The following is a 45,984-nucleotide window of genomic DNA, read 5'->3' as shown; positions in this document are numbered from 1 at the left end:
CCGCTATAAGAATACACCTCAAGAAAGAGTCGATTGGTGCTTATATCGGTATCGACATTTAGTGGAGAATGCTTTTGGAAGAATTAAGCACTATCGAGCAATATCAACAAGATATGACAAGCTAGCAAGAAATTACGCCAGTATGGTGTCACTGGCGTTTATGTTAATGTGGCTGCCGATGTATTGCTGAACAACATTTGTACAGCAAAGATCAACAGACCCTAGTTTGTTTTAGTTTGTTTTAGGTTTTTTAGTGTGAATGCATTGAAAATAGAGAGAAGGGAGAATAGTGGGTTTTAATACGTTTGGTATCTAATGGCGCGGATTGAATAAGGCTGTATTGAAAGGGGCAGTTTGTCTTAAAGCTACTCTTTGTTTAAGAGATACTCTTTGTTTAAAAGCTCATTTTTGTTTTAAAGCGATTTTGGGTTTTAACGCCACATCTTGTTTAAAACAGCTTATTGAACAATCGAGTCTTGCCGTTATGAGTCTTCAAACACTGCCTGTTTCTGCGTGCGTGTGTCACTTGCTACATTTTGTGTTTGCTTTGGCTTAGCCAAACTGGCTTTATTCTGATGAGATTGACACGCATAGGTGACCACAGCTGCACCTTCAGGTGACAAGTCCAGCTCTAAATCTTCGGTTGGCACACAGCAGCAGGGCAAACATTCATCATGTTTGAGTTCGGCTAAGGGTTCGTTTAAGTAGCTGACTTTTCCGCTGATGACGCGTGTTTTGCAGGCGCCGCAGAAACCGTTGCGACATTCTGAGAAGATTTTAACTTTTTTAGCTTCGAGCGCTTGCAGCAAAGTGCCTTGTTGCTCGGTAAAGAGCAACACAGGTTGACCTTGAAGGCGCACGATTGGCGCCTTCGCAAACAGGTTTTGTGGCCGTTTTTTTGATGTCACTGTTTTAATGCCATTTTGTAACGTCACTTTTAAGTGTCTTATAGATCGAAGTCGAGGAACTCATCACCATCAACCGCGGAGTCAATTTGGCCGACAAGGTATGAAGAGACTTCAACTTCCTGTGGTGCAACTTGCACTGCATCGCTTTCTAACCAGTTTTTCATCCAAGGTAATGGATTGGTTATTTCTGGGTATGGTTGTGGTAGATTCACCGACTTCATGCGTTGATTAGTAATAAACTCAACGTATTGGCAAAGGATCTGTTCATTCAAACCTATCATAGAGCCGTCTTTGAATAGGTATTTTGCCCATTCTTTTTCTTGCTCTGCGGCTTTGAAGAATAAATCGAAAGCTTCCTGTTGGCATTCTGCAGCAATCTCACCCATTTCTGGATCGTCTTTACCGCCTTGCATGATGCTTAAAATATGCTGAGTGCTGTTTAAGTGTAAGGCTTCATCACGGGCGATTAAGCGAATGATTTTCGCGTTACCTTCCATGAGCTTACGTTCAGCAAAGGCAAATGAGCAGGCAAAGCTAACATAGAAACGAATAGCTTCTAGGGCGTTGACTGACATCATGCACAGGTACAAGGCTTTTTTCAGGGTGCGGGTGTTGACTATGACTTCTTTGCCATCGATAACATGGGTTCCTGCACCGAGTAAATGGAATATCTGAGTCAGTTGGATCAAGTGATCGTAATAAGCGGCGATATCGGTCGCACGGCTTAAGATTTCTTTGTTCACAACGATATCGTCGAAGATCACTGAAGGATCGTTAACGATATTACGAATGATGTGGGTGTATGAGCGCGAGTGAATCGTCTCAGAGAAAGACCAAGTCTCAATCCAGGTTTCTAATTCAGGCAGTGACACCAGCGGCAAAAAGGCCACATTGGGCGAGCGGCCTTGAATCGAGTCGAGTAGGGTTTGGTATTTCAGATTCGAAATAAAGATGTGTTTTTCATGATCAGGCAATGCACCGTAGTCAATCTTATCGCGACTGACGTCTACTTCTTCCGGGCGCCAAAAGAAAGATAACTGCTTTTCTATCAGTTTTTCGAACACTTCATATTTTTGTTGATCGTAACGAGCCACGTTGACCGATTGACCTAAAAACATAGGTTCACGGGTGGCATCGTTGGGTGTTTGACAGAAGGTAGAGTAGGCCATGGTGCTATTTTTCCAATGGATAGGGATCCACTAAATAGGGATCCCTATAAAACCGTTAACGTTAAAGTTAAAGACTAGATTTTACATGCGCCGCCGGCGCAACCGTCATCTTCTTTCTCTAAATTGGTGATGTCATCGTGTGAATCCGACGCACCATCGCGAGTGTTATGGTAGTAAAGCGTTTTAACACCTAACTTGTAAGCATTGAGCAAATCTTTCAGTAGGGTTTGCATTGGCACTTTACGGCCTTCAAAACGTGAAGGATCGTAGTTAGTGTTAGCCGAAATCGCTTGGTCAACGAATTTCTGCATAATACCCACTAGCTGTAAGTAACCGTCGTTGCTTGGCATTTTCCACAGCAATTCATAGCTATCTTTCAGTGTATCGAAATCGGGTACCACTTGTTTTAGCTGACCGTCTTTGCTCGATTTCACGCTGATAAGACCACGTGGTGGCTCAATACCATTGGTCGCATTGGAGATTTGCGACGAGGTTTCTGATGGCATTAATGCCGACAGCGTCGAGTTACGCAGGCCATATTGCTTGATATCGCTACGCAGTGATTCCCAGTCTAAGTGCAATGGTTCAGCACAAATTTTATCTAGGTCACGTTTGTAGGTATCGATTGGCAAAATACCTTGAGAGTAAGTGGTCTCGTGGAATAACGGACATGCCCCTTGCTCTTTGGCCAAGTTCATTGAGGCTTTCAGTAAATAGTACTGAATCGCTTCGAAGGTTCTGTGGGTTAAAGCGTTCGCGCTACCATCAGAATACTTCATGCCATTTTTCGCTAAATAGTTAGCGAAGTTGATCACACCTATGCCTAAAGTACGGCGATTCATCGAGGCGATTTGCGCGGCCTTGATAGGATAATCTTGATAATCCAATAAATTATCCAGTGCGCGTACGGCGAGGTCGGCTAATGGCTCAATATCAGATAACTCTTTGATAGAACCTAAGTTAAGTGCTGACAGCGTACAAAGCGCGATTTCACCTTCTGGATCATCGATGTTGTTTAATGGTTTAGTCGGCAGGGCGATTTCAAGACACAGGTTAGACTGTCTGATCGGCGCGACTTTTGAATCAAACGGGCTGTGAGTGTTGCAGTGATCCACGTTCTGAATGTAGATACGGCCCGTTGAGGCACGCTCTTGCATCATCAGTGAAAACAGTTCAACGGCTTTTATCGTTTTCTTACGAATGTTGCTGTCTTGCTCATATTGCACATATAAACGTTCGAATTCGTTTTGATCTTCAAAGAAAGCATCGTACAAGCCAGGTACGTCAGATGGGCTAAATAAACTGATGTTCTCGCCTTTGATCAGACGTTGATACATGACTTTGTTCAACTGCACACCGTAGTCTAAATGACGGATACGGTTGTCTTCGACGCCGCGGTTATTTTTCAATACCAGCAGAGATTCGACTTCTAAGTGCCAAATAGGGTAGAACAGGGTCGCAGCACCGCCACGCACGCCGCCTTGAGAGCACGACTTCACTGCGGTTTGGAAATACTTATAGAAAGGTAAACAACCTGTGTGGAAGGCTTCACCACCACGGATTGGGCTACCTAAGGCACGAATACGACCGGCGTTAATACCGATACCCGCACGTTGGCTGACGTATTTCACGATAGACGAAGCGGTCGCGTTGATAGAATCTAAGCTGTCACCACATTCGATCAGTACGCAAGAGCTAAACTGACGCGTTGGGGTGCGCACACCGGCCATAATTGGCGTTGGCAGCGACAGTTTAAAAGTTGATACCGCGTCATAGAAATCTTTAACGTATTTCAGGCGCGTCTCTTTTGGATAACGGGCAAACAAGCAAGCCGCGACCAAAATGTAAAGGAACTGCGCGCTCTCATAGATTTCGTGGGTCACACGGTTTTGAACTAAATATTTGCCTTCAAGCTGTTTTACCGCTGCGTAAGAGAAGTCCATATCGCGCCAATGGTCGATATAGGTATCCATCACATCCAGCTCTTCGCGAGTGTAATCTCTTAAAATGTGTTGATCGTATTTACCTAGCTCAACCAACTTAGTCACGTGAGCATACAATGCGGGCGGCTCAAACTGACCGAAGGCCTTCTTACGCAAATGAAACACTGCTAAACGGGCAGCGAGGAACTGATAGTCCGGTGATTCTGGAGAAATTAAATCCGCCGCAGCCTTGATAATGGTTTCATGGATAGCTTCGGTTGGGATGCCATCGAAAAACTGTAGGTGCGAGCGAAGTTCAACTTCCGAAACAGAAACGTTTTTTAATCCCTTGGCTGCCCAAGTAATTACGCGGTGTATTTTTTCGAGATCGATATTCTCACGATCGCCACAGCGTTTTGTGACTGTCATAGTGCTATTCATTTGGAGATAGGCCTTGGTTCTTATATGTATTTAGGTGAGCAAAATCACCGTACGTATCCTTGTAAAACAATCAATAATCGTCCCTTAAATACAGCTGACTGGTTAAAAACGAGTCAATTAAGCGGCGAGCTTCTAGTGTGTCTGATTGTTACCTATACACAAGATATGGTGTTTTAAATTATATGGGATACAAGATAGTGAGGTTTGCCCCTATTTGCAAGTCTGAATTCAGGGGACATCTTGTGGATAACGTGAGGATAAACTTTTGCGTTAGTAACGACTAACCTTGAAGCTCAATTTCAGGTTAGCGTGTCACACTCATGGGGGATTTTTAGGCGATCTTTTTCTTTAGATCGCGATCGCTCACGAGTGCCGATCTTTTATGCGCCTGACTTTTTCCGTGGGTCATAAATAGTATGCTGACACACTGATTTCCGTCAGTGAAATTATGTATTGGATGCCTTATTCTTGAGCATTGTAGGCGCTGTTTTTGGTTGATGTTGTTAAGCCAATGCTTCGATTAGTGCTTGATGTAGCTCAGTTGGGCTCGCAAAATGCGCGTGCGCTGGCCATTGCAACGGCTTGTCGTTCACGCCCAGATAACCCCATAGGGCCACGCCGCCTAACATGCCAGCAGCCTTGGCCGCGAGCAAATCTCGCTCGGCATCCCCAAGATACAAAATGTGTTCTGGAGCACAGTTCAGCTGTTGTGCGCCTAACAGCATAGGTGCAGTGTGGGGTTTTGGGTGTTTTGTAGAATCGCCACTAATGATAACGGGCATACGCAAGTGTAAATTCAGTTTTCGCAATAAGGGACGGGTAAAGCGCGCAGGCTTGTTGGTGATCACCCCAAACGGCAGCTGAGTTAACTCGAGCCAGTCGAGTAATGCCGCTATGCCTGTGAATAGCGCACAGTGATCGCCATTTATACGCTGATAGTGGGCGAGTAGCCCTTGCTGAACTTGAGACCGAAGATCTTCTGCCGCATCAGGGATCGCGGCATCGACTAAGGCAAAACTGCCGTGGGATGCGGCGTAGCGCATGGCCGCTAACGGCTGCGCGGCGATGCCGACATCTTGAAGACTTAAATTGAGGGCTTGCACCAGATCCGGCGCGGTATCGGCTAAGGTGCCGTCGAGATCGAACAGTACGCCTTTGATCTGTGCCAGACTCATATTAATCAACCTTACGCGTCGCTATCATGTAATTCACATCAACCTTAGGCGTGTACTTAAAAATGCCCGTCAATGGGTTGTAGCTTACCCCTAAGGCATCGGTACAGATAAGATCGGTATTATCTACTAGCTCAATCAGCTCCGAAGGCTTAATGAATTTTTTATGCTCGTGGGTGCCAACTGGCAGCATTTTTAGCAAATATTCCGCACCTAAAATGGTGTGCACGTAGGATTTAATGTTGCGGTTGATGGTGGAGAAAAACACATGACCACCGGGTTTGACCATGTCACAGCATGCTTTAATCACAGATTGTGGATCGGGTACATGTTCGAGCATTTCCATGCAGGTCACCACATCGTAATAGGCTTGATGATCTTGGCTGTGGGCCTCGGCAGTATTTTTTACATAATTAATGCTCACGCCCGTTTCGAGGGCATGTAGGCGGGCGACTTCTAAGGGCTCATCACCCATATCTAAGCCATCAACCTCGGCGCCGATGCGGGCCATGCTTTCAGACAAAATGCCGCCACCACAGCCGACATCGAGCACTTTCTTGCCGAAAATACCGCCAGCGGTTTGATCGATATAGTTTAAGCGCAGCGGGTTTAATAGATGCAGCGGCTTAAATTCGCCGTTGAGATCCCACCAAGTTTCGGCCATACGTTCAAACTTTGCGATTTCCTGTGGGTCTACATTGGTATTCTGATGCATGCTATTACCTGAAGAAGCTGTATTGTGCGGCTATTATAACGACTATGTTTGATAAACAAAGTGCTCGACTGAGCTAAGCCCTTGTGGTTGAGTGAATTTTCAGCAGTTATCTGCTTTTATGTTAATTGTTGTGCTCCGTATCGACCTTTTACTTTATCCCTTTGACGATTTTTCCTCATCGTAAGCCGTGAATTTCAACGCTTGTTTATCTCACAAACGACCAAATTGACAGTGTTTTCATCTATTAAGCCACCAGACTCTCAATTCGATAATGATAGGTCTGGCGACATTAAATAACTGTGTTAGAATGCCAAATCACGTTTTTGGGCTAGGCAATGATACGGATTATACGTTGTCGGCTATTTTTCAGGGGAACGAGCAGTTTATGACTGATCTGGCATCATCTATTTCGCCAATTAATATCGAAGACGAACTAAAGAATTCGTACCTTGATTACGCCATGAGCGTTATCGTGGGACGTGCATTACCAGACGTGCGCGACGGCTTAAAGCCGGTTCATCGCCGCGTTCTGTTTGCCATGAGTGAATTGAAGAACGATTGGAACAAGCCTTACAAAAAATCTGCCCGTGTGGTCGGTGACGTCATCGGTAAATATCACCCCCATGGTGATTCTGCTGTTTATGACACTATCGTCCGTATGGCCCAGCCATTCTCACTGCGTTACACCTTAGTAGACGGCCAAGGTAACTTCGGTTCGGTCGACGGTGACTCAGCGGCGGCAATGCGTTATACCGAAATCCGTATGGATAAGTTAGCGCACCAATTACTAGCTGATCTTGAAAAAGAGACAGTGGATTTCGTCCCTAACTACGACGGCACAGAACAGATCCCAGCTGTATTACCTACACGCGTACCTAACCTGTTAATTAACGGTTCATCGGGTATTGCGGTAGGTATGGCAACCAACATCCCACCACACAACCTAACGGAAGTTGTGAAAGGCTGTTTGGCATTGATTGAAGAACCTTCACTGTCGATTGAACAGTTGATGGAATATATTCCAGGTCCGGATTTCCCCACTGCAGCGATTATCAACGGCCGTAAAGGCATTATTGATGCCTATAAAACTGGCCGTGGCCGCGCGATCATGCGTGCTCTGGCAGATGTGGAAACCGAAGATAATGGCCGTGAGCGTATAATCGTCACTGAAATCCCATATCAAGTGAACAAAGCCCGTTTAATCGAGAAGATTGCCGAGCTGGTTAAAGATAAAAAGCTTGAAGGGATCAGCGGCCTACGCGACGAGTCTGATAAAGACGGTATGCGTATCGTTATCGAAATTAAGCGCGGTGAAGTGGGCGAGGTTGTACTAAATAACCTTTATGCTCAAACGCAAATGCAGTGTTCTTTCGGGATTAACATGGTGGCCCTGACCAATGGTCAGCCTAAACTGTTTAACCTTAAAGAAATGCTCGAATGCTTTATTTTGCATCGCCGTGAAGTGGTGACGCGTCGTACCGTATTTGAACTGCGTAAAGCCCGTGAGCGTGCCCATATTTTGGAAGCGCTGGCGGTTGCACTGGCTAACATTGACCCGATTATTGCACTGATCAAAGCCTCACCCACGCCTGCGGATGCCAAAGTGAAATTGGTTGAGCAAGGTTGGGAATTAGGCCACGTTCAAGGCATGCTGGAAAAAGCGGGCGATGACGCCGCGCGTCCAGAGTGGTTAGAGCCACAATACGGTATTCGTGACGGTCAATATTTCCTGACTGAGCAACAAGCTCAGGCCATTCTGGAACTGCGTTTACACCGTTTGACTGGTCTTGAGCACGATAAGATCATCGCCGAATACGAAGAACTGCTCGAATTTATCGCGGGTCTGCTGTTTATTCTGCGCAGTCCTGAGCGTTTGATGGAAGTGATCAAGGAAGAATTAGTTCAAATCCTTGAAGAATATGGTGATGCGCGCCGTACAGTGATCAATGCCAACGAAGTCGATATGAGTCTTGAAGACTTGATCAACGAAGAAGACGTTGTGGTAACACTGTCGCACTTAGGTTATGCCAAGTATCAACCGTTGACCGATTACCAAGCCCAGCGCCGTGGTGGTAAAGGTAAAGCCGCGACGAAAGTGAAAGATGAAGATTTCGTCGAGAAGCTGTTAGTTGCCAATACCCATGACACCATTTTGTGCTTCTCTGACTTTGGTAAGATGTACTGGCTCAAAGTGTATCAATTGCCATTAGCGAGCCGTACGGCCCGTGGTCGTCCAATTGTTAACTTGCTGCCGTTATCCGATGGCGAGCGCATTACTGCGATTCTGCCAGTACGTGAATACGCGGCTGACAAGTACATCATCATGGCCACCTCACACGGTACTGTGAAGAAAACCGCACTAACTGCTTATAGCAACCCACGTGCAAACGGCATTATCGCCGTTAACCTCAAAGACGGTGACCAACTGATCGGTGTCGATATCACTAACGGTGATGACGAAATCATGTTGTTCTCGAACGAAGGGAAAGTGGTTCGCTTTGGTGAGAAAGTTCGTGATTCTGAAACTGGCGAAGTGAAAACCGATCCTGAAACCGGTGAAGAAGTGTTGTCACTGCGTCCTATGGGCCGTACTGCAACAGGCGTTCGTGGTATCCGTTTAGAAGAAGGTCAGAAAGTCGTGTCGCTTATTGTACCCAAAGGCGATGGCGCGATTCTGACTGTGACTGAAAACGGTTACGGTAAACGGACGCAACTGTCTGAATATCCTGCGAAGAGCCGTGCGACTAAAGGTGTGGTTTCAATCAAGGTGAGCGAACGTAATGGCGCTGTTGTTGGGGCTGTTCAAGTCGGTCTTAACGACGAACTGATGCTTATCAGTGATAAAGGTACCTTAGTGCGTACACCTGCGAGCGGCGTGTCTATCATTGGCCGTAACACTCAAGGTGTAACGATTATCCGTACTGCGGGCGACGAGAAAGTGGTCGGCCTACAACGTATCGACGAAATCCAAACTGAAGAAGATGAAGTCGAGCTGGATGAAAACGGTTTACCGATTGTTCCTGTCATTATCGAAGGCGAATTAGCTGACGATGCTCTTGAAGAAGCGCTGGATGACGAAGAAGAGTTGGACGAAGATGAAGACGAGCTTGCTGATGATGAGCAAGACGAAGAGTAATTAAGTGTCATATTAACGAGCGTCCAATTGGACGCTCGTTTTTTTAATGGCATTGATGTTGATAGCATTGTTCGTTTTAGAATGGTTTCGTATTTATCAATACATACATCATGGTTGGGATTAAGGAGAGTGTCAGTGAGCGCGATTTATAATTTCTGTGCTGGACCTGCAATGTTACCCGCAGCGGTAATGAAAAAAGCACAACAGGAATTACTTGATTGGAATGGCCAAGGCGTTTCCGTGATGGAAATCAGCCACCGAAGTAAAGAGTTCATCGCGCTTACACAACAAGCCGAGTCCGATTTACGTGAACTGATGCAGATCCCCACAAATTACCATGTGCTATTTATGCACGGCGGTGGTCGTGGACAGTTCTCCGCTGTTGTGAATAATTTTTTAGGTAATCATGGCCGAGCCCTGTATTTAGTCAGTGGTCAATGGTCATCTGCCGCGTTAGCCGAAGCACAAAAGCTCGTGGGTGAAGCGCAGATTGATAGCTTGAATATTGTTGAAAAACACAATGGACTCAATGCGGTTGTCTTACCTGATTTACATAAAATCGATGCCGATTATCGCTATGTTCACTATTGCCCTAATGAGACAGTAGATGGTATCGAAATTTTTGATGAATTAGACTCACCTTGGCCAATTGTTGCCGATTTATCGTCAACCATTATGTCACGTGAAATCGACGTCAGCCGCTACGGTTTGATTTACGCTGGCGCACAAAAGAACATAGGTCCATCGGGTCTGTCGATAGTGATAGTGCGCGATGACATGTTAAAACTGCCGAGTTTACCGCAGTCGTCCATCATGGACTATCGTTTAGCCGTTGAGCATGATTCTATGTTCAACACACCGCCAACCTTTGCTTGGTATCTCGCCGCTGAAGTCTTTGCTTGGCTTAAGTCCATTGGCGGCATTGCGAGTATTGCAAAAATTAATCAACAAAAAGCGCAGATGTTATATCAATGCATTGATGGTAATGCTTTCTACCGTAATGGGGTTGTTGCAGCGAACCGCTCACAAATGAACGTGACTTTCCAATTAGTCAACGAAGCGCTCGATAGTGAGTTCCTAAAGCAAGCCCAAATAGCTGGACTCGTTGCCTTAAAGGGCCATCGTATCGTAGGTGGTATGCGTGCTAGCCTCTATAATGCAATGCCACTCGATGGCGTAGTTGCCTTGGTCAAGTTTATGAATGAGTTTGCAAACAAACATAGCTAGGCTTAGCTGTATTGAGTTACTCATTAGCTTGCGACGCTTAGCGTCTAGAGTTTGCTGCTTGAATATCAACGTTATGCTTATTGAATGTTGATCATCAGTTAGCCATCTCAAGTGAGACATCCCAAAAGCGAATGCTCAAATGCATTCGCTTTTTTGTTAACTTTAATTTATCGACAATGGCGTTAAGCAAGATGACGTTGAGACCAGATGCCTTCAAGAACACTCGTTTTGAGAAAGCCTGTGAGCTGACGCGCATTACTGAGTAAGATGCTGGGTTAGTTGTATGTTATTGTTTATCATAATTAAAAGAACGTATCTTTAGATGTGTATACACGATAAATCAATAGGATGTCACCGATGGATTTGGCCAAGCTTTCGCGGATTAGTATGAAGCATTTGATCACTTTGCATGTGATGCTCGATACCCTGAGTGTAACCGCCAGCGCCGAACGTTTATGTTTAAGCCCCTCATCCGTCAGTAAAACCTTAAGCCAGCTCAGGGACAGTTTAAACGATGAACTGTTCTATCGTAACGGCAACTCACTGGTAGCAACCCCATTGGCAAGACGATTAGGGCCAAGCGTGCAGCAGATGATCAATGATATGAATCAGATCATGAGTCAGGATGCGTTTAACCCTGCACATTTTGAGGGGCGTTTTTCGCTTGCGATGCGCGAAAGCACCTTTGAACTGCTGGCCGCCAAGCTCAGCGCCCATATTCTGAGCTTGGCTCCTAATATCCGCCTCGATATTTACAGCAAAGACAATATTGGTTTTGATGGATTGCTTAAAGGTACATTAGACTTTGTGCTGTTACCCCATGATCTGAGTCAACCTAATCCTCTTCAAGACGATCTGGTGTGGGAAACCTTGTTTAGCGATGAAATGATCTGCCTGATGAATTCGTCCCATCCCTTGGCAAAGCAGCGAAACATCAGCTTTGATGATTACCTAAGTTACCGCCATATTGGCATTACCGATACGGATCTCAGTACGCCTTTTTTTGATATTTTGCTCGCCCAACAATCTAAAAAACGGGCCGTCCCCATTTCGGTCCCAGACTTTGGCAGTGCGGCGTTAATGTGCCATCACAGTGAGTTGCTTTTTACCTGCTCGCGCCGCTGGGCATCCATCGCTAGCCAAGCCAAAGGCTTAACGATTAAATCTTTACCCATAGAATATGGCAAAGTGGCTTACAGCCTGGTTTGGCATAGTCAAAGCATGAAAGATCCCGCACTGCGCTGGCTTTATGAGCAAATTTTGCTTTGCAGTTGTTAAAGGTATATGGAAGGTAACACGAGATTGGTTACGCCTCGCTTTGTAAGGGTTGCGGCTAAGCGTTCAATATCGGCTTGTTTACAGCTTGGCCAATTGAGTGCTGCATCGACAACACCATGATGGTGAAAGGCATTTAACTTAACTCGCGTATCTGGGCCTAGCAGAAGTAAATAGGTCGCTAGTGCTTCTATTTCTTCCTCGTAATCCGTGATGCTTGGAATGTGCAGCAATCTCACCTCATACAGTTTTTGCTGTTTAGCCAATAACTGGATTGATTTGAACACGGCATGGTTATCACGACCGGTAATATACCTATGGGTATCCTGTTGCCACGCTTTAAGATCCACCATAGCGCCATCTAAAAACGGCAGCAGTTTATGCCATCCCGTTAGACTCAAACTGCCATTGGTGTCGAGCATACAAGTCAGGTGTGATAACGGCTTTGTGGCCTTAATCGCTTGAAACAACGCAATAATAAACGGCAGTTGCAGGCTCGCTTCGCCGCCGCTAACCGTAATGCCATTAATAAAGTGACGCTGACTATGGAGAATCGTCAGTATATCCTCAACGGTGTAACGAGTGATCTTAGGGCTCGCTTGTTTTGGGCACACGGCAAGGCAGGTATCGCATTGGCTACAATGCTCACTATCCCATTGAATGTGATGCTTATTATTGAGATTTATCAATGTCAGCGCATTTTCAGGGCAGGTGGCGACACAATCGCCACAAGCATCACATAAGCCTATGGTATGTGGGTTATGGCAGTTTTTGCATTGATAGTTGCAGCCCTGCAGGAATAATACGAGCCTGCTGCCAGGCCCGTCGACGCATGAAAAGGGCAATAGCTGACTGACAATAGTGTGTCTATTTAAAGACACAAGGGGAGTGTTCATGGGCGATAACTCGTGCTTGTCGTTGCAATATTCCCGTATTAACCGCAGCTTCTGCGGCTAAGCCTGTGGTATTGAGACGCGAGCCGCACTGTTTAAACGCTTCAATATCTGAGCGTTTTACCATATAGCCAGTCACGCGCATTAAATCGTTAGAGGCGACATTGGCGGTAAACTCCCTAAAACCTAACTCAAGTGCGGCTTTACACAGTTGGAACATAGCTTGAGGATTGGATTTGACGGTTTCATCGATAGTCAAAATATCACTAATCCCCGCCGTATAATATTGATGATGTTGTGCTAGGGCTTGAATATGGGCGATGGGATTGGGTTCTGTGCCATAGGGAATACGAACACCTGGTGTCACATCTTTATCGAGACTAATACCGCCCTGTGAATGCAGTAGTGCCCGTCCATGGAAGCCATGCGCAACGGGTGTGGATTTCACTATGGCATCGAGCGCAGCAGAAATACGATAGCCCAGCTGATTTGCATCTGTCTGATGACCATAGCCAGTGTGTTGATCTAGTTGAGATAACTTCGTTGCATCAGTAGCCGTGAATGTCCGCAGAATATTCACGGCTTCTGCCATGCCGTAAATACCAAACATGGGTGCAAAGCGCGATTCATCAATCAATTGCTCTTTAACTAAAAAACTGTCAAAGAAGTGTGATTCTTGATGCAAAAATGCCGAGCGCGCGTCAATGAGCTCGAAGGTGAGTGAGCAGTAATTTGGCAATACAGTATCAAAAAAATCGTTTATAGAATTGGCCTTTAACGCCACTTCTTTAAGATTAAGTCGAACTAAGGTATTGGCGCCGCCCGCTAACGGCAACGCGTTGTAGCAACTGACAATACCAAAACCGCGCTCATCAAACGCACTGGCATGCAGTGGGTAATTCGCGATATGCGGCTTACTGCACTGACAAATATTGGTGGTCGCAAGCAACAACAATTCATCCGGTGTGACGGCGGGGTCGTACATAAAAGTCAAATTGGGTGCAACTTGTTTTAACTCGGCATCAATGCGCAGTAGGGTGCGGCAAACGATGTTATCTGTAGGGCCAATATTCACATGCATAAAGGCATCGGGCAGGGTTCTATCGAGCATGATCCAGAACAGTTTTAATTTACGATAAAGGACTTCCGCATCTATTCCTTCAACGAAAGGCATCAAAATGTCATCCAGCTGACCTAAATACACGGGGATATTGGTCACCGATGGCACGTGATGGTACAGAATCGTTAAGGCATTGATGGCTTCGTCCAAGTTTTTTGCCGCTGATAACTCTAAGTATTCAGAGCCTTGTTGAAGGTAGCGGGCATAATCTGGCAACACATAGCGTGGTTTAAAAGGCGCATGGCCTTCAAACATGTCGCAAATAATACCGTCATTCATCGCCGCGTTTACCTCGGGCGATATCGACATATAGGGCAAACTGGCTTCCGCTTCTAATGCTAAATAGTTGGATTTTTGCTTGGGTGAAAGCTGCGGGTTGGTGACGATTTGCACTAATTTATCTTGTAATAACATGGCTGAACATCCACAAGTTCTATGATGACCACTAATCTACTCAGTGGCGTTGGCTTTAAAAAGTGAAAATAGCCGCAGTCCTGATTAATGAAATGGAAATCCGCCGACTGAGGTCACAATTTGTGGCTTATTGCGATAAAGCCGCGATGTCAAAATCGCTAGAATGTGGTTTTACGATTAAAAATAAATGCTTGAACAGTGAGACGTGGCCTTGCTTGTCATATTGGGGATATGAAATAGAGGATAATAAACTGCCAAAACTTATCGGGTGGGATGATTAAAAAATTTAACACTTGAGGCGGTAAATGAACTCTGCTGTATTCCTTTATTGCGGGAATACAGCAGAGTGAGCGGTTCAGATAAACTCAGCGGCTTAAAGCACTTTAGCAATCGATTGGGCTAAGTAATCAACGTTATCTTCACTGATCCCAGCAATACTGATGCGGCTTGAACCTACCATATAGATGCTGAATTCTTTTTGTAGGCGCGCCACTTGCTCTGGAGCCACCCCAAGGAAAGAGAACATACCTTTTTGGCGGGCGATAAAGCTAAAGTCACGGTTTACGCCATTGGCTTTAAGTTTATCCACTAAGATGGCGCGGTTGCCGTTGATGCGATCGCGCATCACTTTCAGCTCATCAAGCCATTCTTGGGTTAATTCTTTTGATCCTAAAATCGTCTCAACAATCGCCGCGCCATGGGCAGGTGGCATAGAGTAAAGGCAGCGAACCACATAAAGTAGTACAGATTGCGCGACATTGGCGGTATTGGCATCTTTGGCAATCACAGAACACGAACCGATACGCTCACGGTACAAACCGAAGTTTTTCGAGCATGAGCTGCACAGGATCATATTATCGACCGCTGCCGCCATATGACGCACACCGTAGGCATCAATATCAACGCCATCACCAAAGCCTTGGTAGGCCATGTCAATCAGTGGCGTAAAGCCTTGATCTTTTGTCAGGGCAATCACTTTATCCCATTGTTCTGTGGTTAAATCCATTCCGCTCGGATTATGGCAACAGGCATGGAATAACACCACATCGTCAGGACTCACTTGCGATAGGGCAGCAAGCATCTCATCAAATTTCAATGATTTGCTATCGTAGTCATAATAAGGATAGGTTTTAACGGTAATGCCAGCCGCTTCGAACAAACCGATGTGGTTTGCCCAAGTTGGGTCGCTTACCCATAATACCGCATTCGGGTTGCAGCGCTTGATAAAGTCACCGGCCACGCGCAGTGCGCCAGTACCACCGGGTGTCGATACAGTGCGGATACGGTTAGCTATGATGGCACTGTGACCAGCACCAAAGGCGAGTTCAGTCATCAAGGTGTTGAATTGTGGCGAGCCGGTTGGACCGATATACACTTTAGTGGTTTCGGTATCGAGACGGAATTTCTCGGCTTTTTTCACGCAGCTCAGGATCGGGGTCACGCCTGTAGGGTCTTTATAAACGCCCACACCTAAATCAACTTTTTGCGGGTGGGTGTCTTCGCGGTACTGAGTCAACAAGCCAAGGATGGGATCTGCTGGCATTGCGATGAGTGAGTTAAACATAGCTCCATCTACCTTTCTGGTTATAGTGCAAACGTGATTGTTCGTATCAGATATGCGTTATTTATCGTTTGGAGGGTAGAATAGCGCGGAAAGGTAAAGTAATTAAAGTGAAAACTGTGATTAAACGCCAGTTATCTTGGCAAAAAAGCCTGCCAAAAATACGGTTAAATCATAAATTAACCGCTTAAATTTTGCGTTTTTGTTATTTTTACACTGATCTCAGCAAATAATCTGACCAAAATGCCATTTTTCTCGAAAAAACGGTTGAATCCTTAGCGACAATCGGTAATTTTATAACGACGAAGCACTAACAAGGCCCCAATCTCCTTTTATTTGTAATCTTAACTTGACGCACTGTAGCGTGAAGTTGCCATTTTGCGTATTCAGTCCGCGTGATCGTGATGATGACGCCCTATAGAGAAAGAAGATTTATTCATGAAGCAATTACGTCTTGAACCTGTTGTGCAAGTCCGCGGTGAAATCAATATTCCGGGCTCAAAAAGTATTTCAAATCGAGCCTTATTATTGGCCACCTTAGCCCAAGGTACTACCACGCTCACCAATCTGCTCGATTCAGATGATATCCGCCACATGTTGGCCTCCCTCAAGCAGTTAGGGGTGAACTACCGTTTATCGCAAAACAATACTGTGTGTGAACTCAATGGTTTAGGTGGTGTGATTTCCTCAGCATCCGCGCAGGAATTGTTTTTAGGCAATGCGGGTACCGCAATGCGCCCCTTATGCGCCGCCTTAACCTTAGGCCAAGGTGAATTTACCCTCACGGGTGAACCACGTATGGAAGAGCGTCCGATTGGCGATTTAGTCGATGCCTTAAGGCAACTCGGTGCCAATGTCGTTTACCTTAAAAATGACGGTTTCCCACCGCTGACGATTAATGCCACTGGCCTTAATGGCGGTGATGTTGAAATTGCAGGCGATTTATCGAGCCAGTTTTTAACGGCTTTGTTGATGGTGGCGCCGCTTGCTAAGGGCAGCGTCAATATTCATGTCAAAGGCGAATTAGTCTCTAAGCCTTATATCGATATTACTATCGCCTTGATGGCGCAGTTCGGCGTTAACGTCATTAACCATGACTACGCGCGTTTTGAGATTGTTGCAGGCCAGCGTTATATATCACCGGGTAAAGTACTGGTAGAAGGCGATGCGTCATCGGCATCGTATTTCCTCGCGGCAGGGGCGATTAAGGGCGGCGAAGTCAAAGTCACGGGTGTGGGCCGTTTGAGTATTCAAGGCGATGTAAAATTTGCCGATGTGCTCGAAAAAATGGGCGCAGATATCGAGTGGGGCGATGACTATATTATTGCCCGTGGCTCCCAATTAACGGCCGTCGACTTAGACATGAACCACATTCCCGATGCGGCCATGACCATTGCAACCGCAGCCTTATTTGCTAAAGGCACGACGGTTATTCGCAATATCTATAACTGGCGTATTAAAGAAACCGACCGGTTAGCGGCTATGGCAACTGAACTGCGAAAAGTGGGCGCCGAGGTTGAAGAGGGGAATGACTACATTAAAATCACTCCGCCTGCCGTGATTAACACCGCTGAAATTGATACCTACAATGATCACCGCATGGCCATGTGCTTTTCTATGCTGGCATTTGCCGATTGCGGTATCACCATCAATGATCCTGACTGTACTTCTAAAACATTCCCTGACTATTTTAAGCAGTTTGCGAGCCTGCAAGGCTAAGTCTGTTTGTTTCGTCATTGTTACAACCATCAATGTCAAGAATAGCAAGCCGTATTTGTGCGGCTGCTAATCTTCATAAAAAATCAACGGATTTTGTTTGTCTTTTGTTGTACAATGCGGCGCGCTCATTTTCGGGGGCTCACTTGATGAACTCACGGATGATGGTTATTTTTGCGGAGGAATGTATGTCTGAACGGGCTCCTGTAGTCACAATCGACGGCCCAAGTGGTGCTGGCAAAGGTACAATTAGTCAATTATTGGCTCAGCATCTAGGTTGGCAACTACTTGATAGTGGTGCCATTTACCGAGTTCTTGCGCTTGCAGCAATTCATCATAACGTTGAACTGGAAAATGAAGAGTCTATCACGTTGTTAGCGGCACATCTGGATGTGAAGTTTCTAACAGGCAATGATAAAGATCCGGTTCAAGTGATATTGGAAGGTGAAGACGTCACCAACGACATTCGCACCCAAGAGTGCTCGAATGCCGCTTCAAAAGTCGCTGCCTTTCCACGGGTGAGAGAAGCCTTATTACGTCGCCAACGGGCCTTTAAAACGGCGCCAGGATTAATTGCCGATGGTCGTGACATGGGAACAGTCGTTTTCCCAAGTGCGCCGGCAAAATTATATTTAACCGCCTCAGCTGAAGAGCGTGCCCAAAGACGCTATAATCAGTTGCAGGACAAGGGCTTCGATGTTAATATCGAGCGCCTTTTAAGTGAAATTATCGAACGTGATGACCGCGATATGAATCGTCCGGTGGCTCCTTTAGTCCCCGCCGAGGACGCGCTCATTATCGATACTAGCGGTAAGGGTATTGATGAAGTGCTAGCGCTTGCGCTTAACTTTATCAACCAAAAATTATCCGGCACTAACTAAGTTAGTCCACCGGATAGGTATTCGTATTAAGGATGATACGGATAATTTGACTGACTCCACGTCTAGGACGGACAGTGGTTTAATAAAGAAAGTAACCTAAACATGACTGAATCTTTTGCTGATCTATTTGAACAATCCCTTCAAACTCTGGAATTCCGTCCAGGCTCTATCGTTCGTGGTACTGTTGTATCAATCAAAAACGGTATGGTACTGGTTGACGCGGGTCTGAAGTCTGAAAGCCCAATCCCAGCTGAACAATTCAAAAACGCTCAAGGCGTTTTAGAAATTCAAGTTGGCGATGAAGTTGACGTAGCTCTTGACTCTGTTGAAGACGGCTTCGGTGAGACTCAACTGTCTCGCGAAAAAGCGAAACGTCATGAAGCTTGGATCGTTCTGGAAAAAGCTTATGAAGATGCTGAAACTGTAATCGGTATCATCAATGGTAAAGTTAAAGGCGGTTTCACTGTTGAATTAAACGGTATCCGTGCCTTCTTACCAGGTTCTCTAGTTGACGTGCGCCCAGTTCGCGACACCGCTCACTTAGAGTACAAAGAATTAGAATTCAAAGTTATCAAGCTAGACCAGAAGCGTAACAACGTTGTTGTTTCTCGTCGTGCAGTTATCGAATCAGAAAGCAGCGCTGAGCGTGATGCACTGTTAGAAAACCTGCAAGAAGGTCAAGCAGTTAAGGGTATCGTTAAGAACCTGACTGACTACGGTGCATTCGTAGATTTAGGTGGTGTTGACGGTCTGCTACATATCACAGATATGGCGTGGAAACGTGTTAAACATCCATCAGAAATCGTCAATGTTGGCGATGAAATCAACGTTAAAGTACTGAAGTACGATCGTGAGCGCACTCGTGTGTCTTTAGGTCTGAAACAACTTGGCGAAGATCCATGGTTAGAAATCAGCAAACGCTACCCAGAAAACACACGTTTAACTGGTCGCGTTACTAACCTAACTGACTACGGTTGCTTCGTAGAAATCGAAGAAGGCGTTGAAGGTCTGGTTCACGTTTCTGAAATGGATTGGACTAACAAGAACATTCACCCATCTAAAGTAGTTAACTTAGGTGATGAAGTTGAAGTTCTGGTTCTGGACATCGATGAAGAGCGTCGTCGTATTTCTCTAGGTCTGAAACAATGTAAGACCAATCCATGGGATGACTTCGCAACTCGTTACAACAAAGGCGACAAGGTTTCTGGTAAGATCAAGTCAATCACTGACTTCGGTATCTTTATCGGTCTTGACGGCGGTATCGATGGTCTAGTTCACCTGTCTGACATTTCTTGGAACGGTACTGGCGAAGACGCAGTTTCTGAATACAAGAAAGGCGATGAAATCCATGCAGTGGTTCTGTCTGTAGATCCAGAGCGTGAGCGCATCAGCTTAGGTGTTAAGCAAACTGAAGATGATCCATTCAACGCATACTTGGCTGACAAGAAGAAAGGTACTATCGTAAACGGTACTGTTTCTGCTGTTGATGCTAAAGGTGTGACTGTTGAACTGGCTGACACTGTTGAAGGTTACATCCGTGTAGCTGACATTTCACGTGAGCGTATCGAAGATGCATCTACTGTCTATAATGTAGGTGATGCAATCGAAGCTAAGTTCATGGGTGTTGACCGTAAGAACCGCTCTATCAGCCTGTCAATCAAAGCGAAAGACGAAGCTGAAGAGAAAGAAGTAATGGCGACTCTGAACAAACAAGATGACGCTGTTATTAGCAATGCAATGGCTGAAGCGTTTAAAGCAGCTCGTAAATAATCGCCTGTTGTTTGGGGAGACATCTCTCCCCATTAGGCGACTGTGTTTGGCTTGATAATAGGGGATAGCTAGGATGACGAAATCTGAACTTATCGAAAAACTCGCCACCAGGCAGTCGCAGCTGTCGGCGAAAGAGGTTGAAGGCGCAATCAAAGAAATGTTGGAGCAAATGGCAACAACATTAGAAAGCGGTGATCGTATTGAGATCCGTGGCTTTGGTAGTTTCTCGCTTCACTATCGTGCACCGCGGACTGGCCGTAATCCAAAGACTGGTTCATCAGTCGATTTGGAAGGTAAATACGTCCCGCACTTTAAGCCAGGCAAAGAACTGCGCGAGCGTGTTGACGCCGTTAATGTGTGATTGACCGCATAGTAAAAAGCCTCCGTTAGGAGGCTTTTTTGTATCGATTGCAAGGCAATGCTGGTCAGCTTAGTAAATTTCTTGGATAATCATTAAATTGAAACGCGTTTAGGGAGTGCAGCGTGAAATCATTTGTAGCAACTGTGCTTGTGGCACTGTTATTTATTTTGGCGTTGATTTTTGGCGCGCGCAACGAACAAGTGGTGACTATCAGCTATTTTGTCGCACAGGGTGAATATCGTTTACCTGTTGTGTTAGCGATTGTCTTTTTTGCTGGTTTTATTTTGAGTTGGTTATTTGCTAGCTACTATATTGTTCGCTTGAAATTAAGTTTAGCGGCAACTAAAAAGAAACTAAATCAAGTGATCGCTAAAATCCCTCAGGATGTAGACGCCTAATATGCTTGAGATCCTCTTTCTGTTGCTTCCCATTGCTGCCGCCTATGGCTGGTATATGGGGCGACGGAGCATAAGGCAGAATCAAAGTAATCAACGTAAACAATTGAGCCGGGATTATTTTACTGGCCTCAATTTCTTACTGTCGAACGAATCGGATAAAGCCGTCGATTTGTTTATCAGTATGTTAGATGTTGACGATGAAACCATAGATACCCATCTGTCACTCGGTTCGCTGTTCCGTAAGCGAGGCGAGGTCGACCGCTCTATTCGTATCCATCAAAATTTAATCGCGCGGCCTACATTAACTAATGAGCAGCGTGACATCGCTATGATGGAGCTGGGTAAAGATTATCTAGCAGCAGGTTTTTACGACAGAGCTGAAGAAATCTTTATCAACTTGGTCAGCCAAGACGATCACAGTGAAGAGTCTGAAACACAGCTTATTGCTATTTATCAGGTGATTAAAGAGTGGCAAAAAGCCATTGATATCACTAAGCGTTTGAGTCGTAAACGTCAGCAAGTTTTAAAGCCGTTAACGGCGCATTTCTATTGCCAGTTAGCCGATGAAGCCAGTGATGACGCGCAGAAAATTAAACTGCTACAGCAAGCGCTGAAGCAAGATCCCCAATGCGGTCGTGCATTATTGACCCTAGCGAAAAAATTCCTCGATATTCAAGATTATGCCCAGTGTAAGCAAATGCTGCTGCAACTGAAAAAAGCCGATATCGAGCTTTTTGCCGATGCGATTCCAACGGCCAAACAAGTTTATCGCGACACGCAAGATAAAGAAGGTTTTCAAGAATTACTCGCGGGCGCAATGGCCGATGGCGCCGGTGCTTCTGTGGTGGTCGCCTTAGCGCAGCACATGATAAGTCTTGATGAGATTAAAGCGGCAGAGACCATGGTGCTCGATGCGTTATATCGCCATCCGACCATGAAAGGTTTTCAACACTTGATGCAGATGCATTTGCGCCAAGCCGAAGAAGGGCAAGCCAAGCAAAGTTTAACTATGCTAGAGCAGCTCGTTGAACAACAAATTAAATTCCGTCCGAGTTACCGTTGTAAGGAGTGTGGTTTTCCTTCCCATGCGCTTTACTGGCATTGTCCTTCCTGTAAAAACTGGGGCAGCATTAAACGGATCCGAGGCCTAGACGGCGAATAATCTATTAGAAGAATACACAGTTTGTGTAACCCTGTTGGAGAGATGATGACGACTAAACCTATCCTCGTAGCGCTTGATTACGATAATAAAAACCATGCTTTACAACTGATAGAAAAACTCGATCCCAACATGTGCCGCCTTAAAGTCGGCAAAGAAATGTTTACCTTGTTTGGCCCGCAACTGGTGAAAGATATCCATGATCGTGGTTTTGATTTATTCCTTGATTTGAAATTTCACGATATTCCCAATACTGTCGCCAAAGCCGTGGCCGCTGCTGCAGAGCTTGGCGTATGGATGACGAACGTACATGCCAGCGGTGGCTTAGCCATGATGGAAGCGGCTAAAAAAGCCTTACTGCCCTACGGCGATAAAGCGCCTATGCTGATCGCGGTTACGGTATTAACCTCGATGAGTGATGACGATCTTAAATTACTCGGCATCAATGTGCCTGCGTTTGAGCATGTGCAACGTTTGGCGAAGCTCACGCAACAAGCGGGACTCGATGGCGTGGTGTGTTCCGCCCAAGAAGCGACAGCCTTGAAATCACTGTTAGGTCAGGATTTCAAACTCGTGACGCCGGGGATCCGCCCAGTTGGCAGTGATGCTGGCGATCAACACCGCGTGATGACGCCACCTCAAGCGATAGCAGCGGGTTCTGATTACTTAGTGATTGGCCGCCCAATCACCAAAGCTGCCGACCCGTTAGCAGCATTGCAAGCGATTCACCAATCATTGGCATAGATGCCACACTAGCCGTCTAAAGCGCGGTTTGAAAGTCGTTTGACCGTCGTTTAAATAAAAAAGGCTTGGAATCGCTTGTTGGTATCCTTGATATGATTGATAAAAGTTGAAATAGTATCTTGAATGACAGCATAGAATAATGAATCACACCCTGAGTGCTTATCTCACTGTTCACGGAGAACGCCCATGTTTAATGCTACGATGTTTAACTATCAAGGTAAGAATGTTGTCGTTGTCGGAGGAACCAGTGGGATAAATCTCGCGATTGCCATTGCGTTCGCACAGGCTGGCGCAAATGTGGCCGTTGCAAGCCGCAGTCAAGATAAAATCGATGCCGCGGTATTGCAGCTGCAACAGGCCAATCCTGACGGTATTCATTTGGGTGTGAGTTTTGATGTGCGCGATCTTAGCGCCCTTGACGTTGGTTTTGATAAAATCGCTTCTGAGTTTGGTTTTATCGATGTGCTGGTAAGCGGCGCGGCGGGGAATTTCCCCGCCAGCGCCGCAAAACTTTCGGCCAATGGTTTTAAGTCGGTGATGGACATTGATTTGCTCGGCAGTTTTCAAGTGCTAAAGCATGCTTATCCTTTGCTGCGTCGCCCCAATGGCAATATTATCCAGATTTCGGCGCCGCAGGCTTCGATCGCTATGCCAATGCAAGTACATGTGTGTGCGGCTAAAGCGGGTGTGGATATGCTAACGCGAACTTTAGCGTTAGAGTGGGGCTGTGAAGGGCTGAGAATTAATTCGATTATGCCTGGCCCCATCGCCAATACTGAAGGTTTTAATCGCCTTGCCCCCAGCGCCGCATTACAGCAAAAGGTTGCCCAATCCGTTCCGCTAAAACGCAACGGCGCAGGTCAGGATATCGCCAATGCCGCACTATTCTTAGGCTCTGAATTAGCTTCCTATATTACGGGAGTTGTGCTGCCGGTTGATGGCGGTTGGTCACTTGGTGGCGCCAGTATAGCGATGACAGAGCTTGGCGAACTGGCCGCAAAAATGTAGTTTGGTTTTAGATTATTGATATTCAAAATCGAGAACTTTGATTTTATAGAAATTAAGTAGGTAATGATCCATGGCTAATGCATTACAAGAGCAGCTACTCAAAGCAGGGCTTGCCAGTAAACAAAAGGTTCGCGACGTTAAGACTCAAAAACGCCGAGATAAAAAATCTCGAGTTGATGATGGCTCAAGTGCTTTTAAGCAAGAAGTGGCAGAGCAAAAACGGTTGCAGGCGCAAAAAGATAAAGCGCTAAATGAACAACGTTTTGCAGAGGCATCTGAGCGTGGACAGGTGCGCGGTTTAATCACTGAGTTCACTAAGTCTGCGATAAAGATCCCAGCTTATGCTGAAGTGAAATTTAACTATACTCTTGATAATAAAATCTATTCTTTATACATAGATGAAAAACTGCAGGCAGAATTGCTTAAAGGGCAGTTAGGCATAGTACGTTACGAAGATAAGAGTTACTTAGTACCACATAAGTTGGCCGAACGAGTCAAATTGCTGGTGCCGCAGTGGTGTGGTTATCTGTGGCAACAGGATGAATCTAAAGCTGTGGTCGTTGAAGATGATCCCTATGCAGATTACGCAATTCCTGATGATTTAATGTGGTAATTGCCACAAGCTTGTGAGCTAACGCTGCGACAACACTGTGGTAAAGCTTATAAAATAGAGACCCTTAAGTTCAGGCTTAAGGGTTTTTTTATGAGTTGAATTTATACTTAGCTCACACACTCGCATACTTTTATATTATTCGCGGCTGTATTTGTAATGAGATTGTTTTCTACAGTGAACTGGTATAAATTAAAACAACTGTTTTAATCCTACGTTTAAGAGTCTACCAATGAATCCTTACCAAGCCCCGTTGACGGATATGCGTTTCCTACTGGAACAGGTATTTGATGCTCCAAACACTTGGGCACAATTGCCTGAGATTGCAGAAATGGTCGATATCGACACGGCTAATGCCATTTTGGAAGAAGCAGCCAAGATAAGTTGTGAATTGATCCATCCGCTGAACCGGACGGGCGATGAGCAGGGCGTGTTGCATCAAGACAATCAAGTGATTACCCCTGATGGCTACAAAGCCGTTTATGAGCAGTATTCCCAGGGCGGTTGGATTGGTTTGTGTGGCGATCCTGAATTTGGTGGTATGGGGATGCCGAAGATGCTGGGGATCTTAGTCGACGAAATGGCTTACAGTGCTTGTAATGCGTTTACGCTTTATGGCTCGTTAACTGCGGGGGCAGCTTTATGTATCAATGCCCACGGCAGCGAAGAATTGAAACAAGCTTATTTGCCTAAGTTATATTCCGGCGAATGGGCGGGTGCTATGGATATGACAGAGCCGCAAGCGGGTTCTGATCTACGTAATATCCGCACTCGAGCTTTACCGCAGGATGATGGTAGTTATGCCATCACGGGCAGCAAGATTTTTATCACGGGTGGCGATCATGATTTAACTGAAAACGTCATCCACTTAGTGCTTGCTAAGCTGCCGGATAGCAAAGGGATTTCACTCTTCCTTGTACCTAAAATATCGGTAAATACCGATGGCAGCTTAGCCAATGCCAATGGTGTATCAGTGGGGTCTATCGAGCATAAGATGGGCCTTAAAGGTTCTGCGACCTGTGTGATGAACTTTGATAATGCCCAAGGCTTCTTGATTGGTGAGCCTAATCGTGGCCTCGTATGCATGTTCACTATGATGAACTATGAGCGTTTAGCGATAGGTATTCAAGGGCTTGGCAGTGCGCAGGCGGCGTACCAGATGGCGGCCGATTATGCTAAAGAGCGTAATCAAGGCATCGCCGCTGGCGGCTCACCGACGGGCAGTGATTCTGATCCCATTATTGTCCATGGCGATGTGCGCCGTATGTTGTTGACCATTCGTGCGATGACAGAAGCGGGCCGTGCTTTGTCTGTGTTTACAGGACAACAGCTGGATTTAGCAAAATATGCCCAAGATGAGGTTAAGGCTAAAGCGGCGCGTTATGTGGGTTTATTAACGCCAGTGGCGAAAGCATTTTTAACCGATCGGGGTCTAGATGCGACTATCATGGCGCAACAAGTCTTTGGTGGACATGGTTATATTCGTGAAACAGGTATTGAGCAATTAGTCCGTGATACCCGTATCGCTCAGATTTATGAAGGTACCAATGGCATTCAAGCCATTGATTTCCTAGGTCGTAAAGTCACTGGCGATAACTTAGCCGCATTAAACGAATTTGTGGCAGACTTGAAGGCACAAATGCGGGCATTCACCCATGTTGATGCGGTGAAAGTGGCGGCAGTATGCGCACGTTTAGATGCATTAGTTATAGTCGCCGAGTCAGTTAATGATCGCAAAGTGGCTCAGCCTGCACTTATTAATGCGTGTGCGGTCGACTTTTTAGATGCCTTTGGTTACACCCTGTATGGTTTCTACTGGTTGGCTATGGTTGATAAGGTTGCGGATCATGAAGATAAAGCTTTCGCCGAGCAGAAAGTCTATTTGTCTAAGTTCTATTTTGATAAGTTATTGCCAAAAGCGGATTACCATATCGCTCAAGTCAGAGCTGGTGATGCGACGACTATGGCGATGCCTGCGGAGTTGTTTTAACAAGGCTTCAATATATTCGTTTAGATAAAAACTGAAAAAGCACTGATGACTCAGTGCTTTTTTGTGCAAGTTTTTTTACTCTGTAGCAGTTAATTAATGACTCTAGTGAGCCGCAGTATTCACAGTCGCAGTGGTTGATGATGACGGTTGTAGTACTGAAATCAATTGTTTAAGAAACTCGGCATTGAATGAGGGGTTATGCTGATTTTTCAATTCAGGACTCATGCCATTCTCAAGGATTACAAACAAGGTATCGTTATGCTGGGGCAAACGGATAAAGCCCGCTAAGTTAGACACGCCTTGCATCGAGCCTGTTTTAGCAAAAATTTGCTGTTTAAGCGGCGGTTTATTGTAGCCCATGCGATATCTTAAGGTGCCGCTGATCCCCGCCTGTGGCAGACTCGTGATTAACGGACTAAAGCGGCTATCTTGGTGGATTAGCGCCAACACCGCGGCTAACTGCTTGGCATTGAGCAAGTTATAGCGTGACAATCCTGAACCATCCACAATATTGGCGTTACTCAAATCTATGCCTAAATTCGTTAAAATTCGCTGCATAGCAGCGGCACCATTGGTAAAGCTGCCTTGGGTCTTAAAATAACTTTTACCAAGTTGCTTAAAAAGGCTATCGGCAATCAAATTATCTGACTTGAGCAGCATAGTTTCGAGCAGCTCAGGTAAGGGCGCAGAGCTATGGCTGGCAATTAGTTTTGCCTTTTGGGGTAAGCTAGTGCCGAGTTGTACTTTACCCGCAAGAGACATCTCGCCTTTAAGTAGGGAGGTGAGGTTATCTTGGGCAAATTTGAACGGATCGCTGACCGCAATCGCCAGTGGTATCGCCTCACCGCCAGGGTAACAGCCGCGTAAATGGTAGTTATTTTGACCTAATCTGACCATATCAAGTTGGCAAAATTCGCGGTTCGCCTTTTGATCAAACACCGCATCGCTGCTGATTTTGACTCCATAACTCCCCGCGCGCAGACTTACCTGTGAAGGTTTGCTGGTAGAGCTGGGGCTAAACTGACCATAGACGCAGTTCTGATTGATAATATAACTCGACACTGGCGCGGCAAAACAAATGCCCAAATCATCCCAAACCCAACCCGGAGCTTGCAATTGTTCCTGCTTATCGCCGAGCAAATACAGATGTCCGTCAATACGATTAATGCCTTGTTTTACGAGATTGGCAAAAATGGCCTTGAGATCGGCTTGAGTCAGCGTGGGATCGCCACTAAAACGCAGATAAGCACTGCCTGCGATATGGCCCTTGCGTATCGGTGCATCTGTCCATAATTGTGTGACATAACGAAAATCAGGCCCAAGCTGAGCCACAGCACTGACTGCCGTGAGCAGCTTTTGGGTACTGGCTGGAATAAACAAGGTCTCAGCTTGTTGGCTATAGATCACTTGATTGTTCGACATATCCATTGCCAGTAAGGCGATTTGTGAATGTCGAGGGCTGATCTTGCTGATTGCTTGGCTAAGCGAAGTGGTTTGAGCACTTATCGGCCTAGAATCATGTTGCTCTGCATAGGCCATATTATGACTTGCGGCTAGGAGCAGGCCGGCATATAGAGTGGTTTTCAGTAACGTTTCCATGTTAGCTATTGGCCATTTTTATCAAAACATCATTAAGATTAGGTTGGTATTGTGTGCGGTTAATCCTCACTGCTGCCGTCATCCTTTTCCATCAAGCGATATAAACGTAGGGTAACAAACAATACCAGCCCAATAAACAAAGGCAGGATGAGTAACCCTAACTGGGTTTTAAAATGGAAAATACCCCAAGCAAACAGCAATGTCAGTGCTAACGTCAGCAGAATTTTTTTGTTCATAGTCTTAATCTTGTATCGTATGGTCTAATCGCAAATAGGCGGTTTAGTTTACGCTAAATCAGTAGATTCGGGGTGAATGAAATGGGTTTGAAGATTATTTTGTGATTTGGCAGACATTTTGGGCGCAGTTCAGTGAAATTTGGACTGATTTGTAGCGTTAAGAATCACCCTATTTAGGGAGAAATATTGTGTGGACGGGCAAATAATGCCGAGAATACTCACTGTAAAATGCGATTTCAAGCAAGGATAAATGAAGAAGATTTTTAGGCAAATCGGTGCACTGAAGTGGAATAAAATCGCGTGAGGTCAAATTACCAGCAAAACCGTTAGGTTTAACAAGACTTTCGGGAGAAAAGTCTTGCCGAGACGAGGTGAAGTCGGTAATTTCTACCCCTTACGATTTTAGGTTCTTAGGTAACAACTAAACCATGCCACATATTAGTATGCGCGGCTTACCACAAGCGGTCGTTGCAGCGTTCAGCCAAACATTACTGCAGTCATTGGCGGATATATGTAAAGGTAATGCAGAGAGTTTCACATTAGATTGGATCCCAAGCATCAGTTTTCGAAATGGAAAAATTGATCAACGCTTTGTCCAAGTTGAGTTACTCTGGTTCCCTAAGGACCCTGATATACATCTTAAAGTAGAACAAACGATCAGGTTGGCAGTGACAGAGGCCTATCCAGAGTTAACACATATTGCTGTGATGTTTTTATCACTGAACCCCAGTGCTTCCTATCGGGGTGGTCAGCATGTTTAAAGGAGGATGCCTTGCTAGATAAGCTTGGTGGAATAGCCGTTCAACCCGAGGCTTTAACGTGGTTGCTCACGCCATGCCGTTTCAAGGCAGAATTACTCGCTCGTATCGCGAGCGCCAAGCACAGTATTTATATTGCGGCGCTGTATTTAGAAGATGACGAAGCGGGTCGTGAGATATTACAAGCCCTCATGGATGCCAAAGCGGCAAATCCAACGCTTGATATCAAAGTGTTAGTCGATTTTCACCGTGCGAGACGTGGCTTGATTGGCCATAAAGGTGATAGCGGCAACTATTTGATGTACCGTAGAGTTATGGCTGAAGCCGAACATCCCATCGATATCTTAGGTGTACCCGTCAAATCCCGTGAATTTATGGGTGTGTTGCATCTTAAGGGATTTATTATCGATGATGCCGTGATTTATAGCGGTGCCAGTCTCAATAATATCTATTTGCAACAACACGATAAGTACCGTTTCGATCGTTATCACTTGATTGAGTCTGCCGAATTAGCGCGCAGTATGCGCGCGATGATCCAGAAAAATATCATTTCTGATCCAGCTGTGTGTTCATTAACGCAAGATGCTGAGCAAGAAGTGCTACCACCAAAGACGGACATGCGTAGCTTTAAGCTGAGACTGTCTGACGCTGAGTATCAGTTTAAGGAGACCCGTGATGGCAATCGCATCACGCCGTTACTTGGGCTAGGACGTAAGAAAAACTTGCTCAATAAAGTGGTTGTCGCCTTGGTGGAAGTGTCAAAAGACTCGCTGTTTATTTGCACACCTTATTTCAATCCGCCGTACATTTTAGTGCGCGCTTTAGCTAAGCATTTACGCAATGGCAAACGTATTGATATCGTTGTGGGCGACAAGACGGCTAACGATTTTTTTATTCCGCCAGAGCAGGATTTCTCAACCATAGGTGCCTTGCCCTATATGTATGAGCAATCATTGCGTAAGTTCGCTAAACGCCAACAGTGGGCGATTGATAATGGCCAGCTGAATATCCATCTGTGGAAACACGGTATCAACAGTTATCACCTCAAGGGCATCAGTGCCGACGGTAATAAGCATTTGATCACCGGCTCTAACCTGAATCCAAGAGCTTGGGCGCTGGATCTTGAGAATGGTTTGTTGATCCAAGATGAAATTGGCTGCTGGAAAGCCCAGTTTGAAGCCGAGCAGGCACATATTCTGGAACACACACAGCGGTTATATCACTACAGCCAAGTGGACACCTTACAGAGCTATCCTGCGCCAGTGAAGAAGATCATGACTAGAATTCGTCGCCTTAAAGCTGATTTTTTACTGCGTCGCATTCTGTAACGATTAAAGCTATAGAAGCAATAAATTAATCGATATTTTTGATTTATTACAGTGTCTTATCGATTTAAAAAGCCCACAACAATGTGGGCTTTTTATTGACTGATGGTAATAGATTTAGCTTAAACCAAGAATTGTAGTTTCAAATCATATCCATTAAATCTGTGGCATTAAATTCTGGTGAGTATCATTTTGATCTTTGGCGTAATACAGAGACAGGATCACTAAAACCACCATCACAGCACTTAATAAACCTATGCTCAACTGGCCGCCCATAGGCACTAAAGACATAGTTAATGCGGCAAGTCCGGCGCCAAAATTTTGTAATCCCCCCAGTAATGCGCCCGCAATCCCCGCCTGACGTGGAAATGGCTCTAACGCAGCAGATGTTAGGGTAGGGAACAGCATGCCTGCGCCACTGAAGAATAAAATCGATCCAATAAGTAAACTCCAGCCAACCACTAAATTAAAAAGACCTGGGATCAACATAAATAATGCGCCAGCACCGAGTAACGCAACACCTTGGTAAACAACCCTTTGTGGCTTATTCTGTCGGCCCGCGATGAGTGCCCCCAGTAAGTAGCCAGGAATTGGCGCAACAAAATAACAACTGACCATAAAAGGTGTCAGTCCGAGATATTGGCCATAGAGTACACCAGCAATTGCTTCAAACGCCGCAATACCGGCAAAGGTGGCGATCAATGAAAATAAATAAGCGCGAAACGCTCTATGGCGCAGGACATGCTTATAGGATTTGAAAACGGCTTGATGTTCCCGTTGCGCCTTAGGTAAAGACTCTTTAAAGAGGAATATTAACAACAGCCAGACCGCGACACCGAATCCCGCTAATACCCAGTATACGGCTTGCCAGCCAAAATAGGCCGCAGTGGCGCTGCCGATAAATGGTGCAAGCAAAGGTAAAAACACTACAGCCATAGAGACATAGCTATTAAATTTTACCAGTCGGTCGCCAAAGTAATGATCGCGGGGAATGCTACGGCATAAAGCGCCTGCGCTGGCTGTGCCTAATCCTTGGATAAGGCTCGCCATAATCAGTTGGTTAAAGCTTGTGGCCTTCGCCGCAAATACAGCGCCTAGAACGAAAATTGCGATACCCACGATGAGTGGCATTTTGCGGCCAACGCGATCTGACACTGGGCCATACACAAATTGAAACATCCCGTAGGAGAGTAAGTAACAGGCCATCACGGCTTGTAGTTGGCTGGCGTCCACATGGAGCCCGAGTGCGATTTGTGGAAGGGCAGGTACAAAAATCGTCTGCGCCATTTGGCCACAGGCGACCATAAAGACAATCATTAACAGTAGGCTAGACTGACTCGCCGCTGGAGCGACATCGTGATGAATAGGAGAATGTGGCGTGCCTGACATGATATTTCCGAAAAAGGTCACTTAAGGTATTTGCGCGCATCTTACTCCCTAAAAGCGTAACTTCAAGTGTCAATCACATTGATTTAACGAAATAATTTTTAATGCGATGCATAAGTTTTTATCCTGATTTTAAGCTGTAAAGCTAAACTTACGATAGGTTATTTGTCTGTTAACTAGGTCGATGAGTTGCAAATGAATTAATACTCAGATTAACCCTTCACTGCCTATTTTCTTACATGGGAGTTTGCTTAAAAATATTGGCTATTAAGAGATTGGAGGTAAGTAAGTGGATAAGGTGCTTAATACAAGCCACCCTAAAAAAATCACGCTAAAAGGAACAAATAAGAAAGGAGATTGCGAATCGGCCTATCTCCTTATCTCCTTTAATAGTCGCGACTAGCAAGATGCTATTTTTGTAATTTCTCTATGCCCGTTAAAATCTGATACCCCACAGTCACCCGAGGCGGTACGGGATAATTTTTATTGCTTAACAATACTATGCCAAGCTTTTGCGCGGGAATAAATGCTGCATAAGCGGCAAAACCGCCAGTAGAACCTGTTTTATTGATCCACACATTTTGCTGCGGCGCGAGGGGCGGCACTATGGGTTTAACGGGTGTACTGCCAAACACGACTTCCTGAGTATGGCCCATAAGTATTTTATCAAGATCAATAGGATATGAGTAATGCTCCCAAATCATATCTTGGGTCATCATGCCCACATCAAAGTATCCCGTGTGGGTCTCATCGAGTGCCGTTTGCAGTGGTTTGGCAAGCGGGTGCATTTGCATATTGGCCTCAACAAATTGCAGTAAATCCTTGGCAGAGGTTTTAACGCCATAGGCTTCATCGGCTAATACACCGGGATTGACTCGCACTGGCATGTCTTGCTTATCATAGCCTTGGGCATAATCGGCCATTTTACTGCTCGGAACGTTAATGTAGCTGCTTGTCATACCCAATTGTGGAAATAGTGTTTGCTCAAGGGCTTGTGGAAAAGTTTTCCCTAAACTCTGCGCGGCAATCATACCGAGCAGCCCAATACTCGGATTGGCGTAATTTCTGTGGGTCCCCGCGGCAAATGACGGTTGCCAATGCTTAAGGTAATCCATTAACTCTGCGTTATTAGTGACCTTATCAGGAACTTGCATCGGCAAATCACCCGCTGTGTGGGTGGTTAAATTGATGAGACTAATCTTATCAAAATGGCTGCCTTTTAATGCTGAAACATAATCACTGGCCATATCCGTGAGTGTTAATTTACCTTCGCCCTGTGCATAGTTAGCCAGTGTTGCGGTAAAGGTTTTACTGATAGAGCCAATCTCGAACAGGGTATCTTCAGTCACACTTTGCCCAGAGGTTTTAGAACTGACGCCATATTGGTAAAAATACTGTTTACCCTCTATGGTGACGCCAATCACTGCGCCGGGAATAGCGTACTCAGCCATCAAAGGTTTCACCGCCGAATCTACAAGAGTCTGTATTTCTTTGGTATTAAGTGTTTTGGCGGCAGTGGCATGAGAGAATAGGGCCGCAGAGATGAGGATGCCGTTTAATAACGGCATTAAAGCGAACGGGGCTTTTGGGTGCATAATTGACCTTTCATTGAGACTGTATTTGTAGAGTAGATTTTCGCATGATATTAGGGCAATTCCACACTAAGTTAAGTCATTACTGATATTTAGCTTAAATACTCCCCCAATAAGTAAGTTAAACGTTAATTTGGTCGGTTTAGTGTTGCACGCTATTGCATACTAAGTGGTAACACAGATTAATACATTACAGCTTTTTTAAGAGATAATTGCTCGGTGCTCTAAAATTATCTCGCTGACGTTAGGCTGCAGATGAAACCATCAACCACTGACACCGGCCTTTTATCACGATAATGTATTACGCGATTGCACCATTGATGGCCAAGGGATAAACTGCGCCACCGCGACAAAAAAGTGCTAAATGATGTGGTCGCGATCCTTAATAAGTTTGATAGAGAATTGGTTTTTATGGCTTTAGCCCCCCATGCAGTGCACCATTTATATCAGTACCGTAAGTCTATTTCGACTAAACCCTTTGGTGCCCGCGGTAAAAAACTGATCCGCTGTCCATTATGCCTCTTAGGTGAGCAGTTCTGTACCTGTACGCTACGCCGTCAGTTAGATACTCACGCCAGTTTTCTGCTGATTATGTATAACGATGAGGTGTTAAAGCCGACTAATAGCGGACGACTCATCGCGGATCTTATTCCTGATACCCACGCCTATATTTGGTCACGTACAGAACCTGAAGCTGAGTTGCTTGCTTTGCTGAATTCGCCGCAATATCAACCCTATTTAGTGTTTCCTGCCCAGTATGCAGAGCAAGGGCAAACCGTACTGAACCAAGTGCCGATGTCGACATTGGCCGAAGGCAAACGGCCGCTACTTGTTCTGCTTGATGGCAGTTGGCGTGAAGCGATTAAAATGTTCCGTAAGAGTCCTTACTTACACTCACTGCCGTTGCTTTCCTTCGATCCAGACACGCTCGCGACCTATGCATTGCGTAAAGGTAGTCATGATTTTCAACTTGGCACCGCCGAGGTGGCATCATTGGCTTTAGGAGCGATTGGCGAAGCGGCTAATGGCAAAGCCTTAAGTACTTGGTTTGATTTGTTTGTTGAATCTTCCTTACTTGGCCGCAATCGCCGTTGCCGTGAGGACCTTCTGCCAATTACAGATTTTACCGATGCTTTTGAACTGGCCTTTGAACAAGCAAGTCGTAGTAAGAGTTAATAGATGTTGGATTTAATCTATTTTGAAAAAGGCTAGTTAACTATCTTCTTAAATAAAAAATCCCCTACAGTGAGGGGATTTTTTATGTGTAGCAATTAACTTATAGGAACTTCATATTTAAGAAGATACCTCGCACAAGCATAATTGTTTATACCGCGACTTCTTTACCATCTAACTTACGGATAACGACCGTAGCGGCGCGAGGGCGTAATGTGGTGCCCGCAGGCGTTTTTTCAGAGGCATTGGACGAATAAGGCCAATTACCGGGATGCTGAATGTTAGCAAAAACAGAAGTGTAATCAGGGCTAATAGCAAAACCCGTAACCTCACAGTCGTTTGGTCCAACAAAGAAACGCTTTAATTCCATTTGGTTATCAGCCGTTACGCCGAGCTGTTTCTCTTGGCCATCAACAAGCGTTGAAGGCACTATCGCTAGCATCTGATCGTTGGTTTCTTCTGCGACCTCCTTGGCTCCATTGTCGGTTTGAACCCACAAAATACCGCGTTGATCGAAGGCCAAACCGTCTGGGCTGGCAAATTGGTTAAGATCTGTTAAGCCTGATAAGTTTGTCTCTGCGTTACCATCACTTGGTGATCCGAATACGAAGATATCCCATGTAAATTCAGTATCTTTGTCACTTTCATCCCAACGAATAATATGGCCAAAGTGGTTTTTCAATCTTGGGTTCGCTGGATTGGTTTCAGTTCGTTTTGAGTTGTTGGTCAGGGTCAAATAAATTGAACCTGTGAAAGGATCGACAGCACACCATTCAGGGCGATCCATAGGTGTTGCACCAACAAGATCCGCTGCGCCCGCGGTGTTCAAAATAATCTCGGCTAAGCTAGCGAAAGTATTGCCTAGGGTTTTTCCGTCCGTAGTCTGGCTATCTAAGGTTAAAGGCAACCAAACACCACCACCATTTGCATTAAACTTAGCTGCATATAAAGTACCTTCGTTCATATACTTATCGCCAGTTTGTATGCGATTGCTGCTGTCAGCATCTTTTGCATCCCATGCCGCGGCCGAGACAAATTTATAGAGGTATTCGAATTGTGAATCGTGGCCAGAATAGAATACTACTGGCTTACCTTCGGTTAACTTGCCAAAGGTACATCCTTCATGGCGGAAACGACCAAGCGCGGTACGCTTTACTGCGCGTGATGTTGGATTGAAAGGGTCAATTTCAACAATATAACCGTGACCATTCGCTTCATTACGATAGTCATCTTGAGCACTTGCACCTTTTGGGGTGACATCAAAACGTGCGAATTCATCGAGACGTTCCTCATCATGACCTGCAAGATCATCCCAGCCATAACGTGTGCTGGTTTTGCTGATCCCAATGCGATTTTGCTCGGCAGTTAACGTACCACGGTTTGCGAAATAGCCTGGCCAGTTTTCTTCACAGGTTAAATAAGTGCCCCAAGGCGTGTAACCATTGCCGCAGTTATTTAATGTACCGCGAGCCTGACTACCGTCGGGAGAATAGCGGGTTTCGAGTAGAGAAGAGTAGGCGAGAGGACCGCTAATATCCATTACAGTCGCACCGGTGAATCGGCGGTTATGGTTATCATTGCTAACCACTTCCCATTGATTATTAACCAGTTTTATACGTACAACCGATACGCCATGGGCGTTGATTTCTTTACGTACCTCATCGATAATAGTGCGTAAACCTGAAGTAGGATCAAAAGTTTGTCCTGCAGGATGTAATGCAACTTCATCAATATATTCATGGTTAATGCAAAGTAAACCGTCATTACCCGTATCATTTAATGGAAAGAAATGCATGCCATCGTGGTGCATACCGACTGAGTTCGCTTGGTCATCGGCAGTGTTACTACCATCACTTTTCCATGGTGCTGCTTTTGCATTTAATGGTGTGCCCCATGGTGCAAGTACCTGCGCTGTATAGCCTTCTGGCACAACGACGGCATCTAAACGAGAACCCGCAACTGACGTAAAGTTTAGCTTGGCGGTACTTTTTGTCGGTGGCAAAGGTGTCACTGGATCAACAGGTTTTGTAACAGGGGCGTCATCTGATCCGCAAGCAGTTAAGCCTACACTGGCAAAAGCTGTCATAGCACTGAGGCCTAAACCACTTTTTACGAAGTTACGGCGAGATAAATGTTTATCCAACACTTGGTTAAATGGCTTGTTATTACTTTTATTATAAAGTGTAGGATCAAAGGTGGCCTTACTCATATATTACTCCGGCTAGTACGATGGATTAAATTTCGTGACTAAGGCTAAAGTATCAATATGACAATAAAGATGATTTTATATTACAATAATACTGCAGTGAGCAATAAACCCGATATGCTATAAAAATGTTAACCAGCAGTTTGCTATGGTCTAAGCTGCTGAGGTCAAAGTACCTCAATTAGGATTTTTATTCTGCTATGATGTCAAATGTTGTGTCACAGATAAAAATATATAATGTGAAGTTATTGCTTTAATTATTTTTCAAATTAAAAATTGGAAATAATTTTAATATAATTACTGAATATCATTTTTTTCATAAACATGATAGATTTATATTTAACATTAAAATTGCTATTTTATTTTAGGTAAAAGACTAACTGATTCTTATCGAGTCATGATCTAGTTTAGTCTTTTGTGTTTTAGTCTCTTGGTTTTAAATAATGGCGAAGTGAGCGCGGATCGGTATGGCCAGTTCTGGCCATAATGTATAAATGATCTTTATCATTTTCATAGAGTTGAGTGACACAACCACTACGCAGACTGTGGGCACCATAAAACTTTGCAGGTAGGCCCGCTTTTGTGCAATATTTTTTAATGATGCGATAAATATCGTCTCCCGTGAGAAAACCACTATTTTTATGTAAACTTGAATTAGCTTCAGAGTGATGTTCTACTATTTGATAAGGGCGTAAATATTTCCCATCACGGGAAAGCGATCTAAATAAATGTCCATCCTCTATATTGGCGAGTGATAACCAATTTTTTACCGCGTTGAGTGCTGCAAAAGGTTCATGATCCGGCAGGTCTTTCCATTCCCGTTGACCTTGCTGATTGCTCTTCGAATAAGGTAGGCGCACTTTTAGCTTATTACGTAAAAAACTGACATATTGAACTTTTATATCTGCAAGTTCAGAACGGCGAAACCCACCTTGTAATCCTAACTGAATAATGGCTTTGTCTCTTGCTCGGGTTAATGGCTGCACTTGTTCATCGATAGCTTGAATGAGCATTTCCACTTCATCATACATAATCGGTTGTTGATCATAATCACTCACATGGCGAGATTGATTTCTGCTCAAGCCACGCATCACTCTGATCACCAGTGGATGTTCGGTAGGCGAGTGGAATCCTGCTTGAATATGATGGTAGCGAATGGCTGCCAACCTTGTGGTTAATGTTTGCTTTGAAAGTTGAACGCCAGTGCTTTCTTGGATCAATTCTTTTTGATGACCAATAAATGAAATTACGCTTCTTGGATCTGCGGGCAGGGCCTGCAGTTGGTGTTCGGCACAATAACGGCTAAATAGACTAAAGCTCGTATTATAAACACGGCGGGTGTTGGCTGAAATTTCATATTCAGTTTCTTCGGCAGCACTTAAATAATCACTTCGAACAGATTGTGGCAGGAAAGTCTCTTCAAAAAAACGTGGCCGTTCAGCACGGTTATTATTGTGATGATCTGATCCTGTCACTCTTTCATTCGTTACATTGGTGTTATTTTGAGCATTACTATTTGTCCGGATCATTTTAGACATGCCGTTGAAGTCACCTGATATCGAATTAAGAAGACGTAATTATACGCAAATCACACCTACATCTACCAGTGATAATCGTCATTATCACTGGTAGAGTGCTTATTTGTTCAAATAAACTTCTGTTATCGGAATAGGGCGCATTAAATAGCATTTAGTTGGTTTTTTTAGTTTAAAAAATAGCCAAGATAAACCTATTCTAACAATGGCGATTAATTAAGCGGATATAAAATTAAAGGCAATAATAGTATGGAATTCGTACTTTCTCTATGCAGTGGTTTCGAACTTAGTTAGTCAAAGATGCATAATTTTAAAGAATGGTTTAACCATTTTATTGGTTTTCTTGAATGGAATGCCGCTAAACTAGACTTGCGTGTTGGGTGAAATTTAAGCTAATAACGACAACCGCTTATCGGGTTATTAGCCTGTTATGAGTTGAGCTATTTCTGCCAAAGGCAAAATGACGCATAAGGGATCGATTCCCAGTCAATAAAATGGTTGAACCATATATTAATACTTATCGATTTGTACTAGCATGTGGTCCCATTTATTTCATCCGCATTAAACGCATGCTTAACTAAAGAAACTTATTTATGGAACCGCAAGCTTGGATATATCAACAAGACAAACCTACAGCAGGAAGAAAATTATTATTGCTTGAGGAAGCAGAATTAATTTTTGCCTTACCCTTAATTTATCGCCTTATCAATCCTGAAGCTGTGGCATCTAAACCGGATTGGTTTTGTGACGCTGAGTTACAAACGGTTTTCTATACTAAGTTGGTGACACAACTAAATGAATTGGTCCGATTACGCAAAAAGGCACAGCGGATCGACAACGAGCTTACTAATGTAAACAAAATGCTCAATCAGTATTTTACTGATTTTGGCTGGCGTATGGTTCGCAAAGAATTATCTCAAATAAAAAAACGGCAAAAAAAGTCTCATATTGAGCTGAGCAGGGATATTATTTTGAGGTTAAAACGTTATATGGAAACTCAAAAGTTAGACAGTTTTGACCAAGCCATTGATACCCTATTGTCAGAGCATAATGAAAATATTTCGCTTAATGTTTTACAACATACTGATGAGGATGTTGTAGGTGACATTATTGATGAATAGAACAAAATAACCGCGGATCTATGTTTTGAAGAATATGATTTTAAAGTTGTTCTATTGCCTAAAATGGATTATCTAATAAAGGTAAGTTAGCCGTGACTTATCTGTGCAGACACGTAAAATTACTGTTAAGATCTTATTTTTACGACTAGATAAGGCGGGGCATTAGAGATGAGTTTAAGTATTGCAAACGATAGGAAAATTGCGGTTTTATGCCGAATTGAACCTGGCTGTCTCGGACCTGATGGCGTAGATCATATTGAGGCTTTTTGTGCTTTAGCCCAGAAAGCGATGCAACATTTTGACGTCGATGTCGGCACTTGGGTATTGATCCCAAGATATGATAAAACCTTAGAAGAGATGCAATATAGTCTTGCAAATAAGCTGCTTTCGCGTGAGCAGGCAACTAAATATTTAGTTTCTATAGGGCGTGACATTGATGGTTTTGAAGAAAGATTTCAGGACAAACTGACGTCGCTGATCAATCTATATCTTGCTAGAAAACCTTAAATGCTCAATTTATCGGAGATGTATTTTTTGCTGAGATTCATCTGACGTCTTGTTTTTTCATAGGAGATATCGGATCGAATTTTTACAAATCGGTTTTATTTTCATATTTAATTGCTGACTAAAAAAGTAAATTAATTATATATTAATCATAGTTTTGCAACAAAATCTTCACCTATAATTACGCTCCTGATGAGCAGTTAAGTTGGCTTGAAAACTCAGTTGTTGCTAATTAACTCCGTAAAGTACGTCAAAATTTGCTAGACTAGTCGACTCACTTAATGCTGAATCTTTTTCTTGCGGTATGCCCGAATTTTGTGGGTGGTAAGGATAAGTGTAAAGGACGGTTGATGTTCAATCCCATTCCGGAAACCAATCCATACGTTAGTTTATTGCAGCAGGATTTCGGGTTTTCTGAATTTCGTCCTGGTCAAGCGCAAACGATAACACAACTTTTAGCAGGGAAGTCGAGTTTAGCGATTTTCCCGACAGGTTCTGGTAAATCCCTTTGTTATCAATTTACAGCATTGCAGTTACCCCATTTGAGTTTAGTGATTTCGCCTTTACTCGCCTTGATGAAAGATCAGCTGGAATTTTTGCAATCTAAGGGAATTCATGCGGCCAGCATAGATTCAACCTTAAGCGCTGAGCAGAGTCAGCAAGTGATGACAGATGCGCGCTCTGGCAAATTGAAAATTTTAATGGTCTCGGTGGAACGTTTCAAAAATGAACGCTTTAGGCAGTTTATTCAATCTGTTCCGCTGTCTATGCTGGTCGTCGATGAGGCGCATTGTATTTCAGAATGGGGTCACAATTTTCGGCCTGATTATCTTAAATTACCCGATTATCGGCGCGAGCTTGAGATCCCGCTGGTACTGTTACTGACGGCCACCGCGACACGTAAAGTGAAACTGGATATGGCCAAGCGTTTCGATATCGCGCCTGAACACATAGTACAAACGGGATTTTATCGACCCAATTTAGATTTGACAGTTCTGCCCGTGTCGACTCAAGAGAAAAATGCCTTACTGGTTAACCAGATAACATCATTCTCAGGTGCTGGTATTGTGTATGTGACATTACAGCAAACCGCCGAAACAGTCGCACGACTCTTGAGTCAACAAGGCATAGTTGCCAGTGCCTATCATGCTGGATTTGAAGATGAAAAACGTCAACAAATTCAAAATGATTTTATGCAGAATAAGCTGCAAGTGGTGGTTGCTACCATCGCCTTTGGTATGGGAATAGATAAGAGTAATATCCGTTTTGTGATCCACTATGATTTGCCTAAATCCATTGAAAACTACAGTCAAGAAATCGGCAGAGCAGGGCGTGATGGTGCGTTATCCCATTGTGTGACTTTAGCCAATCTTGACGGACTCAATACCGTTGAAAATTTTGTGTATGGCGATACGCCTGAGCGAGAAGGTATAGCGCAAGTCATTGAAGCAATTCGACTTGAACAAGATTCTGATCAGTGGGAATGTCAGCTTAATGGCGTGTCGACGGCGAGTAATATTCGCCAGTTGCCGTTAAAAACGTTACTTGTGCAGCTAGAAATTCTAGGTGTGGTTAAGCCGTTATTTGCTTACTACGCCGATGTTAATTACAAATTTTTAATGGATAAACATGTCATTCTGAGCCGCTTTAATCCAGAGCGGCAGGCCTTTTTGACGCAAATTTTTAATCATACGCAGATGAAGAAAATATGGGGCGCGTTAGATTTTGATGCCTTGTACAGTGCGACGGGCCATGAACGCAGTCGTGTATTGGCCGCGCTGGAATATTTAGCTGAACATCAGTTGATTGAATTAGAAACCAAACGAATTACCGATGTGTATCGGGTGGATGTTGCCGCATTAGCGCGTCCGGAACTCATCGATGAGCTGTACCATTATTTTATTGATAAAGAGCAGAAAGAAATTGCGCGAATAGCGCAGTTAGTCCGCTTTTTTGAGCTTGAGACGTGCTTAAGCCACAATTTATCGCGTTATTTTGATGATAATGAGGCACCGGCGGTCTGCGGTCATTGCAGTGTCTGCCGCGGTCATTTCGCTAAGTTGAGTTATTCGACGGAACCTACTTGGCCGACAGAACAGCAGATATTGGCTGATTTGCGTGAGTTGAAACATCATTTAACGGCTAAAGGCATTGGTGCATTGTCAATCGATACCTATTGTCGTTGCCTCGCTGGTATGTCAGTTCCTTTGGTGAGTCGTTTTCAAGTGCGTAAGTTGAGTGGTTTCGGCCGCTGTGAAAAATTGAGATATGCTGAAATTAAACAGAAAGTTGAGTCACTGTTGTCGCAACTAGATGATAAAAGAGTTGAACATGAATAAGGCCGTAAAAAAGATGTTAGCCACCCATGAACATTTGGTTCACTCTGAAGGTGTGACTGTGGTTTCGCATATGCAAAGGGAAAAGGCGGAGTGGATACAGCATACTGTTATGATTGAAGATTGTGACGTGCCGTTTAAATTTAGACGGGTCAAAAAGTATCGTAATCTGCAAGGGCAAAAGATCAATGTCATCTATTACCCAGAGACAGAAACTGTGGCAGGTTTTGAAATAGAAATTATGCAAGTCGTTAGAATTAAACGATTCTAGTTAATGCGCTTCGAGTCTTTGCTTTTATTAATCAGCAAAGACTCGAAGCGCATTTGATTGATGATGCAAGAGTTAAATTCGGCTATTTACTTGGAATATTGATAGGTTGAATCTACTTTCCAAGTTCTGAAACGCAGTTCAGCGCCTTCTGGTAGATAAAACACCTTAGGCAAGCGACTGTCGTAGCGCATTTTTAGTTCACCCGGAATACGTACAAAAGCTTCTTTCTTCGCCAATTCGAAACAGGCCATCATAGTGCTCGGGCCTTCAGCGATTTCATCCACTTGATAGTAGTTATAACCCCAACCTTGCACTGTCAGTTCCTTCAATTCCCCGCTTAATCCATGCTTATTGCAATCAACCATTTGAGTCTGACCAATTTGGATTTCGACCATGTAGTCATCTTCGTTTTCTAATTTAGGTAAGCTTAAAGTGTGCTGCACCATACCTGCTGCCGGAGCAGGGAACATCTTAGTTGCTTCCTGTGCGCTGTAATCTTTTGGATCGAAACGTTGAATACTGATCATAGGCGCATTTAACCCTGTTGGATGTGGTGGGCTCACCGCCGCGGCATTGAATGACAATAGTGCAAATGCAAGGGGAACAGCGCTAACGCTAAATAAGGTCTTCAATTTCATTTTATTTCTCCTATCCGAACTGAATTGATGTCGATAAATTTGTCTGTGTTCTGCTCCCTATAAACGCAGCAGAGGTAAAAAAGGGTTAAATTATTCAATAAAAAATCGATTTTTTATTCAAATAATCTTTATCAATCTGAATAATAAGGGTTAATTACACTTTTCAATGACTTATTTTGTTAAGTTCGCAGCTATTTCAATTCTTTGCTGTGACTCTTTTATGACTCATATCATGCGAAAAATATACGAAATAGCCTAGATAAAAACCTTAAAACTTGGATTTCAACTTGCACTGAAAAGCCACCGCTGTGTCTGTCTATAACTGCATAAGGCTGTAATAAAGCCAATCTAACTCAGCTATGTGAGCTGTTTTTACTCATAAATCAAGCGCTAATCCATTAAACCTTGCCTGATATCCTTTGCCTAGTCTAGCTGCCTATCTTAATTCACATATCAGTGTCTCGACTGATGGCAGGAGGGCAGATGCATTATGGGGATTCAAATACATGTTTAAAAGTTTGAAAACAGTATATCTTGATAAATATTTAATTTGATCTTCATATATTTTGATTTTCAAACTATAATCCAAGCGACGAGTTTTTCACCATGAATAGCGATAGAAATGGAGCAGGGGCCATACAATGAAATCAATGACAGCCGAGCAAGCGACAGGGCATCAAGCTACTACGGGAAGCCGCCAAGGGCATTCACTCGCCCAGTGGCAGCACGCCCATGAGTTTTCGAGTCAGAACCGCGATGGCGAGAAGAACACTCGCTATGTACTGTATTTAACCGTGATCACTATGGTGGCTGAAATTGCTGCCGGAACCATCTACGGTTCTATGGCACTGCTCGCCGACGGTTGGCACATGGGAACCCATGCCGCGGCCTTTATGATCACGTTATTCGCCTATTCGTATGCCCGTAAACATGCTAACGATCCTGCATTTGCTTTCGGTACTGGCAAAGTGAGTGTGCTTGGCGGTTATACCAGCGCAATAGCGCTAGGACTTGTGGCACTGGTGATGTTAATTGAATCGGGAATGCGACTGATTAACCCTGAGCAAATCCATTTTAACGAAGCCATATTTGTGGCTGTCATAGGTTTGAGCGTTAATGTGCTGAGTGTATTTTTACTCAAAGATCACCATACCCACGACCATGGGCATCACCACGGGCACGCTCATGGTCATAGTCACGATCATGGACATCAAGATGATCATGAAGACGAGCATGCTCATCACAGCTGCGAAGCACACTCCTCCCATGACGATCACGTCCATACGGCTCATTCACATGGTGCGGGTCCACATTCACATGATGACTCACATGCACACGATGAAAGTCATCAAGATCATAGCCATTGCCATCATAAACAGGAGCACCATGCTGCTGAGCATGAGCATGAGCATGAGCATGAGCATGAGCATGAGCATGAGAGTCAGAAGGCACACGGTGGTCATGATCACAACCTACGCGCCGCCTATTTTCACGTATTAGCCGATGCGTTAACGTCAGTGCTCGCCATTGCGGCCTTGTTGTTTGGTAAATACATGGGACTGACTTGGCTCGATCCAGTTATGGGTATCGTGGGTGCTGTGATTATTAGTCGTTGGTCATGGGGCCTCATTCAGCAAACGAGTCCTATCTTACTTGACGGTGGTGTTAAAGCGTCATTGCAGCGTAAGGTCGTGGAAACTCTTGAGGCCGTACCGGATCATCAAGTGGCCGATTTACATCTTTGGCGAGTGAGTGCCGATCACCATGCTATTATGGTGTCTATCGTGTCCCATTCACCGAAAGATGTCAGTTATTTTAATCAGTTACTGTCACAATTTCCTGAATTGGCCCATATCACTATTGAACTCCATACTTGCCGTCAGCGCGAGTGTATGGCTAAGGAAGCCTAAATGACTGTTAAACATCATCATTCATCAAACCTGAATTCAAGTGAGCCGCATTTGCCTACTGCTCATTCAACGGCCGCACATTCAACAGATCATGCATTAAATCATGTGATTATTGAATTTTACGAAAAACTGTCATCTTGGGAACACGCCATTGTGCGTGACAAAGGTTTTAGCCTATCGCAGGTGCACACCATTGAGTTACTCGGCGTGCACGGCGCTATGAGGATGAAAGAACTGGCGGATAAAATTGGTGTCACAACAGGTACACTAACGGTTCAAATCGACAAAATGGTTGAAGCTGAGTGGGTTGTACGTCGTCCCCATGAAACCGATCGTCGTTCGATTCTGGTGGAGTTAACCGAAAAGGGCCAAACTTTGTTCCTCGAACATGATGCATTACATCTACAACTCACTACAGATCTCACCGCTAAAATGAGCAGTGAGGAACGAATCGTACTTCTCAATTTGTTGTCTCGTATGAATAACGAGTTTTAATTTACCCTATTTCATCCACTAAAAAGCGTCCCTCGTGGATAATGCCGTTCACTTAAGAGTGAACGGCATTTTTCTTTGGTCTAACCGGGAACTTGTTTTTGCTCATTTTAAGAACTCGTGGATATGCCCTTTCCCGTTTACCATCCAGCTTAAATTGCCGTGCATTTCGTTCTATATCCAATACGTCTCTCGGGACATTCCCCGGTGTTTGTGATGACAGTTGTGTCAACTTGAAGATGATATAACTCGCCGCATCTCGAAAACTCAGTTGATTGGGGTGGACCGATGGTTGATTGGGGTGGACCGATG

General features: G+C 44.5%; 37 protein-coding genes and 2 pseudogenes. 23 read left to right on the top strand and 16 right to left on the bottom strand.

The window, feature by feature from the left end; genetic code table 11:
- Positions 1–190 (top strand): transposase (locus L5L77_RS19935; RefSeq protein WP_263185794.1); only part of this gene is annotated, 190 nt, incomplete at its 5' end.
- Between the two features lie 292 nt (positions 191–482).
- Here L5L77_RS19935 and yfaE read toward each other — a convergent pair.
- From yfaE to ubiG, 5 genes are all read right to left on the bottom strand, one after another.
- A complete protein-coding gene (gene yfaE, locus L5L77_RS19930; protein WP_028759862.1) occupies positions 483–908 on the bottom strand; it encodes a class I ribonucleotide reductase maintenance protein YfaE in 426 nt (141 codons plus the stop codon).
- A gap of 38 nt (positions 909–946) precedes the next feature.
- Positions 947–2,077 (bottom strand): class Ia ribonucleoside-diphosphate reductase subunit beta, encoded by a 1,131-nt coding sequence (nrdB, locus tag L5L77_RS19925; protein WP_028759863.1) that lies wholly within the window; start codon positions 2,075–2,077, stop codon positions 947–949.
- 74 nt (positions 2,078–2,151) lie between these two features.
- A complete protein-coding gene (gene nrdA, locus L5L77_RS19920; RefSeq protein ID WP_113940388.1) occupies positions 2,152–4,440 on the bottom strand; it encodes a class 1a ribonucleoside-diphosphate reductase subunit alpha in 2,289 nt (762 codons plus the stop codon).
- Between the two features lie 503 nt (positions 4,441–4,943).
- Positions 4,944–5,615 (bottom strand): HAD family hydrolase, encoded by a 672-nt coding sequence (locus L5L77_RS19915; protein ID WP_173496880.1) that lies wholly within the window; start codon positions 5,613–5,615, stop codon positions 4,944–4,946.
- Between the two features lies 1 nt (position 5,616).
- Positions 5,617–6,327, bottom strand: a complete 711-nt coding sequence (gene ubiG, locus L5L77_RS19910; protein ID WP_028759866.1) for a bifunctional 2-polyprenyl-6-hydroxyphenol methylase/3-demethylubiquinol 3-O-methyltransferase UbiG — start codon at positions 6,325–6,327, stop codon at positions 5,617–5,619.
- A 385-nt stretch (positions 6,328–6,712) separates the two neighbouring features.
- Between ubiG and gyrA the strand changes: the two genes are divergently transcribed.
- From gyrA to L5L77_RS19895, 3 genes are all read left to right on the top strand, one after another.
- Positions 6,713–9,463, top strand: coding sequence for a DNA gyrase subunit A (gyrA, locus tag L5L77_RS19905; RefSeq protein WP_263223364.1), 2,751 nt, complete (start codon positions 6,713–6,715; stop codon positions 9,461–9,463).
- Positions 9,464–9,598: 135 nt separating this feature from the next.
- The gene (gene serC / locus L5L77_RS19900; protein WP_131524063.1) at positions 9,599–10,690 is read left to right on the top strand and encodes a 3-phosphoserine/phosphohydroxythreonine transaminase; all 1,092 of its coding nucleotides are present in this window, start codon (positions 9,599–9,601) and stop codon (positions 10,688–10,690) included.
- Between the two features lie 357 nt (positions 10,691–11,047).
- Positions 11,048–11,968, top strand: coding sequence for a LysR family transcriptional regulator (locus L5L77_RS19895; RefSeq protein ID WP_131524062.1), 921 nt, complete (start codon positions 11,048–11,050; stop codon positions 11,966–11,968).
- On the opposite strand, the gene L5L77_RS19890 is transcribed toward L5L77_RS19895, so the two are convergent.
- The 3 genes from L5L77_RS19890 to L5L77_RS19880 form a co-directional block, all read right to left on the bottom strand.
- Positions 11,965–12,861, bottom strand: a complete 897-nt coding sequence (locus tag L5L77_RS19890) for a YjjW family glycine radical enzyme activase (RefSeq protein WP_263223363.1) — start codon at positions 12,859–12,861, stop codon at positions 11,965–11,967. The genes L5L77_RS19895 and L5L77_RS19890 overlap by 4 nt on opposite strands.
- On the bottom strand, positions 12,833–14,392 hold the full coding sequence (locus tag L5L77_RS19885; RefSeq protein WP_263223362.1) for a YjjI family glycine radical enzyme: 1,560 nt from the start codon (positions 14,390–14,392) through the stop codon (positions 12,833–12,835). The genes L5L77_RS19890 and L5L77_RS19885 overlap by 29 nt, the downstream gene beginning before the upstream one ends.
- 373 nt (positions 14,393–14,765) lie before the next feature.
- Positions 14,766–15,956: an amino acid aminotransferase gene (locus L5L77_RS19880; RefSeq protein ID WP_263186407.1), complete on the bottom strand. Its 1,191-nt coding sequence runs from the start codon at positions 15,954–15,956 to the stop codon at positions 14,766–14,768.
- 435 nt (positions 15,957–16,391) lie between these two features.
- On the opposite strand from L5L77_RS19880, the gene aroA reads away from it, so the two are divergent.
- From aroA to L5L77_RS19830, 10 genes and pseudogenes are all read left to right on the top strand, one after another.
- A complete protein-coding gene (gene aroA, locus L5L77_RS19875) occupies positions 16,392–17,672 on the top strand; it encodes a 3-phosphoshikimate 1-carboxyvinyltransferase (protein WP_263223361.1) in 1,281 nt (426 codons plus the stop codon).
- 185 nt (positions 17,673–17,857) lie between these two features.
- A complete protein-coding gene (gene cmk, locus L5L77_RS19870) occupies positions 17,858–18,550 on the top strand; it encodes a (d)CMP kinase (protein ID WP_168827070.1) in 693 nt (230 codons plus the stop codon).
- Positions 18,551–18,649: 99 nt separating this feature from the next.
- A pseudogene (gene rpsA, locus L5L77_RS19865) lies at positions 18,650–20,320 on the top strand (30S ribosomal protein S1); the annotation flags it as partial.
- A 73-nt stretch (positions 20,321–20,393) separates the two neighbouring features.
- Entirely contained in the window at positions 20,394–20,681 is a 288-nt protein-coding gene (gene ihfB, locus L5L77_RS19860; RefSeq protein WP_006081718.1) for an integration host factor subunit beta, read from the top strand.
- A 122-nt stretch (positions 20,682–20,803) separates the two neighbouring features.
- Positions 20,804–21,079, top strand: coding sequence for a LapA family protein (locus L5L77_RS19855; RefSeq protein ID WP_028759876.1), 276 nt, complete (start codon positions 20,804–20,806; stop codon positions 21,077–21,079).
- Between the two features lies 1 nt (position 21,080).
- The gene (gene lapB / locus L5L77_RS19850) at positions 21,081–22,241 is read left to right on the top strand and encodes a lipopolysaccharide assembly protein LapB (protein ID WP_113940394.1); all 1,161 of its coding nucleotides are present in this window, start codon (positions 21,081–21,083) and stop codon (positions 22,239–22,241) included.
- A 45-nt stretch (positions 22,242–22,286) separates the two neighbouring features.
- A complete protein-coding gene (pyrF, locus tag L5L77_RS19845; RefSeq protein WP_011846776.1) occupies positions 22,287–22,982 on the top strand; it encodes an orotidine-5'-phosphate decarboxylase in 696 nt (231 codons plus the stop codon).
- Positions 22,983–23,168: 186 nt separating this feature from the next.
- Complete coding sequence (locus tag L5L77_RS19840; protein ID WP_131524058.1) at positions 23,169–23,990, top strand: SDR family oxidoreductase; 822 nt, start codon at positions 23,169–23,171, stop codon at positions 23,988–23,990.
- Between the two features lie 70 nt (positions 23,991–24,060).
- Complete coding sequence (locus tag L5L77_RS19835; protein WP_028759879.1) at positions 24,061–24,603, top strand: DUF2058 domain-containing protein; 543 nt, start codon at positions 24,061–24,063, stop codon at positions 24,601–24,603.
- Between the two features lie 229 nt (positions 24,604–24,832).
- Positions 24,833–26,590 carry an acyl-CoA dehydrogenase family protein gene (locus L5L77_RS19830; RefSeq protein ID WP_168827074.1) on the top strand — a complete coding sequence of 586 codons (1,758 nt, stop codon included), beginning with the start codon at positions 24,833–24,835 and terminating at the stop codon, positions 26,588–26,590.
- A 102-nt stretch (positions 26,591–26,692) separates the two neighbouring features.
- On the opposite strand, the gene dacB is transcribed toward L5L77_RS19830, so the two are convergent.
- Positions 26,693–28,189 (bottom strand): D-alanyl-D-alanine carboxypeptidase/D-alanyl-D-alanine-endopeptidase, encoded by a 1,497-nt coding sequence (dacB, locus tag L5L77_RS19825; RefSeq protein WP_263223360.1) that lies wholly within the window; start codon positions 28,187–28,189, stop codon positions 26,693–26,695.
- Between the two features lie 59 nt (positions 28,190–28,248).
- The gene (locus L5L77_RS19820) at positions 28,249–28,425 is read right to left on the bottom strand and encodes a hypothetical protein (protein WP_006081710.1); all 177 of its coding nucleotides are present in this window, start codon (positions 28,423–28,425) and stop codon (positions 28,249–28,251) included.
- A 428-nt stretch (positions 28,426–28,853) separates the two neighbouring features.
- On the opposite strand from L5L77_RS19820, the gene L5L77_RS19815 reads away from it, so the two are divergent.
- Positions 28,854–29,186: a DUF1904 domain-containing protein gene (locus L5L77_RS19815; protein ID WP_028759882.1), complete on the top strand. Its 333-nt coding sequence runs from the start codon at positions 28,854–28,856 to the stop codon at positions 29,184–29,186.
- 11 nt (positions 29,187–29,197) lie between these two features.
- The gene (pssA, locus tag L5L77_RS19810) at positions 29,198–30,511 is read left to right on the top strand and encodes a CDP-diacylglycerol--serine O-phosphatidyltransferase (protein ID WP_263223359.1); all 1,314 of its coding nucleotides are present in this window, start codon (positions 29,198–29,200) and stop codon (positions 30,509–30,511) included.
- A gap of 153 nt (positions 30,512–30,664) precedes the next feature.
- Here the strand turns inward: pssA and emrD are convergent, their stop codons facing one another.
- Complete coding sequence (gene emrD / locus L5L77_RS19805) at positions 30,665–31,897, bottom strand: multidrug efflux MFS transporter EmrD (RefSeq protein WP_198573182.1); 1,233 nt, start codon at positions 31,895–31,897, stop codon at positions 30,665–30,667.
- 407 nt (positions 31,898–32,304) lie between these two features.
- On the bottom strand, positions 32,305–33,462 hold the full coding sequence (gene ampC, locus L5L77_RS19800) for a class C beta-lactamase (RefSeq protein WP_411569096.1): 1,158 nt from the start codon (positions 33,460–33,462) through the stop codon (positions 32,305–32,307).
- Between the two features lie 435 nt (positions 33,463–33,897).
- Here ampC and L5L77_RS19795 point away from each other — a divergent pair, with 435 nt between their 5' ends.
- The gene (locus L5L77_RS19795; protein WP_263186414.1) at positions 33,898–34,662 is read left to right on the top strand and encodes a tRNA-uridine aminocarboxypropyltransferase; all 765 of its coding nucleotides are present in this window, start codon (positions 33,898–33,900) and stop codon (positions 34,660–34,662) included.
- Between the two features lie 148 nt (positions 34,663–34,810).
- On the opposite strand, the gene L5L77_RS19790 is transcribed toward L5L77_RS19795, so the two are convergent.
- Positions 34,811–36,868 carry a PhoX family protein gene (locus tag L5L77_RS19790; protein ID WP_263186416.1) on the bottom strand — a complete coding sequence of 686 codons (2,058 nt, stop codon included), beginning with the start codon at positions 36,866–36,868 and terminating at the stop codon, positions 34,811–34,813.
- A gap of 419 nt (positions 36,869–37,287) precedes the next feature.
- Positions 37,288–38,403, bottom strand: coding sequence for a tyrosine-type recombinase/integrase (locus L5L77_RS19785; RefSeq protein ID WP_263186417.1), 1,116 nt, complete (start codon positions 38,401–38,403; stop codon positions 37,288–37,290).
- A gap of 590 nt (positions 38,404–38,993) precedes the next feature.
- Here L5L77_RS19785 and L5L77_RS19780 point away from each other — a divergent pair.
- From L5L77_RS19780 to L5L77_RS19765, 4 genes are all read left to right on the top strand, one after another.
- A complete protein-coding gene (locus L5L77_RS19780) occupies positions 38,994–39,521 on the top strand; it encodes a hypothetical protein (protein WP_263181381.1) in 528 nt (175 codons plus the stop codon).
- Positions 39,522–39,689: 168 nt separating this feature from the next.
- Positions 39,690–40,028 carry a hypothetical protein gene (locus L5L77_RS19775; protein ID WP_105252539.1) on the top strand — a complete coding sequence of 113 codons (339 nt, stop codon included), beginning with the start codon at positions 39,690–39,692 and terminating at the stop codon, positions 40,026–40,028.
- Positions 40,029–40,375: 347 nt separating this feature from the next.
- Positions 40,376–42,364: an ATP-dependent DNA helicase RecQ gene (locus tag L5L77_RS19770; protein WP_263181382.1), complete on the top strand. Its 1,989-nt coding sequence runs from the start codon at positions 40,376–40,378 to the stop codon at positions 42,362–42,364.
- Positions 42,357–42,632, top strand: coding sequence for a hypothetical protein (locus tag L5L77_RS19765; RefSeq protein WP_028759892.1), 276 nt, complete (start codon positions 42,357–42,359; stop codon positions 42,630–42,632). The genes L5L77_RS19770 and L5L77_RS19765 overlap by 8 nt, the downstream gene beginning before the upstream one ends.
- 86 nt (positions 42,633–42,718) lie before the next feature.
- Here L5L77_RS19765 and eco read toward each other — a convergent pair whose 3' ends face one another.
- Positions 42,719–43,270, bottom strand: coding sequence for a serine protease inhibitor ecotin (gene eco, locus L5L77_RS19760; RefSeq protein WP_263186419.1), 552 nt, complete (start codon positions 43,268–43,270; stop codon positions 42,719–42,721).
- Between the two features lie 641 nt (positions 43,271–43,911).
- On the opposite strand from eco, the gene L5L77_RS19755 reads away from it, so the two are divergent.
- On the top strand, positions 43,912–45,180 hold the full coding sequence (locus L5L77_RS19755; RefSeq protein ID WP_263223358.1) for a cation diffusion facilitator family transporter: 1,269 nt from the start codon (positions 43,912–43,914) through the stop codon (positions 45,178–45,180).
- A complete protein-coding gene (locus tag L5L77_RS19750) occupies positions 45,181–45,675 on the top strand; it encodes a MarR family winged helix-turn-helix transcriptional regulator (protein WP_173496893.1) in 495 nt (164 codons plus the stop codon).
- A 52-nt stretch (positions 45,676–45,727) separates the two neighbouring features.
- On the opposite strand, the pseudogene L5L77_RS19745 reads toward L5L77_RS19750, so the two are convergent.
- Positions 45,728–45,984 (bottom strand): annotated as a pseudogene (locus tag L5L77_RS19745) (IS4 family transposase); the annotation flags it as partial.

Source organism: Shewanella sp. SM29, from assembly GCF_025654245.1.
GTDB lineage: Bacteria > Pseudomonadota > Gammaproteobacteria > Enterobacterales > Shewanellaceae > Shewanella > Shewanella oncorhynchi.
Note: the sequence above shows the minus strand (reverse complement) of the source record. Positions and strands in the feature narration are given on the sequence as shown.

What these genes read in the sequence shown, in the direction of transcription:
- L5L77_RS19780 (WP_263181381.1), top strand. Translation starts at nt 38,994, where the DNA reads ATGGAACCGCAAGCTTGGATATATCAACAAGACAAACCTACAGCAGGA.
- aroA (WP_263223361.1), top strand. Translation starts at nt 16,392, where the DNA reads ATGAAGCAATTACGTCTTGAACCTGTTGTGCAAGTCCGCGGTGAAATC.
- L5L77_RS19795 (WP_263186414.1), top strand. Translation starts at nt 33,898, where the DNA reads ATGGCTTTAGCCCCCCATGCAGTGCACCATTTATATCAGTACCGTAAG.
- cmk (WP_168827070.1), top strand. Translation starts at nt 17,858, where the DNA reads ATGTCTGAACGGGCTCCTGTAGTCACAATCGACGGCCCAAGTGGTGCT.
- L5L77_RS19790 (WP_263186416.1), bottom strand. Translation starts at nt 36,868, where the DNA reads ATGAGTAAGGCCACCTTTGATCCTACACTTTATAATAAAAGTAATAAC.
- emrD (WP_198573182.1), bottom strand. Translation starts at nt 31,897, where the DNA reads ATGTCAGGCACGCCACATTCTCCTATTCATCACGATGTCGCTCCAGCG.
- nrdB (WP_028759863.1), bottom strand. Translation starts at nt 2,077, where the DNA reads ATGGCCTACTCTACCTTCTGTCAAACACCCAACGATGCCACCCGTGAA.
- L5L77_RS19820 (WP_006081710.1), bottom strand. Translation starts at nt 28,425, where the DNA reads ATGAACAAAAAAATTCTGCTGACGTTAGCACTGACATTGCTGTTTGCT.
- L5L77_RS19815 (WP_028759882.1), top strand. Translation starts at nt 28,854, where the DNA reads ATGCCACATATTAGTATGCGCGGCTTACCACAAGCGGTCGTTGCAGCG.
- L5L77_RS19915 (WP_173496880.1), bottom strand. Translation starts at nt 5,615, where the DNA reads ATGAGTCTGGCACAGATCAAAGGCGTACTGTTCGATCTCGACGGCACC.
- L5L77_RS19890 (WP_263223363.1), bottom strand. Translation starts at nt 12,861, where the DNA reads ATGAACACTCCCCTTGTGTCTTTAAATAGACACACTATTGTCAGTCAG.
- L5L77_RS19835 (WP_028759879.1), top strand. Translation starts at nt 24,061, where the DNA reads ATGGCTAATGCATTACAAGAGCAGCTACTCAAAGCAGGGCTTGCCAGT.
- L5L77_RS19765 (WP_028759892.1), top strand. Translation starts at nt 42,357, where the DNA reads ATGAATAAGGCCGTAAAAAAGATGTTAGCCACCCATGAACATTTGGTT.
- ubiG (WP_028759866.1), bottom strand. Translation starts at nt 6,327, where the DNA reads ATGCATCAGAATACCAATGTAGACCCACAGGAAATCGCAAAGTTTGAA.
- ihfB (WP_006081718.1), top strand. Translation starts at nt 20,394, where the DNA reads ATGACGAAATCTGAACTTATCGAAAAACTCGCCACCAGGCAGTCGCAG.
- L5L77_RS19755 (WP_263223358.1), top strand. Translation starts at nt 43,912, where the DNA reads ATGAAATCAATGACAGCCGAGCAAGCGACAGGGCATCAAGCTACTACG.
- L5L77_RS19775 (WP_105252539.1), top strand. Translation starts at nt 39,690, where the DNA reads ATGAGTTTAAGTATTGCAAACGATAGGAAAATTGCGGTTTTATGCCGA.
- eco (WP_263186419.1), bottom strand. Translation starts at nt 43,270, where the DNA reads ATGAAATTGAAGACCTTATTTAGCGTTAGCGCTGTTCCCCTTGCATTT.
- ampC (WP_411569096.1), bottom strand. Translation starts at nt 33,462, where the DNA reads ATGCCGTTATTAAACGGCATCCTCATCTCTGCGGCCCTATTCTCTCAT.
- pyrF (WP_011846776.1), top strand. Translation starts at nt 22,287, where the DNA reads ATGACGACTAAACCTATCCTCGTAGCGCTTGATTACGATAATAAAAAC.
- L5L77_RS19895 (WP_131524062.1), top strand. Translation starts at nt 11,048, where the DNA reads ATGGATTTGGCCAAGCTTTCGCGGATTAGTATGAAGCATTTGATCACT.
- L5L77_RS19885 (WP_263223362.1), bottom strand. Translation starts at nt 14,392, where the DNA reads ATGTTATTACAAGATAAATTAGTGCAAATCGTCACCAACCCGCAGCTT.
- L5L77_RS19770 (WP_263181382.1), top strand. Translation starts at nt 40,376, where the DNA reads ATGTTCAATCCCATTCCGGAAACCAATCCATACGTTAGTTTATTGCAG.
- nrdA (WP_113940388.1), bottom strand. Translation starts at nt 4,440, where the DNA reads ATGAATAGCACTATGACAGTCACAAAACGCTGTGGCGATCGTGAGAAT.
- lapB (WP_113940394.1), top strand. Translation starts at nt 21,081, where the DNA reads ATGCTTGAGATCCTCTTTCTGTTGCTTCCCATTGCTGCCGCCTATGGC.
- gyrA (WP_263223364.1), top strand. Translation starts at nt 6,713, where the DNA reads ATGACTGATCTGGCATCATCTATTTCGCCAATTAATATCGAAGACGAA.
- L5L77_RS19785 (WP_263186417.1), bottom strand. Translation starts at nt 38,403, where the DNA reads ATGTCTAAAATGATCCGGACAAATAGTAATGCTCAAAATAACACCAAT.
- L5L77_RS19750 (WP_173496893.1), top strand. Translation starts at nt 45,181, where the DNA reads ATGACTGTTAAACATCATCATTCATCAAACCTGAATTCAAGTGAGCCG.
- L5L77_RS19830 (WP_168827074.1), top strand. Translation starts at nt 24,833, where the DNA reads ATGAATCCTTACCAAGCCCCGTTGACGGATATGCGTTTCCTACTGGAA.
- L5L77_RS19880 (WP_263186407.1), bottom strand. Translation starts at nt 15,956, where the DNA reads ATGTTTAACTCACTCATCGCAATGCCAGCAGATCCCATCCTTGGCTTG.
- dacB (WP_263223360.1), bottom strand. Translation starts at nt 28,189, where the DNA reads ATGGAAACGTTACTGAAAACCACTCTATATGCCGGCCTGCTCCTAGCC.
- L5L77_RS19840 (WP_131524058.1), top strand. Translation starts at nt 23,169, where the DNA reads ATGTTTAATGCTACGATGTTTAACTATCAAGGTAAGAATGTTGTCGTT.